This is a genomic window from Fluviicoccus sp. (genome assembly GCF_030646115.1).
In the GTDB taxonomy this organism is placed as follows: domain Bacteria; phylum Pseudomonadota; class Gammaproteobacteria; order Pseudomonadales; family Moraxellaceae; genus Fluviicoccus.
Genome location: NZ_JAUSMX010000006.1, coordinates 57672 through 115342 on the forward strand (window position 1 = coordinate 57672; position 57671 = coordinate 115342).

Here is a 57671-nt window from a genome sequence, read left to right on the forward strand (position 1 = left end):
AAGCCGAACGCCACGACGAAGCGCTGGACCTGCTTAACGCCGCCCTGGAAGCACAACCCGATAACGCCCGGCTCTATGCCCTGCGCGGCGACTTCTGGGCTAGCGCCTGGCATCACCGTGAAGCGGCCGAGGACTGGGAAACCGCACTCTCCCTCGATCCGTCTTTGCATGAGGTGCAACTGCAACTGGCGCTGCTGGAAATAACACGCCCCTACCGGCTGGCCGACGGTGGCAATGATGACGGGTTTGAGGATGATGACGGGCTGCCGGACGAGGATGTGTGGCCTGACGAAGAGGAAAATGAAGCGCAAGTGCAGCGCATGCTGCAGGAAGCACTGGAGGCCGGAACCGGGGGTGCGGCCTTGCTGACCGGTGACGAAACCGCCCTCGACGGCGGGGACTGGCCGGGTGAGGATGACAGCGACTTTTTTGAATTCCGCAGTGAAGACAGCCTGCGCGCTCAAGGCCTGACCCGCTTGCAGAAACTGGCCGACAACAGCCTGCTCAGCGAAGCCCAACTCCTGCATGCGGTGACAGCGCTCAGCGAAACCGCCTGGCTGCCCTGGCACGCCCTGGATCTGGTGCAGCGGGGACTGACCGCCAACCCGGCCTCCCCGGCCCTGCAGCGCGCCCGGGTAGCGCTGTGGATCAGCCTGGCTACCGACCTGGGTGACGCGGGCGAGGATGTGCCTGTGGGCTACTCCGCCGACCTGACCGGCAACCTCTACCATCCGGTCAGCGCCGCCACCGCCCTGCAATATGGCGACGGCCTGCCTGCGGAGGCCTGGGATGCCGATCTTTACGAGCGCCGGGCGCAGCTGCATCGTCTGCTCGGCGACCACGCCGCCGCCGCGGAGGACTTCAATCATGCCGCCCGCTGGGTGGAAAGCCTGGCCGGCTGCACTGACAGCGAAGACGGAGACGCCGTTGGCAGCCGTCTGCAGCAGTTACAGGCTGAAATTGCGGTCTGTCAGGGCGGTGACAGCGCCTTGATTGCCGCACGGCAGCAACACATGCAGGATACGCTGGCCAAATTGGCCGACATGCAGCAGTCGCTGGGCGTCGCGGCAGATCAGCCGCAGGACGGGGACGAGAACGTCATGTTGGATGAAGCCCGTGACGCCGCTCTCGACTACATCGACACCATTGGCCACGATCCGCTGCAGGATGCCGACTATGTCACTGAAGTCCTGGCGCAAATTCCGGGTATTGCGGACGCCATCCTGCAAACGCTGGAAAACGAGCCTTATGATTTCCGGAACCTCACCGAACGGGAGCTGTTTGAGCGGGTGGGCGACGCCGACGCCCAGTTGTACGTCGCGGAACGGGCCGCCTTTGTCCGTCAGGGTTTTGCCACCATCGGCTGGATGGAACTGCAATCATTGAGCCGCCGCATCGGCAAGCCGGCCGTTCTGGATCTGCTGCTGTCGCCGGACCAGACCACCGCCGGGCTTTGCTTTGTGCTGGGAGGCGTCCCTACCCGGGAAGTGCATACCGTTTTTGCAGACAGTGGCAGCCTGTCACATGCCACCCTGCGCGGCCGCAGCGCCGGTTGGACACCCGCCCCCTTCCGGCAGGCGCACCTGCCGCCCGAAACCCCGCTGGAGCTGCTGCTGCGCCTGCATGACAGCGCCGTCAGCCTGCACATCGCCGAGAGCGGCGAGCAGCCGGTGCTGCTGCACCCGTCACGCCTGCCGGAACAGTTCGACCAGCTGCGGCAGCAGCGCCACGAGGCGCGCCTGGCGCAGGGCTTTCATGACGCCGAGGTGCGGGGATACAGCGGGGAACATTACCGGGCCGGCGGGCAAGCGCTGCGTGAGGCGCTGGCGGCGCATCTGGCGCGCTTGCGCCCGCGCACTCACTAAAGCCGCTAGCGGGATGCGTAAAACCGGACCGTGCGGAATTCGTCGAATTCATCCAGGTCCGGCCAAGTGGTGGCGGCGGCTTCTGCCTCACTGTTGAAGGCGGGATGGTCGAAGTCCCTGACCCGTGAGTCCGCCACCAGCACCCGGTCCGCCCTGCTCAGGAACTCATCCAGAAAAAAACGGTTACTGCGGTCATAAAGCACGTCGGCAGCCAGCAGCACATCCACGCGTTCGTCCAGAGCAAAAAAATCTTCCAGATAAGTCAGCCTGACACCGTTGAGCCCGGCGTTGGCACGGCAGGCCGCCAACGCCAGCGGATCGATGTCACAGGCAATGACTTCTGACGCTCCCGCCAGCACCGCCGCTAGCGCCACCACCCCGGAGCCCGCCCCAAAGTCCAGCACCCGCTTGCCGCGCACGGTTTCCGGATGATCCAGCAGCCGGCGCGCCATGGCCAGGCCCGACGCCCAGCAAAAGATCCAGTACGCCGGTTCACGCCAGATTGCCTGCATCTCATCACTGGACATCGGCGTCCGCGGAAAATCCGGACTCAGCAGCCACAGGCGGACTTCTGGCAATCCGGGAGCGGTCTGGGCTTGCAGACGGGCGGAAGGCAGGGTCTGGCGCAGGCGTAATTCCAGTTCGGCAGGAAAGTTCATTGGCGGGTCCGGGGCGGGAAAAATACATTTTAAACCGGAACGGCCCTGCCGTTACCAGTTCCACTCACCGCCCAGCCGGGCGTTGACGCCTTCATCCGGGTTGCCGCCTTCAGCATTAAAGAGGGAAGGAACAATATTGCGCCGATCCAACAGGTTGCGGACATCCAGCCACAGACGCTGCCGCCCCTGACGATGCTCCAGATGCAGGTCCGCCCGCCAGTAATCGGGGGCGGACACCACCGGCAGCTGCGCCAGATGGTCGGTCGTAGTGCGGTCCAGCTGGCCGCGCAGATTCAGCCACAGGCTCAGGCCGCCGTCCCACTCACGCCCCGCACCCAGATTCAGGATGTTCTGCGGAAAGGCTGAATAATCATCACCGCTGTTGGTGTTGCGGCTGCGGGTATGGGACAGGTTGCCGCTGTACAGCCACCCGGCGCGGCGGAAACTATGACTCAACTCCACTCCCCACGCTTCATTGCCACCGGTATTCTGGTACTGGCTGACCGTCTGGTTGACCGGATTCAGGACAATGCCGTCAACCCACTGGCTGTGGAACAGCGTCAGCTCACTGTCCTGCGCCATGCGGTAATGTTGCAGGATCAACTCCAGGGTGCGGATGGTTTCCGGCCGGATTTCAGGATTGGCCATCTGCTGCGAGCCCGGGCCGGAGCCATAGCGCTCGGCGGCGCTCGGAGCGCGGAACGCCTCGTTGTACAACAGCTTGCCCGACCAGTGCTCCCCCCCCTGATACACCAGCCCCAGTCGTGGCGAGGTGGCCGTTCCCACGTCCGAATACTGGTCCAGACGCCAGCCGTACACCGCGCTGAGCCGGTCATTGAGCAGACTGCGCGCCTGGAACGTCAGGTAATCAATGCTGCGGCCGACGTTGCCGAACGGGGTATCAATATCCACATAGACCTGACCGTTAACGCCGATGCGGCGCACATCGGCTTTGCCAACCGCCAGCGTGTCGCGGCCAACGCCGATCGCCCATTGTGTGCGGATACGGCGGTCTTCATTGGTCAACTTCACCGAAACGCCGGTGCGGCTGTCCCGGGTAAACTGGTAAATGGTGTGAGGGCAGAAAACCGGTAAGGCATTGGCCTGGGACAGGCTGGTGCGGCAAGGCAAAACACCGCTGTCGGTCGTCGGGAACGTGGTGGGGTAAGCGCTGAAATCGAAGGCCCAGGTCTGTTCCGCCTGCCACCGCCAGATATCCAGCGTCAGCGCCAGATCATTGTCCAGGAGTCGCTCGTATTTGAGACCCAGCAAGCCAAAGGAGGATTCTTGGGAGCCGGTGTCGCGGTCGGCGGCCAGGCTCAGACTCTGCAGGACCATCTTGCGGCGCAGGGGCGGATAGAACTGGACGCCCACTCCCGGAAAGTCTTCACTGCGGTATTCATCGGCATAAAGCTTCAACTGAAGCAGCCCCGAGGACGCTTCGCGATTACCCAGATCCAGATGCACAAAACCGGCCTTGTCATTCTCCCGGTACTGCCGCTCGCTGGTCGCGGGCGCACCGGTGGCCGGATCATGATAGCCATACGCCAGGTCACGATCGCCATGACGGGTCAGGGCAGCCCCCAGCCTGACGCTTCCGCCGTCAAATTCGTCAACCTGCCGCAACGATACGGCGGCATCGCCGTAGCTGCCGCCCTGCACCCGCACCCTTGATCCTGTTTCCCCATCGCGGCGGGTCGTCAGCGCCAGCACGCCGTGAAAGGCGTCGCTGCCATAAAGCGTGCTGCCGGGGCCGCGAATCATCTGGATGCCGCCCAGCAGGTCGGGGGACAGATAGGGTAGGTCGTAAGCACTGGTGGCATAACTGAAGTTGTTGAGCGGAATACCGTCCAGCAGGATGGCCATGCCGCGCACGGAAATTTCATTGGCATAACCGCGCACCGCCACCATCCGCGCCGAGTTCAGCGAAGAATAGACCGCCACTGACGGAATCTGCTCCAGCGCCTCCTCCACCGAGCGGGCTGCGCGGCGCTCCCAGTCGGCCGGACGCAACACTGAAATGGATGCCGCTGTGGTTGCAATGTTGCTCTCGAAGGGAGACGCCACCGACACCTGCAACTCCATCAGCGATTCCAGCGACAGGTCAAACACCGAGTCCTGCCCGCCAGCGGCCGGCGCGCTCAGGGCCAGGCCCGCCAGGCACAGCCAAGGCGGACTCCGGCGCACCGGGGGCCGACCGGTCATGGCGCCCGCCGCTGGATGCTGCGCGGCCGCAACCACTGCCCCAGCATGGTCCGCAACTCCTGACGCTTGAACGGTTTGGCCAGGATATCGTTCATGCCCGATTCCAGGCAGGCCGCGCGCTCCTCGGCCAGCACACTGGCCGTCACCGCCAGGATCGGCACCGGGCCCAGACGGCGTTCCTGTTCAAACTCCCGATAGCGACGGGTGGCCTCAAAGCCATCCATTTCCGGCATCTGGCAATCCATCAGCACCAGATCATAACGGTGGCGCTGCATGGCGTGCAGCGCCTGCAAACCGTTCACTACCACGTCGACCTCGCAGCCCATGCCGCTCAGCATGGCGCGCATCACTTCCTGATTGGTCGGGGTGTCTTCGGCCAGCAGCAGGCGGAAGCCCCGGAACAAGTCAGCGGGCTCGGCAACCGGTAAGCGGGGACTGCCGTTGGCGGCCTCGGGCGGCGGAGCCGCTGTCAGGGGCAGGGCCAGACGGATGCGAATGGTAAAAATACTGCCTTCGCCTTCCTGGCTGAAAAGGCGGATGCTGCCGCCCATCATTTCCACCAGTTGCTTGACGATGGCCAACCCCAGACCGGTGCCGCCGTAACGGCGCGCATGGGAACTGTCAGCCTGGACAAAGGGCCTGAACAACTGTGACTGCATCTGGTCGTTGATGCCGATCCCTGTGTCCCGCACCTGGAATTCCAGCACCGGCTGGCTGGCGTCCACGGACGACAGCGCCAGGGTGATCTGGCCGTTTTCAGTGAATTTGAGGGCGTTGCTGACGAGATTGATCAATACTTGCCGCAAGCGGCTGGGATCGCCGCGCAGACGCCGGGGCACCTCCGGCATGACTTCCCGCACCAGCACCAATCCCTTGCGATGGGCTGGCTCGCCCAGCAGGCTGACGACATCGTCCACCACCTGCACCGGATCAAAATCCAGCGACTCCAGCACCAGATGCCCGGCCTCGATCTTCGAGAAATCCAGAATATCGTTGAGAATGCTGAGCAAGGCCTCGCCGCAACCATAAATGGTTTCCACATAACGGCGCTGGGTGCTGTCCAGCCGCGTGCCCAGCAGCAGTTCGGACATGCCCAGCATGCCGTTCATGGGCGTCCGGATTTCATGGCTCATGGTGGCCAGAAACTGCGACTTGGCGCGATTGGCCGTCTCGGCCACTTCCTTGGCGTGCTTCAGTTCGTCCGTGCGTTGCGCCACAAGTTGCTCCAGGCCTTCCCGGTGCTGCTTCAGCTCGTGATCACGCAACTCGATCTGTTCCAGCATATCGTTGAAACAGTCAATCAGGTGACCCACTTCATCATTGCCGCTGAAGTTGGCGCGCAAGGCGTAATTTTTCTGCGTGGAGACTTCTTCGGCGGTGCGCGCCAGATCCAGAATAGGCTCGGTCACCACCTTGCCCAGCTTCAGGCCCAGAAACGCCGCCAGCAGCAAGGCCAGCAAGGCCAGCAGCGCCAGGATCGTCATGTAGAGCGCCAGCTCTGTCCACAACGGGCGGATGTCCGCATCCAGGTGCAGGTAGCCGATCTGCTCATTTTCCAGGTGGATGGGCTCACGCAAGTGCAGCCGTCCGGCCAGCCAGGCATCGCGGTTGTCCGCCCGGTCGGTGCAGGCCTCCAGCGGTTTTTTCACCGGCTGCCGCGACCACTCGGCAAAAGCCACCCCGCCGGTCTTCAACACACAGGCGTAGACAATGCTGACATCACTGTGCAGCGAACCCAGCACATTGGCCGTTTCCTGAGTGTCATTGAAGGTCAGGGCCGCTTGGGTATTGTAGGTCGTCACCCTCGCCAGTGTCGTCAACCGCAAATGGGTGTCGCTGTGCAGCTTGATCACGGAAATGACGGCGAAAGCCATCCAGGCCACTAACAGCGAGGAGCCTGCGCTCCACAGCAGGATGCGACGGAGCTTCTGGTGCAGGGGGAGTTGGGTCAGACGGTTCATGAACGCTCCCCCTATCTCGGCACGCGGGCCAATTGAAGGAGACGAGCGCTGAATTTCAGCCCCCGCGATTGCGCCGCCGAGAGATTGACGGCGAACTGCACACGACTACCCTCGACAAACAGGCTGATGACCCCGCCCTGCCGGGCGAAGTCGCGACGATCGGCAACCGTCAAGACCGCTTCGCTCTCAAGCGACTGCAATAACGACGATTGGGGAGCATTTTCAGGACCAGCCACATACAGCACATGGCATCCCTCCAGATCCGCCTGAGAAGTCACAGGACGCAACCGCAGGCGGCGGCCTTGCGCCTCGCGGCCTTCCAGCTGGCGCAACTCGGACTCCACGGCATCATGACCGCTGATACAAAGGTTGAGTACGGCATCCGGCCTGGAGAAAGCCGGCGACGGCCACTCGACGAATTTGGCGAAGTTGTAGATGAAGGCGGCCTTGATCTCGGCCTCGTCCGGACCCGCCGCTGACGGTGCGGAAATGCCGAATGCCAGGCATAAGCCCAGCACACACGGCATCTTCACCGTCGCGCGGCGATGTTCCATATCGGATTCTCTGGCAGCTTTTTATAATTGTACTTATGTACCAAGTGATACTAGGCGGGAGCTTCAAGGCTTGTCAAACGAACACAGCCGGGAAACGGAAAAACCGCCCGGCAGCAGCAAAGCTGTAACCAAACATTACAGCGCTGACCCCGCTAAACCGTTATACAGGCTTCATGAAGAAACACATGAAACCACTGGAGAACCTCATGAACGCCAAATTCCTGGCCCTTGCCGTGCTGATAGCCGGCCCCGTCTTTGCCGACTCCCTGTCGCTGGACCTCAACAATGACGCCGTACGCCTGAACTACGGTCATAACTTCAGCAAGAACTACACCTCCGACTTTGGATGGGTGCATGTCAAGGATCTGGGCAACACCTACACCGCCGGCATCAACCTTGACCAGAAAATCAACGAAGACCTGAGCGCCACCATCGGCGGCAAGGCCGTGTTCCAGCAGCATGACCGGCTGGAAGACGGCACAGCCATGGCGGTTGGCGGCGGCCTTAGCTTCACCCCGCCGTCCGCCAAGCAGGTGAGCATCGCGGCCTCCCTGTATTTTGCCCCGAATGTGCTGTCCTTTGGCAAAATGAAGAACTATCAGGAATTCGAATTGCGCGGTGAATACGAGTTCAGCGAACAAATGACCGGTTATGCCGGCTATCGCAACAACCAGGCCGATTACGATGTCGCCAAGAATGTCGACCTCTATAACGGCCTGATGATCGGCGGCAAGTTCATGTTCTGAGCGCACCGCACCGGGGCGGTCTCCTGACCGCCCTCCCGTCCCGCCGCCATTGCCACCCCCCTCTCCCTGCGCTAAACTCTCCCCCGTTCCCCGAGGGGTGCTGCAACAGCCGCTGCAAAGGCTGCCAGGCTCGGACGAACCACTTCACTCAAGTTGCCAACGACACCCGCCTCTACTTCAATGGAGACTTGTCATGTCTATGACAACCGTTGGCGACTACAAGGTTGCCGATATTGCCCTGGCCAGCTGGGGCCGCAAGGAAATCATCCTCGCCGAAGCCGAAATGCCCGCCCTGATGGGGCTGCGCCGCAAGTATGCCGCCGCCAAGCCGCTGGCGGGCGCCAAGATTATCGGCTGCATCCACATGACCATCCAGACCGCCGTGCTGATCGAGACGCTGGTAGAGCTGGGCGCGGAAGTGCGCTGGTCGTCTTGCAACATCTTCTCCACGCAAGACCAGGCCGCCGCCGCCATTGCCGCCGTCGGGATTCCCGTATTCGCCTGGAAGGGTGAAACCGAGGAAGAATTCTGGTGGTGCATCGAGCAGACCGTGCTGAAAGACGGCCAGCCCTGGGATGCCAACATGATTCTGGACGACGGCGGCGACGTCACCTGGATTGTCCATGAAAAGTATCCGCAGATGCTGGAAAGCATCCACGGCATCACTGAAGAAACCACCACCGGCGTGCACCGCCTGATCGAGATGTGGAAGAAAGGCACCCTCAAGGTTCCGGCCATCAACGTCAACGACTCGGTCACCAAGTCCAAGAACGACAACAAGTACGGCTGCCGCCACTCGCTGAACGACGCTGTCAAGCGCGGCACCGACATGCTGATGGCCGGCCGCCGTGCGCTGGTGATTGGCTATGGAGACGTGGGCAAGGGTTCCGCGCAGTCGCTGCGTCAGGAAGGCATGATTGTCCGTGTCACCGAAATTGATCCGATCTGCGCCATGCAGGCCTGCATGGACGGCTATGAAGTGGTGTCGCCGTACCTAAACGGAATCAACACCGGCAAAGCCGCCGACATCGACACCCGCCTGCTGGGTGAAACCGACCTCGTCTGCACCACCACCGGCAACACCAATGTCTGTGACGCCGCCATGTTGGGCGCGCTGAAGAACGGTGCCGTGGTCTGCAATATCGGCCACTTCGACACCGAAATCGACACCGCCTACATGCGCGACAACTGGCTGTGGGAAGAAGTGAAGCCGCAGGTGCACAAGGTCTATCGCACATCGCCGGATTCGACGCTGGACCCGTCAAGCCCGAACTACCTGATCCTTCTGTCGGAAGGCCGCCTGGTCAACCTCGGCAACGCCACCGGCCATCCGTCGCGCATCATGGACGGCTCTTTCGCCAACCAGGTGCTGGCGCAGATGTACCTGTACGAACAGAAGTTCGCCAATCACTCCGAGGCCGTGAAGGCGTCGATGCTGAAGGTGGAAGTGCTGCCGAAGAAGCTGGACGAAGAAGTAGCTGCGGCCATGGTCGCCGGGTTTGGCGGCGTGCTGACCCGTTTGACACCGACCCAAGCCGAGTATATCGGTGTCAGCGTCGACGGTCCGTACAAGCAGGATTCGTACAAGTACTAAGTATGAAACCCCCTCTCCCCTTGTGGGAGAGGGCCGGGGAGAGGGGTGCGGAAAGCGGACGGAACACCCGAACTGTTCGATTCGCTGCAGCACCCCTCTCCCTAACCCTCTCCCACAAGGGGAGAGGGGACTATGAAGGAATTCATCATGCCCAGAAACGTCCCCATCAGTTTCGAGTTCTTTCCGCCAAAAACGCCGGAAGGGGCTGACAAACTGCTGACGGTGCATCAGGAATTGTGCACCCTCAATCCCCAGTATTTTTCCGTGACCTATGGCGCGGGCGGCTCCACCCGCACCCGCACCCTGACCACGGTGTCCCGCCTGCAACAGACCGCGCCGGTGCCGGTGGCTCCACACCTGTCGTGCATCGGCGACTCCAAGGCCGCATTGGCCGAGTTGCTGGATGGCTACAAGGAACAGAATATCAAGCGTCTGGTGGCGCTGCGCGGCGACCTGCCCTCCGGGCAGATGACGCTGGGCGAACTGCCCTATGCCCGTGACCTGGTCGAATTCGTGCGGCAGCACAGTGGTGATCATTTCCACATTGAAGTGGCGGCCTACCCGGAGATGCATCCGCAGGCCGATAGCTACGAAGCCGATCTGCGCAACTTCATCGCCAAGGTTCAGGCTGGGGCGAACAGCGCCATCACCCAGTTCTTCTTCAATGCCGACGCCTACTTCCATTTCATGGACCGGCTGGCCAAGGCCGGAGTGAACATCCCGGTGATTCCCGGCATCATGCCCATCACCAACGCCGGTAACCTGATCCGGTTCTCGGACAGCTGCGGGGCGGATATTCCGCGCTGGTTGCGCAAGCAGCTGATGGCTTACGGTGATGACAGCGCCAGCATCAAGGCGCTGGGTGAAACCGTGGTGGCCAAGCTGATTGAACGCCTGATCCAGGGCGGCGCCCCGGCTTTCCACTTCTACACCATGAACCAGAGCGAAGCGACCACGCGACTGGTGAAGCTGACCGGACTCGCCTGAACAAACCTGTAGGTCGGGCTTCAGCCCGACACCGCCCTTCGATCGGAGAGTGTTGTCGGGCTGAAGCCCGACCTACAGGCGGCGCACTCTAATTGCGGTTACCCCGCCACCAATTCACCCCCAGGCCTGCCACCGCCGTCGTGCCCAACCCAACGGCCAGCCACGCCAGCCCGCCCCGGTCAAACAGCCAGCCGCCCATCACCGGCCCCGAGGCACTGCCCGCGGTATAACAAACCACCAGCACCGACGTCGCCCGCACCAGCCCCTTGCCCTGCAACTTTTGCCCCAGCTCCACCATCGCCAGGGTATAGATGACACCGCCCATGCCGCCGAACACAAAACCAGTCAGCCACAGCATCCACCACAACTGCGTTCCCCATCCCCACAAACCGACAGAAACCAGCGCCAGCAGGCTCCAGCAAACTGTCTCAATTCGATGCAGGCCCAGGCGGTCGCTGAGATGCCCGGCCGGGGTTTGCAGCAAGGCGCTGCCCGCCCCGATTACCGCCCCCAGCCAGGCCGCCTCCTGCACCGTAAATCCCAAGCGCAGGCTAAGTCCGGGCAACATGGAAGCGCTGCCGCTTTCCAGCAGACCACTGATCAGGGATACCGCTGCAATGCCCGCCACCAACCCTTTCCACGGAATGTCAGGTACAGTGCCATCCGTTGTTTCCGAGGCATCCACAACCGGCGCGCTGTGCGGCAACAACCTTCCGGCCGCCAGGGTCGCCAGCCCCATGCCGAAGGCCACCCAGAACGGCGGCCCGCCAACCCGGTCAATCAGCGCCAACAGCACCGGCCCGGTCATCATGCCGATGCCGACACAGGTCTCAAACAGACCGACGTAAAAGCCGCGACGGTCCGGCGGAGCTATCTCGGCCAGCCACGCCTCACCAGTTACCCAGATGACCCCGACCACAACGCCCAGCAACCAGCCAAGCACCGCCCAGGGCCAGTAGCCCTGCACCAGCGCTATCAACCCGAAACACAGCACCAGCGCCTGCACTGACCGCCTGAACACCGGCTCACGGCCATAACGCGGGGTGATATGGGAAGCCAGCACCGAACCGCAGAAAATGCCCAGCCACATCAGAGTGGCGACAAATCCGACGGCGGTGGCGCTAAAGCCCTGGCGGGTGAGGACGAAGGCGACATGGGTCATGGCCACGAATTCGGCGGCGACCAGCAGGAAATAAACGAGGGGTATAGCCCAGAGGGCAATCGGGGGAGCCATTGGCAACCGAGGTCATTGAGAAATAAGGGGGGATGGTAAAACCCCCCTGCCCCCTTTCCAAGGGGGAGTCACGGCAATCTCATCATTTCCCCCTTGGAAAGGGGGCCAGGGGGTTTTAATCCTCCCAGATCACCTTTTGCCGACGGGCAACCCACTGCCCGGCATTCGGCATGTAGCGGTCTTCAATGATGTTGCGCTTGATTTTCATGGTCGGCGTCAGGAAACCGTTTTCCATGGTCCACTGCTCCTTCACCACCACCGCATAATCCAGGGTTTCATGGTCTTCCAGGCTGCCGTTGACTTCCTCCAGCAGGCTGTGGATTTCACGCGACAGCGCATCCTTGTCCAGTTCGCCGCGTTCCAGTTCCTTGACGGCGTCCAGGGACAGCATCAGCAAGGCAAAAGGCTGCGGTTCGCCGGAACCGGTCACGCACACCACTTCCACCTTGGGATGGTTGTTGAGCTTGTTCTCGATCGGCACCGGCGCCACGTACTTGCCCTTGCTGGTCTTGAATAGTTCCTTGACCCGGCCCGTAATCTTCAGACGGCCCTTCTCGTCGATTTCGCCGCGATCACCGGTCATGAAGTAGCCGTCTGCGGTCAATTCTTCTTCCATCTTACCGGGCATTTTGTAATAACCCAGCATCTGGCCGGGGCTCTTCACGTGCACTTCGCCGTTGTCGGCAATGCGGTGCTCCACGCCGGGATTCACCGAACCGACATAACCAACGCGCATTTCACCCGGCTTGCTGGCGTGGGAATAGGCGAAGTTCTCGGACATGCCGTAAACGTCCAGCAGTTCCAAGCCCAGTTCACGGTACCAGGAAATAATGTTCGGCGGCAGCGGCGCGGAGCCGGTCAAAGCGGCGCGAACCTGATCCATGCCCAGTTGCTTGAGGACTTTCTTTTTTACCAGACCGCCCAGGAAAGGAATACTGAACAGCAGCTTCTGCTTCTTGGCGGGCAGCTTTTCATGAACGCCCAGGTAGAACTTGGTCCACAGGCGCGGCACCGAGAAGAAAATGGTGGGTTGGGCGCGCTGCAAGTCCTGCTGGAAGGTGTCCAGCCCTTCCGAGAAAAAGACCTGGAAGCCGAAATAGAGCGAGGTGGTTTCCACCGCCGCGCGTTCGGCGACGTGCGCCAGCGGCAGGTAGGACAGCATGCGCTCTTTATTGGTGAAACCCCAGATCGACTCCATGCCATTGATGATGATGATCATGGTGCGAAAGCTATGCATGACGCCCTTGGGACGGCCGGTGCTGCCGGAGGTATAAACGATGGTGGCCAGGCTGTCGGGATCGGGCAGTTGCGGATTCGCCAGCGGCGCAGTCTTGGCGACAATGTCGTCCCACTGCGGCACATTCATCTTGGGTGACAGCGGCATGCCGATGATGGGCAGGCCTTCCGGCAGCACCGGCTGGATTTCCTTCCAGCCATCGGCCTTGCCGTCCATCTTGCCGATCATCAGCAAAGCCGTGTCACTGTGTTCCAGGATATAGGTGAAGGATTCGCCGTTCAGGGTCGGATACAACGGCACGGTGACATGACCGGCCATCCAGATAGCCAGGTCGGCCAGAATCCAGTGCGCGGAATTGCGGCCCAGCAAGCCAATGTTGCTTTTGGGCGGCAGGTTCAGCGATTGCAGGTAGGCGGCCATGCGGCGCACTTCATCGCCCGCCTGTTTCCAGGTGTAGGTTTTAACCACGCCGTTGCCAAAGGGCTGGGTGAGATAGACATTGTCGGGAGTGGCTTTTTCCCAGTGCAGCAGGCAGTGAACCTGCGTCGCGCGTTCGTTGGCGTTGCTCATTTTTGTGATCCTGTTCGGGTTATTCTGGATTTCGCTCAACCATATCACCGAGCGACTGCCCGATAAAGTCCCGCATCAGCTTCAAATAGCGTCTTTGATGCAGATGTAACACATGGTTACCCGGAAACCAGTGCATACGGCTGCCCGTCCAGTGTTTGTGCAGCAACTGCACATAGCGGGGAGCGGTGAAACGGTCGCCCGCCCCGCCAATCACCAGCAGGCGGCGCGGGTCGATGACCGGTTGCCAGCTCAGCGGCGAATGGATGGCCAGCAGGCGGCGGAAATCCGGGACAGTACGACCGCTGGTTGGTATCAACTGCCGCAGCAGGCTGCCGCTGGGTGTCCATTCCAGCAGCATGTCCACCGGGGAAACCATGGGTGAGTTGGGTATGGCGAAAGCCAGGCGCTCGTCGGCATTGGCCAGCAGCGCCGTGATGTACCCGCCCAGGCTGAGGCCGGAAACACCAATGGCGGGGACTCCCGTGGCATAGAGGTGGTTCATCAGCACACGCACGTCAAACACGCTTTGCAGCATGGCTTCGTTGGCGTGGCACAGGCCGTGCGACAGGAAGTGGAAGCCGCTCCACGGCGAGGCTGACGGCTGGCGCGCCCCGTGGAAGGGTTGTGTCACCAGCACGATGTCCAGCCCTTGGTCATAGAACCACTTCAACGAGAACATCAGGCTGTTCAGCCAGTACGGCGAGGCAAAGTAGCCGTGGATGAAGATCATCGTCGGTCGCGGACCGCCGGGATGCGTCCAGTGTTGGGCGCTGACCTGGCGGTTGGCCTCGTAGCTGTTGTAGCTGTCGCGGACGGCGGGATTCAGCGTTTCGTAGGGGCTGGTGAAATGCAGGCCGTGGTGCGGAACCGAGGGGTGGTAACCCAGTGCGGGCGAGGCCGTCTTGTGGATGATGACATTGGCCGGGGGCGGCATGAATACAGCCGATGGGTCGCCTTTGGCGGCAAGATCGCCGTAGAATCCGGCCTTTTCCAGTTCGCGCTCGCGCAGGCCGGGGAATACCAGCATCGGCGACAGGGCGCTGCTGACCATGGTGGCGAGGCCGGTGCGCAGGATGCGGTCCATGGCGGCGGAGCCGTGGACTTTGAGGGGGAATTTGCTGTCGAGGTGGGTGGGGACGGCGTGGCGGTAGTAGTCGTCGGGGAGGTTGTTCCACCATTGGGGGGTTGGGGTATTCATGGATTGGTTCTTGCTCGGTTCGTAGGGTGGGTTGAGGCACGAAACCCACCAACGGTGTCTTTGGGGCGGAGGGGGTCGCCTGCCGCGGGCCTTCCTTTTGTCTTGGCAAAAGGAAGCAAAACCGTGTCCTTCGCCAAAACTCGATGACCGATATCTCACTTTCAACCGTCTTTATACCAATACGTTGTTCCTGGGCATGTGGCCTCGGACAGTTGGCTGCGGACGGCGGGGTTCAATATCCGGTGATGGCTTCTGTAGGTCGGGTTTCAACCCGACAACACTCTCCGATCGAAGGTTGTTGTCGGGCTGAAGCCCGACCTAGACGGTTCTTCAGTCCTTGCGGTACATCGTCACTACGCACGCGCCGCCCAAGCCGAGGTTGTGCTGCAAGGCGATGCGTGCGCCTTCCACCTGACGCTTGTCCGCGGTGCCACGCAGTTGCCACACCAGCTCCGTGCATTGCGCCAGGCCGGTGGCGCCCAGCGGGTGGCCCTTGGACAGCAGGCCGCCGGACGGGTTGGTGACGTATTTGCCGCCGTAGGTGTTGTCGCCGTCCCAGATGAACTGTTCGGCGCCGCCTTCGGGGCACAAGCCCAGACCTTCATAGGTCAGCAGTTCGTTGGCGGTGAAGCAGTCGTGCAGTTCGACGACGTCGATGTCTTCCGGACCGATGCCCGAGGCTTCATAGACCTGTCGCGCGGCGTCCTTGGTCATGTCATAGCCGATCATCTTGATCATGCTGCGCGGTTCAAAGCTGCTGGCGAAGTCGGTGGTCATGGACTGCGCGGCGATGTAGACCGCGTTGCGGATGCCGTGTCTGGCGGCGAATTCATCCGAACACAGAATGGCAGCCGCCGCGCCGCAGGTGGGCGGGCAGCACTGGAAACGGGTCAGCGGGTCGAAGACGTCATCGGAGGCGAGGATTTCTTCCACCGTCAGCAACTGGTTGAACAGCGCATAGGGGTTGTTGGCGGCGTGGACACGCGCCTTGGCGGCGATCTTGGCGAAGGTTTCGCGGCGGGTGCCGTATTGCCAGCGGTACTCACGCCCTGCCCCGCCGAACATCTGGGCGGCGGGCGGCGATGAGTTGAAGCCCTGCACGTCCATCATCACCTGCACATGCTGGTCCATGGGTGGAATGCGGTCGTTGAACTTGCTGCCGAGCGCGCCGCGCTCCATCTTCTCGAAGCCGATGGCGAGCACGCATTCCGCCAGTCCGCCCTCAATGGCCTGACGTGCCAAGTACAGCGCGCTGGAGCCGGTGGAGCAGTTGTTGTTGACGTTGACCACCGGGATACCGGTAAGCCCGAGTTCATAGACGGCGCGCTGGCCGCAGGTGCTGTCGCCGTAGACGTACCCGGCATAGGCCTGCTGCACCTCGTTGTAGGCGATACCGGCATCCTTCAGCGCGTTCAGACCGGCGTCACGGGCCATTTCGAAGTATTCCGGGCTGGAACCGGGCTTGGCGAACTTGGTCATCCCCACACCGATGACATTGACACGACGTTTCATGATGAATTCTCCCAAAGGCATCTCTCCCTCTCCCCTTGTGGGAGAGGGCCGGGGAGAGGGGTGCGGAGAGTCACCCGCACACACCGGCAGTGATCACGCCACCGCCGTACCCCTCTCCCTAACCCTCTCCCACAGGGGGAGAGGGGACTGATTAAACCAAACCGCCAAGCACCGTTAATTGCTTCACCAGCGCCACATCCCCATCCACCCTGACCTGCCCATGCTGGAACAGATCCCGCAGATCCGCCTTGCCCTGCGCCAGTTGCAGCAGATCGCTATCAGACAGCGTGATCGTGGTTTCGGCAGGCACGGTATCCGCCACCGAGCCGACCGACGCACCGTCAATCAGCCAGTTGCCGACATCGGTGATCTTGATCAGCAGGCAGCCGGTCGCGGGCTTGTCCGCCAGCTTTTTCGCCAGCGCCGCCATGATGGCCGGAGCCTGAGACTGCTTGGCGGCCGTGACAGCAGTCGCCGCCGGGCTGGCCGCGCCGCTGCTCAGGCGTTTCAGCTTCGCCGCCTCGTAAGCCTTGGGATCAATGGCTTGCAGCGCGATCAGCTTATTGGAGGCCATGATGTTGCCGGTGACCTTGAGCTTGCCGCTGAAGAACAACTTCTGCACATCGGCCAGCGAGCTGGTGACGATGGCGGGCATCAGTTCGGCATCGATTTCCAGCGTCACATCGGCCTTGTCCGCCGCGCCGGAGCCGCAAGCGCCCGCGCCGTTCTTGAGGTCCAGAAACCACTGCGAATCGGGGTTCTTAAGGTTGAACTGAAAGACAGTCTTGGCCTTTTCCACCAGTTCCGGATGACCGGAGAGGTAATCGCTGATGGCGGCAAACACGTCCGACGGTTCCAGCGGCGCATTGGCATCCACTACCGGCGCAGCGGCGGGTGCGGAAGCCGTAGCAGCGGCACCGCCTCCCCCGGCGACACGCTTCGCGCGCGCTTCCTCGTAGGCTTGCGGCTTGATGTCCTGCAACACGATCAGCTTGTTCGAGGCCATGACATTGCCGCCGATCTTTAGCTTGCCGTTGAAGAACAGCTTCTGCACATCGGCCAGCGAACTGCTGACCACCGTCGAAATGTGCTCGGCATCCATGTCCAGCGTCACATCCGCTTTCTCGGCGACACCGGCCTTGCAGACGCCCTGCCCGTTCTTCAGGTCCAGCAGCCAGGCGCTGTCCGGGTTTTTCAGGTTGAACTGGAAGACCGTCTTCACCTTGTCCACCAATTCAGGGTGGGCGGCGACATGGGCGGCGAGGACGCTGAACACATCCTCGGGCAGCAACTTGTCCGGCTGCCCGGAGGAAACAGCGGCGGGTGCTGAGGTCGCGGCAACGGTTGGTTTTGTCTTGGCCTTAGGAATCTCGGCATAGAGTTCCACGGCGGCATTGCGGATCACCACCGAATTCCGTTCCTTCACCGAAGTTTCAACGATGATGCGGATATCGCTTTCCTTCCACATACGGGTGATCAGCGTTTCACCGGGGAAGACGCTGTCCGCGAAGCGCACCTTGATGCTCTTGAAGCGACGGCCGTCGTTGCCGCAGAAGGCCTTGATCACATGGCGGCCGACATAGCCGAAGGTACACAGGCCATGCAGGATGGGCTTTTCAAAACCGAAGGCCTTGGCAAAAGCCGGATCGGCATGCAGCGGATTCCAGTCACCGGACAGACGGTACAACAGCGTCTGGTTGTCGGCGGTTTTCTCCTCGATCACCGCATCCGGTTCGCGGGCGGGCGGGACGTTGACATCGCCGGACGGCCCGCGATCGCCGCCCCAACCGCCCGCACCGCGCACGAAGGTGCTGATTTCGTTGTAGGCCAGCTTCTCGCCGGTTTCATCCACCGTATCCACCGCCATCACCACCACCGCATGCGGAGCCTTGTCGTAAGCGTTCTTGAAACGGAAGGTGTGAGTCAGCTTGGCGTGCGGCGGCAGCGGCCGCAGCAACTCGGTGTATTGTTCGCCGTGCAGCACGCGGTCCAAGCCGTAGTTCAGGCCTTGCAGGCTCTTGCCGTCCTTCGCCAGGTTCAGGTAGGCATTGAGCGCGGGCATGACGCCATAGGTCGGCAGCGCCTGGAAACCGTCGCCCAGTTCATAGACATAGGGCAGTTCGGTGGCGTCCAGCGGATTTGCTGCAGAACCGACGCCCAGCGCATACAACGCCAGATCGCGCTCGTCGTAGGCATTGCTGGTGACGATTTCGTCCTTGCTGGCTGCATCGAGGTCGATGAACTCGTTGCCACCCAGGCTCTTCTTGTTGAGGTTGGCGAGAATGGTGCCGAAGGATTCGTTGGTGGTGCTGGGATGTTCGCTGTCGGTGAAGTCACTGATCTTCGCCCACTTGCCGGCGATTTCATCCACCGTCATGGCGCGGCTGGTGTTGAAACTGTGGCCCTGGGTGCGCTCCCAGCGCAGCTTGCCGATGTAACCGGCGCCGACTTCAAACAGGCCCTTGGTATCTTCACAGCTTTCATGACACAGCCAGGCCACCAGTGGACTGACATATTCCGGCTTCAGCAGCGCCAGCATTTCCGGCGGCAGGATGGTTTCGGTCAAGCGCGAGGCCGCCAGCGGCGCAATGGTGTTGACCAAGATATTCTTGCTGCGTCCCTCTTCAGCCAGACAATGCGCCAGCCCGAGGATACCCAGCTTGGCCGCACAATAATTGGCCTGTCCGAAGTTACCGTAGATGCCCGCCGCCGAGGTGGTCATGATGATGCGGCCGTAACCCTTCTCGCGCATGATCGGCCACGCCGCATGGGAGACAGACATCGAGCCTTTCAGGTGTACCCGGTAGACCAGATCCCAGTCGTCCTGGGTCATTTTCTGGAAGCTGACATCGCGCAGGATGCCCGCATTGTTGATGACAATATCGACCGTACCGAAAGCGTCCAGCGCCGTCTGCACAATCGCCGTGCCGTTTTCCACGGAATCATAATTCGCGACTGCCTCGCCCCCCGCCGCCCGGATTTCCTCCACCACGGCATCGGCCGCTGCCGAGGACTTGCCGTCACCATGACGACCGCCACCGAGGTCATTGACCACCACTTTTGCACCGCGCGATGCCAGCAGCAAGGCATGCTGGCGGCCAAGACCGTTGCCCGCGCCGGTGACAATGGCGACGCGGCCGTCAAATCGAAGTTCTTGGGACATGGGGAAACTCCTGTAAGAGGGAGAAGGAAGCAGGAGGAAGTAAATGCTCTCTAAAAGCACCACATAGCATCAGGGCGACCGAAGTCGCCCTGATTGTCATCGCATCAGATGGAACGTGAGATCAGTTCCTTCATGATTTCGTTGGTGCCGCCGTAGATACGGTTGGCGCGGGTGTCGATGTAGGCACGGGCAATCGGATATTCCAGCATGAAGCCGTAGCCGCCGTGCAGCTGCACGCACTCGTCCACCACCTTGCTCAGCAGGTCGGAGACCCAGTACTTGGCGGCACAGGCCGCTTCCACACTCAGCTCACCCTTCAGCACCTGTTCAATGCAGCGATCGGTGAAGACGCGGGCGATCTGGATTTCCGAACGCATTTCGGCCAGCTTGAAGCGGGTGTTCTGGAAAGAAGCAACGGTCTTGCCGAACGCCTTGCGCTGCTTGACGTATTCCACGGTCGTGGCCAGCGCGCCTTCGGCACCGGCGGCGCACATGATCGCGATCATCATGCGTTCCCAGGCCAGTTCCTTCATCAACATGATGAAGCCCATGCCTTCCATGCCCAGCAGGTTGGACTTCGGCACACGCACGTTGTCGAAGAACAGCTCGCAGGTATCCTGACCGCGCATACCCACTTTCTTCAGCGGCTTGCCCTTGGTGAAGCCTTCGCTCTTGGCATCCACAATCAGCAAGGACACCGCACCGGCGCCGGCGCTGATGTCACCGGTCTTCACCACCACCACCGCCATGTCGCACAGGTAGCCGTTGGTGATGAAAATCTTGGAACCGTTGAGGATGTAGTGATCACCGTCATCCACCGCACGGGTCTTGATGGCCTGCAGGTCGGAACCGGTGCCCGGCTCGGTCATGGCAATGGCGCTGACCACTTCCCCTGAAGCCATCTTCGGCAGCCAGTACTTCTTCTGTTCTTCGTTGCCGAAGTTGTTGACGTAGTTGGCGACGATGTCGGAGTGCAGCGAGAAACCGGAAGCGGAGTCACCGGCGCGGGCCTGCTCTTCCATCATGATGACGCTGAACAGACGATCCACACCCGATCCGCCGTATTCTTCCGGCATGGTGGGGCACAGCAGGCCCAGCGCACCGGCTTCGTTCCACAGGCTGCGGTCGATGTGCTGCTGCTCTTCCCACTTCTCATGGAACGGAGCAACCTTTTCTTCAAAGAAACGGCGGGCGGTTTTACGGAAGTCCTCGTGATCGCTGTTGAAAATGGTGCGCGGGATCATCGGGGCGACGGGTTGGGGGATATGCAGGTTGCTCATCAGGGTCTCCTTAACTTACAATACGGACGTACAATATGTTATTGATACCGCGTCACAGCGCGAGAGTCAAGCCCCCAAGCAAGCGATTGGTTCTGGCCCGGATGGAATAATTTTCCGAGGAAATAGCTGATTTTGCTGGACAATCGTCCGGAATTGCTGGGGAAACGGCGAAGGAATAATTACAATTACAACCCTGAATAGCGGACACCGGCACCATGACCCCTGAAACCCCTGTTACTTCCAAACCCTTGCGACGCACCCAGGCCGAGCGCAGTGAAGCCATGCGCGTGCGCCTGATTGAAGCCACGTTGAAATGTCTGGAAACGGACGGCTATGTCGGCACCACCGTGACCCGCATTGTGGAGACGGCGGAAGTGTCGCGCGGCGCTCCTGTTCACCACTTCCCGTCCAAGGCGGCGTTGATTGCGGCGGCGGCGGAACACCTGATGCGCCGCATCTATGTGCAGCTGGGCCGGGCGGTGAGTCAGCTGGATGCCTCGGACGACCGCTTGAGCGACCTGATCTTTACGTCGTGGCGGGAAGTGTTCGGGGCGGCGGAATTCACGATTCTGCTGGAATTGCTGGTGGCCAGCCGCCGGGATTCGGAGTTGTCATCGATGTTGCAGCATTTGTGGATTGCGGCGTTTGAGACTTTGGGGACGGCGGCGGATCATTATCTGGTGGGCAAGACGGATAAGGATAATGTGCGGCATTTGATGGTGTTGTCGCAGTGGTTGTTGCGCGGCATGGCGGCGGACAAGCATCTGGTGTTCAACGAGCAGATTCTGGAGCATTACCTGAAGCTGTGGTGCCAGTTGCTGGCGGGGCATTTGCGGGCGAAGACGGATGTGACGGCTCCGCCGCCGAGACCTGAATTTTGGGATATGACGTTTGCGGGGTGATCACTGCCAGAATTGCCACCAAGGCCGACGGGTGTCGCCTTGGACATGGTCTAGATCGACTTTGTAGAGCCGGGATTGGGGGCTGTTGATGGTAACGTCCGGCTTGATGACGTTGCCACGGTCGTCGATGATGCTGCTGTATTTGTCCATGAGGACGGGGACGGTGAAGCCTTCGAAGGTGTTGTTGGTGATACGGACGTTTTTGCTGTGTTTGAGGACGATGGCGTAAGCGCCGGGGATTTTGGTTTTGGCGGTGAAGATGTTGTTGGAGATGGTGGCGTTGTCGGCGCAGGAGAGATGAAGGGCTGCTGGGTAGGCAACTTCATCACTATTTTCGAGATACGGTATATCGCCATTGACAAGAAAAGTAAGCCTGTCAACGGGAGTTTGCCCGACACTTTGACGCGCCCCCATCATAATCATTGTTCTCATCACATAGCTATTATTTAAGAAAGCAAAATCAAGCCCAGTAGCCCTAATAGTCGCCATACCTATTTTTGAGTTCTCTATTGATGAGCCTACAGCTGCGACGCTTCCGACCCCCCCGTGTAACACAAGATTAATTAAATGTAAATTTGATGGCATGCCTCTCAAATAATCTATGAGCCCAGACTTATATGAGCAACCTCCACTATAGTCTTCCTTCTCTCTAAAAACACCCCCTAAAACAAAAACACCAGTATTGCCTTGAATATACCCATTCCTTAACACTACATCCTTTGAATTCTCATCAAAACCACCCACCAAGACCCCATTACCTTCACAACAACTTACATCTCTTAGGTGGCCATTCATATCTATATCAAAGCCACTCCAACCATATATCGTCTCACCAGAACCACCTCTAGCGTGGCCTTGAATCCAAGCAAAAAATCCATCATGATTCCTTCCTACTCGAAAATCACTCTTTTCACAATAGCGCTTAAATCTGACCCCTTTAGAAAAGTACGACGACCCACACCTTGGCAGATCACTTTTATCCGTAGTCTCTATCGCATGAACCTTAGAAGCTGCCGACAACATTATCACCGCTATAGAAAAACCTAGAATATTAATTTTCATTCTGGCCTACTCCCAGTGACTTTAAGAATTCCTCGATCAAGATACATCTTGTAGTTCCCAATATTTTTATGTCCTGTATCCCATATGACGCCAGAAAATTCAGAAACACGCACCCCTCGAAGATTGTCAACTCGATTTCTTATCCCATCCGAAACGCTGAAACCATTCCTGCCTGCCTTTCCGGACTTATTAATAAGATCAAAATTAGTACCTTTCACGGGATCATTAGAGGAAGTATATCCCCACCCTGGCATCTTAGTATTAACCGCACTAACCGTACCATCAACATTCAGAATCACTTCAAACCTCTCCGCATCCAGATCATCCAATTTCTCACTTAAATCCAATGTCACCGCTTCCCTGCTGGACTGTGATCCTCCTGGAAAAATCATCTCGTGCTCGTTCCCGCCCTTCCCATTCAGCAGACCCTGCAAATACCGTATCTTGTATTGGAGTGTATGCAAATCCTCCGCACCATCCGCCCCGTGCGCATTCTCATGGATACTGTTGAAGACTACCAAATAGTCCCGAAGCTCTTCCCAAGGAACCACCTTCCCGCTCGCCCCCACCGAGTCGCGGAAATCCAGCATCTTCCGGTACACCTGCTCCTGAGCAATCAGCGTCCTGTCCTCATTCACATCCCATGTTCCGCGCCCCAACACTGACAACCCGCCCACCACATGATTGTAGGTATAGTCCGGATTCTCACCACCGGTCGCATGACCTGTACCTTTATTCAAACCGAAGGGATCATTTTCCGCGTCACGATGCGCAAACGTGTCTTCGAAGGCATGCAGGAATTCCCCGAAGAACTGCATCTTCTGATTGCATCCTTCAACATTACGATAGTTAAATTCCAGATTCTGTATCTGAGGAATGGACTCAATATTGGCCGTCAGACGCCTGATCTTATAATTTTCATCCGACTCCCCTTTGTTCCGCACCGGATCATAACTTCCAGACTCCAATGTATTGATCCACCCTTCCTTCGTGTTGACGAAATGATAGAACGCCAGACGGTCATCCGTGGCGTTGTGAATGCCGTCCACCACGGTAGAAATGAGCGGGATGCCGCCATCCCTCAACGGAACCGTATAATCATTCTCATCCACAAACTGCGTCGCCAACGCAATCGTCCTCGCCTGATCCGCACTGAACCCCGTCACAATCCCCAAAAAATACGTCATGTAATAATGCATATCAATCTGGTACAACCCCCACGGATCCACCGCATTCAAAGGATCACTCCCCACATACACAAACGGATTCAACCCGCCCCGCAACCCCGCCGGGTCCGGCGTCAAATAACGCCCCGCCTCCGGCACATACGTCCGGAAACCGTTCTGGTAAAACCCTGTCACCGGGTCCTCATGCTGCCCCGGCAAACGCAGGCTCACCGCCCACAACCGCCCGGACGCCTCACCCCCCGCCGTCTCCCGCAACCCGCCAAACGCCTCATAACCGGCTGACCAACGCGCCGCGCCCCCTTCATCCAGCACCGCGACCGGCGCGCCCTGACGGTTGGCCAGCACTTCCCCCCAGCCATCGTCGTCCGCCCCGGATACCCGCACCGCCACCGGCAAACCACCCAGATACACATAGTCCCGCTGCAAACGCTGCTCACCACCCCGAGCCCCGCGCCACACATCCTCCTCACGCAAGCGCAAGGCGTCCCCATAATCACTATAACGCCGCCAGTAATGCCGCTCATCCGTTTGCAACTGCTGCCACGCGGGCAAGCCCTGCAAGTCATAGCCATACCGTAACGGCGACGCCCCGCGCTCATTGACCCACGCCACCGGCTGGCTGCCCGCCAGTTTCAAACGCCACAACGGGGCCTGCTGCGTCTGTAATCCAGCCAGCGACAAGCCCTGCACCGGGTTGGTGACGCCCTGCCACCACAACCACGGGCGGCCCAGCGGATCATAAGAAGCCAGTTGCGCCAAATAGGATGGTTCGGTGGATTTCCCCGGCGACTCACCCGACGGATGCCATTGCCGCCCCAGCCACTGCACCCCGTCCGCCGCATAGTGATAGTCCGTCCGCAACAGCTGTGTACGTTCGCTCCGCCGGTTGCCACTCAGGTCATAATCATAAGCCGCCGTTTCCACCCAGCCCATCTGCCCCAAGGTTTCAATGCGGGACAAGCGCCCGGCGGCGTCATAGGCATAGCGTTCCTGGACTCCGCCCTCATCGCGCTCTTGCACCCGGTTCAGGGCGTCGTAGCGGTAGCGGCTTTCCCCGGCCACGGCCTTCACCAGCCCCAGGCGGTTTTCCACCGCCAAAGCCCAATCATCCGGCAGCATGAAGCCCAGAATGGAAGCCAGCCAAGGTTGCGAGTGGGTCCGATACCGGGTGCTGATGCGGGTGATGCGGCCACGGCCGTCACGCTGAATGTATTGCTCGGTGCCGTGCGTCAGGCGCAACAGGCTGAGCTGCCCCCAGGCATCGTATTGCAGGTGATCCGCCACCGGTTGGGAGAGCCAGCGGAGGCCGTCTCTCCATCCGGCCAGCAACGCGGCCAGACGGCCCTCGCTGCGATAGAGGGCGCTGATCCGCCCGTCCTTGCCGTATTCGTAGGCCAGATGTAGGTTGTCCCGCGATTCCAGCTGAACACGACCGGCAGCATCATAGGACCAGACCTGCTTCCATTTCCGGGACTTGCCATCCGGGCCGGTGCTGCGGCGACTCTCGCGCACACGCTCACCAAAGGCGTTGTATTGCCAGTCCCGGCTCTCCTTGGCGCCGCCACGGAAAACCGGCAGGTCGCCGTCATAGCGGGTGACGACGGCTTCAGGGTCATCCTGACTTCCTTCGGCAATGCGGCGACCGGCGAAGTCATAACGATAGAGATGCACTTCGCCGTTTTCAGCGGCATCGGCAATGCGGTTGTCGGCCGCGTCATAGCGATAGAGGCGAATACCCTGCCCCGGCAAACGCTGAATGACAGGCCGCCCCCAATCATCACTGCCGGTCACGGCCTGCAAGCCTGCGCCGGTGCGGGTGGTCACGCCCGGCTCAACACGCTGCCATTCCGGCGGCAGGCTGACACCCAGAGCGCGCAGTTGGCTGGCCTGCCAACGGCCCCGGCCGTCAACCAGCGTGCGGTTTTCCTGACCCAGCGCATCCTGGCTCAGCAGTTGGCGGCCGTCATTCAGGGCCTGTTGTTCTGAAATCAACCCCAGGGAATCCTGCTGGCGGATGCTGCGGCCCTCGGCATTCTCTCGGTATTGCCACGACAGTTGCTGGAATGGCGCCTGGCCTTCACCCTGAAGTCGTTGCAGGCTGAGCAGGCGGTTTTCGGTGTCACGGGCCAGTTGCAGCACTTGCCCGTCGGGGCGAATCAGACGTTGCAGGCGACCGGCGGCATCGTAGGCAATACGCGTTTGCAGACCGGCTACGTCGGTACTGGCCAGCAACCGGCCTTGCTCGTCATAGTGGAATTGCTGATGGCGGGCGGACAAGCCATCCGCCTCCCGGCTCAGGTCGCGGAGATGACCCTGACGGTCATAGTCCAGCCGCCACGTTTCACGCCGAGTGCCGTTGCGCACATCCAGCACGGTGAGACGCCCGATACGGTCACGCTGTTTGACGGCCAAGCGCAGTCCACCCACTCCTTCCAGCCGGTCAAGGCGGCCTTGGGCATCGTAGTGATAACGGCTGATGTCGCCGCGACCGTCCGGCAGGTTGGCCAGGGGGCCATCTTCACTCAGTAGACGACCCGCCGCGTCATACGTGAACTGGCGGCGGCGTTCCAGCCGCTCGCCCAGCGGGGAGTAGCCAACATCCTCCCGAGCCGTGAGTCGGCCTTGGGCATCATGTTCAAATCGGGTTTCGGCCTCATGGCCCTTCAACACGCTGGGGCGGAGGACGGCGGTGACCGTCCACGGCAAATCCGGGCGGCCATAGCGGAAGTTTTCCACGACCGTTGCCGTCCCCGCCGCCCCGCGCGCGATGGAGGTCACACGCCCGCGGGCATCATGACGATAATCCTGCCAGTTCAGCAAATTGCCGTCCGGGCTGAGGCTCTCTTCCCGCACCACCTGCCCGGCCGCATCGTAGCGATAACGCCGGTTCACCTCCCCGCAACTGGCGCAGCCCGCACCCCGGCTTTCCAGCAAACGCCATTCCTGGCCGTGCGGTTGCCAGCGGTAGCGGGTTTGCCGCCCCAGACTGTTGGTCAGGACGGTTTCGAATTCCGGCCCGTGCGCCGGGCTGCCGGGTAAGGGCTGGTGCGGTCGGCTGTCATAGCGCAGACTGACTTTTTCAACCCCGCCCGCATGTTCGCTGAGAATGGCGCGGTCCTGTTCGTCATACGCCCAAGTGGCCTGGCGCTGCCATTGTTTCTGGCCGGGCTGCCACAGGGCGCGGCCAGTCAGGTTATGGCGGTCGCCACCCTGCCGCCAGTCTTCGTAGTAATAGCCGATCTGCACACCGTCGGCGCGTTGCACGGTCAGCAGCTTGCCGTCGCCATCCAGCCGGTACAGAAAACGGCCCGTAGGAGAATCGACGCGCACTTCCGGCCATTTTGCCGCCCCATAGCGCCCGGTGTGAATCTCCAACGACCGGCCCAAGGGATCGCGGATGCTGACCAACTCGCCGTCCATGCCGTAGCGCAGGCTGACCAGCGGCTGGCCGGGCTGTCGTGTCTCGCGAATCGAGATCAGGCGTCCGTAACGGGTATCCGTTGCTCTCGGCTCGAAGGCCAGTTCCCGCCCATTTACCCAGACCCACTTCCAGCCCTGAGCTGTTTTCTCCAGCCGACCGTCCTGCGGGCGCACGCTGACACAACTACCGGACGCATCCTTCGGGAACATTAACCGCCGCCCGTCGGCCTGAATGATCTGGATGGCATGCGGGCTTTCCAACAGGCTGACTTCATAGGCATGCCGCCAGCCGACGCCGAACAGTCCCCGGGAACGGCTCTGGCTGTTATAAGTGCGGGACCATTGCAGGCCCAGCACGCCGGGCAAGGCCGGCAGGTCGGTTTCCGCCTGGAACTTGTTGCCGTTCATGACATTGACGGGGTTGCCGACAGCGGCGGACGGCTGGCCGGAAGCCACGGCGGCAGGCGGGCTGTCACATTGGCCGGGGGTGGGGTTGCCAGAGCCGGAGGCGAGACACATGCCGCCTGTGGGCAGGCCGCCGCCGGTGGTGCTGTCGAAGATGCTGCTGGTGTTGCCGCTTTCCACCGGGCTGCTGTTACCGGGCGGATTGGTGGGGAAAATATCGGCGGCGCTTGCCAGGGAAGGCAGGAGCGCCACGACCAGGGCGGCCGGCAGCAGCGGGGAAATTCGGGCGCGGGTCTTCCGTGGCATGGTGTACTCCGTGACTTCCTGTGACGGGGGTTTCTGCCTTGCAAGGCTAGCGCTGCAAGGGGCGCGAACTTTAGCACATTTTCCGCAAATGGGAAGATGCGCGTTGACTCCGCTGAAGGCAACGGGCTACGCTGGCTTTCCGCTTATCCCCCTGTCAAGGAGCACAGACATGTCCGATTCAGAAAACCCTTACCGCACGCCCTCCGTCACGGTGCTGAACCTGGAGAAAATCCCGACCAATGCCTCTTATGCCGCCCCGGCGCGCACGGTCAACGCCGGGCATGGTTCGCAGTGGATTGGCGATGGCTGGCGGTTGTTCAAGGATGAGCCGTTGATGTGGTTCGCGGCCCTGCTGCTGGTTATCGGGTTTTCATTCGTGCTGGGGCTGATTCCGGTGCTGGGTTCGCTGGCCAGCATGTTGCTGGCGCCGTCACTGACCGTGGGAATCCTGGCGTTTGGCCGGGGCCATGCGCGTCAGGGCCGGGCAGATATCGGCAATCTGTTCGCCGGTTTCAGTGGCGAAAAAATCGGGCCGTTGATGATCATGGCCCTGCTGTATCTGTCGATCATTGTGGTTACCGTCCTTGTCATGGTGGTGTTCATGGTCATCGCATTGGGCGGGTTCTCAGCGCTGGGCAGCCTTGAATCTGAAGAAGGACTGAAGTCTGCCCTGCTGGGCACAGGGGGCTTGGTGCTGGTGCTGGGCTTTTTAGTGTTCATGGCCGCCATGATGGTGATCATGGCGGCCTACTGGTTTGCTCCAGGTCTGATTTTTTATGCGGGCCTGGGTCCGGTGGATGCCATGAAGGAGAGTTTCATGGCCTGCATGCGCAATTGGCTGCCGTTTCTGGTGTATTCGCTGCTGGCGACGGTGTTGATGGTGGCGGCTTTTATTCCGTTCGGGCTGGGGTTGCTGGTGTTTTTCCCGGTGATGATGGCGACGATGTATCCCGGGTTTGAGGATTTGTTCGGGCGGGAATGAAAAAAACGTGCAAGAACATCAAGGGCGACAATCTGTCGCCCTTTTTATTGGTTACGGCGCATGACTTCCAGCCGCCAGTCCAGCACTTCCTGTTTGGGATAAAAGCGCATTTCAGCAGGAAGAAATAATGCCTTGCCTTTCAAATCCGTCAGCAACCTGTTGTCCGGGATACGGTCATCCAGCAAACTGGAAACATGCCATTTGAAATCCGGGCCGGGAGCAATCAGGTATTTGTCCATGGCCCAATGCATGTCCGGCGTCAGGGCCAGACCGTTGCGGGGGTCGTCGTCAGCGCTTTCCGAAAAGGGATGGATATGGGCAGCCTCAACCATCGCCGTTCCATCCGACAGCAATAACCTCAACCCGGTAGCCGCGCAGCGATAATCATATTTTTCTGTGACCACCCGCCGGAAAGCCGGGTCACGAACAGCGGCGGGCATTTCGCGGACGGCCGGAGCATCAAGCGTCAGGCCGCGAATGGCCTGTTCATAACGACTGATCTGCTTGCCTTGTTCAACCACGGCATACAGATCCTGCAAGCCGCGATCAAACCAGTGACTGGCCAGGCTCTCGGCAAGAACCTCGCGACTGGCCGGGTCCTGAAGCAGCGCGAACAATTCCTCGTCCAGAGCCGCCCAGGCAATGTTGTCTTCAATGGCGCGGGCCGCGGTGGCGGTTGACATGGCTGCCACCACAGCTTCGCGGCCCTCGTAGGGAACCAGATGCCAGAAGGACGGCGTGTGCTGACGCAGTTGCCCCTGCAGGTGGAAGAACGGGAAATGCGGATTGGCATGGTCCTGAGGCGATCGTACGGCGTCAAAATACCGTTTGTAGCGCGCCTTCAAGTCAGGCGAAAAAAAGATGCGGTTGCAAGTCAGGCCACCGGAGCGGGCCAGATCAAAAACCGCCAGCACCATGCATATCTTGTGCGGGCTCGCGCGGCCATACGCCTGATTGACCACCAGCTGTTGCATCTTGCGGATATAGCTTTCAAGGCTCATGGTTTCGTCCAGTAATCCGCCTTCTCCGGCAGAATCCACCGCACCCCGCCCCTCGGGTCCGGCACATCCCCCGCATAACGCGGAATCACATGCACATGCAGATGCGGCACCGTCTGCCCGGCCTCAGCACCGTCATTCACCCCGACATTCACACTGTCTGGAGCAAAATCCGCCGCCAGATTGCTCTTGACCCATTGCAGCACCGGCCACAACGCCGCAAATTCTGCCTCAGTCAATTCAAACAGCGACCCGGCATGCCGGTGCGGAATCACCAGCGTATGACCCAGACTGACGGGAAAACCGTCACGGATGACCTTGAAATGCTCGTTGGAAAGCAGAATCCGTTCAGGTGGAAGAGTGCAGAAAGGACAACTCATTCACCGCCTCCAACCATCGCCTAGTTAATGCCTTCAATAACATCTGTCCTGACGATCAATAACTTGTAGACCTGCGACAACTCATCAATACGAGGCCAGGAACGCAACAAAAAATCCCGGAGTTCCCCAATCCGCATATTGCCAATCTTCAGCAGGACAACACGCGGAGGAGGCGATGCCAGCATCATCCGCTCGGAAAAATCGGCATCCTTAGTCACAATGGTCAAGCCATGCTCCTTGGCATATGCCCAAACCTGACTATCCGGCCAGGCATCATCATGCGCCGCAACCAGATCGAAATCCGGGGAGTTCCACACACTGAATCGACTGGGCAGGTTAGCGTCGATCAGAAATCTCGCCATCAGGCCACCCGAAGCAAATCATAACGCTGCCCCATCAATTGCCCCGCAAACTGCAAGCACGCCCGGACATCCTCCGCCTCCAGCATCGGATAAGCCTCCAGGATATCCGCTTCAGAATCACCGGCTCCCAGAAACTCCAGCACCGACTGCACCGTCATCCGCTTGCCCCGGATAACGGGCCGCCCATTACAGACTTCCGGATCAATCACAATCCGTCCCTCCAGGAAACTGGCAACTTCGCTCATGTCAGGCCCATCCGTAATTAGTGTTTTGATCATGCACCCGGCGGACCGGGATATTCAAGCGGTATAAACCCCCCTCACCCGCCCCTGCACCGCCATCCCCAAAAACGGCGTATTGTGCCCGGCGGACGACAGCGTCTCCGGCGCCACGCACCAGGCCGCCTCCGGGTCCACCACCACCACCCCGCCGCTCGTCAGGCTGCCCGCCGCAATCCCGGCAATGGCCGCCGGGCTCACCGTCAGCGCCTGCCACAAGCGGTGCTCATTCAGCAAACCATCCCGCACCAGCTTCAAGCCCAACGGCAACACCGTCTCCAGCGCCGAAATACCCGGTTCGGTGGCCGGGAACGGCGCCAGCTTCGCCGCCGCATTCAACGGCTGGTGATGCGAGCAAATGGCGTCAATGGTGCCGTCCTGCACCGCCGCACACAGCGCCAGCCGGTCAGCCTCGCTGCGCAACGGCGGCCGAACATGCGCCAGGCTGTTGAAACCGTCAATGGCGGCGTCGGTCAGGTGCAGCTGGTGCATCGCCACATCAGCCGTCACCGGCAGGCCCTTGCCCTTGGCAATGCGCATCAGCTCCACCGAACCCTTGCACGACAACTGGCTGAAGTGCGCCCGCACCCCGGTCTCCTCCACCATCAGCAATTGCTTGGCCAGCGCCACCGTTTCCGCCAGCGCCGGAATGGACGGCAGGCCCAAGCGCGCCGCCATGAAACCGTCATGTGCGCAACCGTTGGCCAGGCTGGGCTCTTCCGGGTAGAAAAACACCGTCAGCCCCAGCGTCGCGGCATATTCCAGGCAACGCAGCAGGGTTTCGTCATTGGCAAAACCCGCGCGCGCATTGCTCACCGCAATGCAGCCCGCCTGATGCAGCGCCGCCATGTTCGCCGGACGTTTTCCTTCCAGACCCTTGGTCAGAGCGCCAATGGTATAGACCTTCGCCGCCCCGGCCGCTTCCGCCTTTTCCTGGATCAAGGCCACAATCGCGGCGCTGTCCACCACCGGCAGCGTGTCCGGCGGCGTCACCACATGCGCAAAGCCCCCGGCCAGCGCGGCGCGGGTTTCACTGGCAATGGTGGCGTGATGCTTCTCGCCCGGCTCGCGCAGGTTGGCGCAAAGGTCGACAAAGGCCGGCAGCACCAGACAACCGTCAATGGCGTCCACCCGGTCATGCGGCTGGTTGCGCGCTTCCGCCCCGAAGGCGATCATGCGGCCGTTTTCCAGCAACACATCGGTCTGGCGGTCCATACCGGCGGCGACATCCAGCACTCGGCCGCCTGTCAGTAACACCCGTTCGTATTTGGCTTCAGCGTTCATCAGGCATCTCCCCGCGTGGTCAGTTGGCCCTGCATGGCCAGGGTCAGCACCGCCATGCGCACGGCAATCCCGTAGTTCACCTGCTTCAGGATCAGCGATTGCGGGCCGTCCGCCACTTCCGAGGCAATTTCCACCCCGCGGTTGATGGGGCCAGGGTGCATCACCAGCGCATTGGGTGCGGCCAGACACAGCTTCTCCGGCGTCAAACCGTACAGCGCGTAAAACTCTTCAGGGCTGGCCAGCAGCGGCGATTCCATGCGCTCGTTCTGGATGCGCAGCGCAATCACCACATCGGCGCCTTCCAGACCTTCTTCCAGACGCTCGAACACCTTCACGCCCAGTTCCTGATAATCGCGCGGCTGCAGCGTGCGCGGCGCAATCACCCGGATCTCTTTCGCCCCCAGCGTTTGCAGCGCATGGATTTCCGACCGCGCGACGCGGGAATGCTTGACGTCACCGATGATGGCCACCGTCAGCTTGGTAAAGTCCCCGGCATGGCGGCGGATGGTCAGCATGTCCAGCATGCCCTGCGTGGGGTGGGCGTGGCGGCCGTCACCGGCGTTGATGATCGCCACTTTCGGCGTCACCTGGCTGGCAATGAAGTGCGGCGCACCGGAATGCGGATGGCGCACCACGAAAATATCGGCAGTCATTGCTTCCAGGTTCCACAGCATGTCGCGCAGGGTTTCACCCTTGCTGTTGGAGGACTTGGCGATGTCGATGTTGAGCACGTCCGCGCCCAGGCGCTTGGCGGCCACGGCGAAGGTGGTCAGGGTGCGGGTGGACGCCTCGAAAAAGAGGTTCATCACCGTGCGCCCGGCCAGCAGCGGCTGGTTGTGGATGCTGCCGTCGGGGCCGAGGAAAGATTCGGCAAAATCGAGGATTTCGGTGAGCGTTTCGCGGCTGAGGCCTTCCGTGGTCAGGAAGTGGCGCAACCGGCCCTGCGGGTTAAGTTGCAGACGGCTGGGCGTATGCGCATGGGACACGTGCATGATGAGGTTTCTGCCAAGGAAATTTGCCGCCGATTCTAGCAGAAAAGCCGGGATGCCTCCGAGGGGGCCGCCGGGCGAAAATTTCGTCACGACTTTCCGGTCCGGCTACTGGCATTCAGCCACCATTTCTTTATGCTGTGGAAACAATAATTATTCACGGCTTTTTGTATGCGCCACCCGTTTGCCTGTCTGGTCTGCCTGATGTTGTGCGCCTGCGCCGCCCTGCCGGAAAAACCGGTGGATCTGGTGGCGCCGGTCATTGTCGCCAAGCTGACGCTGCGGGACTTGCGCCGGGCCGACCGCGCCCTTGCCACCCGCGATGCCACATTGGGCGCACCCGTGCCCCTGAAACTGCAACCGGCGGAAACCGTGCAGCTGCATGCCGCGCTGACCGAGCGGCTGGGCCTGACGAGCGCAAGCCCGGCGGCCGTGGCCGACCTGAATGATTTTGACCTCTACCGCAAGCCGGACGGTACGCTGACCGTGGTGATCAACCTCATCCTGCGCCGCGACGGACGCACTACCATGCACCGCATCACCCGCTCACTGCCCCCCGGCGCGCCGGAGGCGGAGAAAACCCTGGTGCAGCAGGCCATCCGCGATTTGATGGCGACGATCACCACTTCAACTAATATGCCCGAAAGCCTTCCGGCCAAACCGCAAACCCCTTGATTGTTCCGGAAACCCGTCATGCCCCAGAATCCTCCGCAAAGCCTCACCACCGCCGCCCTGGCCTTGGGGACACTCGGCTTGCTGGCCGCCGCCGACTCCTGGCACGCACGGCTGCTCTATACGGGCATTTCGCCCCTGGCGGCCTGGACGGACCTGTTGTTCCCGGTCTTGCTGGGCCTGATGTTCGGATTGACATTGCGGCCGAAATACGTGTGGGGATACAGCCTGTTTACGCTGGGGCTGACCGGCAGCCTGATTGCCTACAAGACCATCATCGGTTTCAAGAATGACGGCTTCGTGATTTTGTATGCGGTGTTGTTGATGGCGACGGTGCAAACCGCCGTGCTGACCTGGCGTCATCGCAGCAATCCCGAACCCGGACTGTAGGTCGGGCTTCAGCCCGACTACACCCTTCGCTCGGAGAACAGCGTCGGGCTGAAGCCCGACCTACATACTGCTATGGATCAGGGTTTCAGCCCGCATTCCGGCGCTTCCAGCCAGCCCTCCGTCATCAGCACCGCCGCTGTGGAGTCCACGGATGCCAGCTTGCCCTTGCGCCGGGCGCCGGCTTCCGCCAGCAGGTCACGCGCGGCGCGGCTGGTGAGCCGTTCATCCACCATCCATACCGGCAGGCGGTAACGCGCTTCCAGCCTGCGCCCGAATTTGCGGGAGAGGCGAGACAGCTCGGATTCGGTGTCGTCCATGTTCAGCGGCAAGCCCACCAGCAGCGCCTGCGGCTGCCATTCCGCCACCAGCGTGTCCACCACCACCCAGTCGGGAATGCCGTCGCGGGAGGGAATTGGAGGCAGCGGACTGGCGGTGGCGGTAATGCGCTGGCCGGTGGCAACGCCGAATTTGCGGGTGCCGAAATCGAAGCCGAGGACGGTGCGGATTTCCTGAAAATCAGGCATGCCCCACCTGCGCCGACAGCAGATGCACATCCACGCCAATGCGGCGGGCTGCCGCTTCCCAGCGCTGATCGTAAGGCATCTCGAACAGCAAACCAGTATCGGCCGGGCACACCAGCCACGCGTTTTCGGCAATTTCCTTTTCCAGCTGACCGGCGCCCCACCCGGCATAGCCCAGCATGATCTGGTAACGGGCCGGCCCCTTGCCGTGCGAAATGGCGTCGAGGATATCGCGGGAGCTGGTGACGCAGAGGTTGTCATCCACTTCCATCGACGAATTCCAGTGCCCCTTGTCCTGATGCAGCACAAACCCGGCCTCGGTGCTGACCGGGCCGCCATACAGCACCGGCTGCTCGGGACGCGGGAATTCGGCGATCACCGGCAAGCGCACCTCCGTCAGCAACTCACTGACCGTCAGTTCCAGCGGCCGGTTCAGCACCAGTCCCACCGCGCCGTCTTCGTCATGGCGCACAATATAGGTCACCGTATGCGCAAAGCGGCCGTCCTGCATCTCCGGCATGGCAATCAGGCACTGATGGGTGAAATTGGCATTGGGCAAGGTCATGGAGGTCACCTTTCTCTATTAAAGGCCAGTATTGGGGCCGACCCTGCAGAAGGCAAGTATTTTTCCGTGTGCAGCCTCAGCCCGCAACGGTTGACGGCATGCCCGCCCTGAATTACTGTCAGGTCGCTTTTCTCCCCATTACCAGACTTGCGGAACTTTGACCATGACCCAACTCGCGACTGTCATCACCGGCGCTTCCAGCGGCATCGGCCTGGAACTGGCCCAACTGTTTGCCCCGGAGCACCAGCATCTGGTGCTGGTGGCGCGCCGTCGCGACCCCATGGAAGCCTTGGCCGCCGACCTGAAACACAAGTACGGCGTGCGCGTCACCGTCATTGCCCGTGACCTGCAGGAACCCGGTGCGGCGCAGGCGCTGATGGACGATCTGGCCGCGCATCACCTGCAGGTGGACACGCTGGTCAACAACGCCGGTTTCGGGCTCAGCGGCAACTTCGCCCATGCCGACCCGACCAAGACCTCGGCCATGATGCAGCTGAACATGATCACCCTGACCGAACTGACCCAGCGCGCATTGCCCGGCATGCTGGAGCGCGGCCAGGGCCGCATCCTCAATGTGGCGTCGCTGGTGGCCTTCCAGTCCTGTCCGTACTTCGCCGTTTACGCCGCCACCAAGAGCTTCGTGCTGTCATTATCGGAAGCGCTGGCGGAGGAAGTGGGTTCACGCGGCGTGCTGGTGAGCTGTCTGTGCCCCGGCTCCACCGATACCGGATTCCACGCCGTCGCCTCCACACAGGACAGTGTGCTGGCGCAGATTGCCGATCCGGTCAAAATGGTGGCGGAGCAGGCCTATAAAGGACTGAACAACGGCCAGCGCGTGGTGGTGACCGGCTGGATGAACAAGCCGGTGCCCATGCTGAACCGGCTGGTGCCGCGCCGGGCCATGACCTGGGCGGTGGGCAAGGTGCTGGGACGCTGAAACGGCGCCGCTGCGGGGAGAAAAACCCTCCCCGCTTCCGACCAACGGCGGAAAATCCCGAAAACTTGACTTCATCCGCCACCCGAATGTGAACAACAGACACCTTTTCTCACAAATCACGCCAATTTCTACCGTTCATCCCTCATTTTATACCGTTCATTCCTGAATTTTTACCGCTTGTCGGCTCAATGAACCGGCAATGAAACTGACAGGTTTTCGCAACGAATTCACTACAGTCATCGGCTACTATTTATACATCGCAGCGAGCCTCCCCCGGCTCCCAAAATCAGAAAAAACCGCCTTGAGGTATTGCCATGAATCGTCTGTCCGCCTTTGCTGTCGCCGCCATTGCCGCCACGGTCAGTCTGGATGCTGCTGCATTCAGCCAGGAAACCCACAAGCGCATTGCCATTGACGCCGTGAATTACATGAAGGCCAACCCGGCCACCACCAATTACGCCAAGCTGTCCGCCGGTATCGCCCGCGCCGGCCTCACCGTTGACCAGTTCGCCAACGCCATGGGCCAGGGCGCCTATGATGTAGACGATTTCGCCGACACCTACCTGTGCGGCGCCACCACCGGCAGCTGCCAGCTGGCTCCGGTCTGGGGTCTGGGTGCAGGCATCGTCAAATACACCTCCTACTGGCACTTCCAGAACCATACCCAAGGTTCTGACGCGCACGGCAACGATCTGGGCGGCTACAACTACGCCAAGCTGACCGTTTGGGGCGCCATCGACAACATGGCCGCCACCTGGCTGTACGGCGACTACCTGGATGACGGCAAGGGCGGCCTCACCGGCTGGTTCTGGGCTGACAGCTCCAAGTACAACGCTTACGGCATCACCGAAAAGAATTACCGTCTGGGCGGCTACTCCAGCAACAACCAATATGCCGATTTCGAGAAGGCTCCGTTCCAGCCCATCGACAACCTGGCTCAATACTGGTTCCAGAAGTTCCTGACCACCCCGACGGTGCAGAACCTGGGCTTTGTCATGCACTCCACCGACCTGCTGCAACCGCACCACGTCTGGACCACCTCCGACCTGAACCACGCCGGTTGGGAAGGCTGGGTGAATGACAACTACTATGGCAAGAACTTTAATGATCCGGCCAAGGTCACCACCGCCCTGAACGACTTTACCCCGCTCAGCGCCACCGCCACCGACATCCGTCCCTTGCTGACCCAGGGCGGCGCTTACGCCTACAACAATGGCGGCATCGTGCTCTCCAGCACCTCCGATGCCGATCGCACCGTGGTCGCCACCAAGGTCATTCCGCATGCCATTGCCATGATGGTGCGGGTGCTGAACCGCGCCGCTGAACGCATGTAACACCGCAACGCTGAGATACCCTTTACAGCCCGCGCACCCTTGCGCGGGCTTTTTTTTGTGCGCTTCACCACCCCCGGTCCCACTCCATTACCTCTGACATCGCCATTCATCCGGTTTGGCGTGAACTGTCCAAATACTGGTAGCCCAGAGACAAATTCCCTCCCGCACTTCTGTCTAGTATTCGATCACTTCGCAGCGGCGACCCGCCCTGCCGGATGCACAAGAACAACAGGAGAAACACCATGAAGCTGCTCAGCGCCCTCACCCTTGCCGCCGCCACGTTCGTTGCCCAGCAGGCCTCTGCCTTTACCCAGGAAACCCATCGCCGCATTGCCATGGATGCGGTCAACTACATGAAGGCCAACCCGACCACCACCAACTACGCCAAGTTGCTGAACGGGGCCGTCAAGGCCGGTTTGACCATCGACCAGTTCGCCACCGCCCTGGGCCAGGGCGCCTACGACGTGGATGAGTTCTCCGACACCTATATTTGCGGGGCCACGACCGGCAACTGCCAGTTGGCGCCCGTGTGGGGTCTGGGTGCGGGCATCGTCAAGTACACCTCGTTCTGGCATTTCCAGAACCATACCCAAGGCGCGGATGCCCATGGCAACGATCTGGGCGGCTACAACTACGCCAAGCTGACCGTCTGGGGCGACATCGACACCCTCGCCTCCGGCTGGCTCTATGGCGACTATCTGGATGACGGCAAGGGCGGCAACAGCGCCTGGTTCGGCGACAGCTCCAAGTACAACGGTTACGACAATACCGAAGCCCATTACCGTCTGGGCGGCTACTCCAGCCGCAGCCAGTATGCAGATTATGAAAAGATGCCGTTCCAGCCCATCGACAACCTGGGCCAGTACTGGTTCCAGCAATTCCTGTCCGCCCCGACCGTGCAGAAACTGGGCTTTGTGCTGCACACCACCGACCTGTTGCAACCGCACCACTTGTGGACAACCCTGGCGTTGAACCACTCCGGCTGGGAAAGCTGGATCAACGACAACTATTACAGCCGAGCACTGAACGATCAGGCCAAAGTCCGCACGGCGCTGAACACCTTTACACCGTTGACCGCCACCGCCACCGACATCCGTCCGCTGTTGACCCAGGGCGGCAGCTACGCCTACAGCACCGGCGGCATCGTGCTGTCCAGCACCGCCGACAGCGACCGCATCGCCATCGCCAACAAGGTGGTACCGCATGCCATCGCCATGGCTGTCCGTGTGCTGAACCGCGCCGCCGAACGCTTCTGATCCATCCGGAAACCCGCATTACCCAAGGCCCGCACCTCGTGCGGGCCTTGTCGTTCCGGAAACTTGACACCAGCCGCCAGTGCTGTGTCCGCGAATCACAAATTATGGGCCGACACCCCGCTTTTACGACCGTTCGTCGCCGAATTCCAGCCGCTCATTCCCGAATTCCGACCGCTTGTCGGCACGACAGATACCGCCAAAAGCTGTCAGCTATTCGCAACGAATTCGTGACATGTTTGGTCTAGTATTTACCCAACTTAGGCGGCCGTTTTGGCCTCCGCGATTCAACCGACTACTAGAACTTACCCAGAGGTACATCATGATCAACGCCACCAAACTTGCACTCCTCACCGTCATGACCGCGGGTTTGGCATTGGACGCCAGCGCTTTCTCCCAGGAAACCCACCGCCGCATCGCTCAGGATGCCGTCGCCTACATGCAGGCTAATCCGGGCACAACCAACTACACCAAGCTGGCCGCCGGCGTTGCCCGTGCAGGCTTGACCATGGCCCAGTTCTCCACCGCCATGGGCCAGGGTGCCTATGATGTCGACGACTTTTCCGACACTTACATTTGCGGCGCCAGCACCGGCAGTTGCCAGCAGGCTCCGGTGTGGGGCGCAGGTTCCGGCATTGTCAAGTACACCTCCTACTGGCACTTCATGAACGCCACCCAGGGTTCCGACGTGCATGGCAATGACTACGGCGGCTACAACTACGCCAAGCTGACCGTCTGGGGCGACATCGACAACATGGCCGCCTCCTGGCTGTATGGCGATTATCTGGATGACGGCAAGGGCGGCAACAGCGCCTGGTTCTCCGACAGCTATAAGTACAACACCTACGGCATTACCGAAGCCAACTACCGTCTGGGCGGCTACTCCACCCGCTACCAGTACCAGGACTTCGAAACCATGCCGTTCCAGCCGATCGACAACCTCGGCCAGTACTGGTTCCAGAAGTTCCTGACCACCCCGACGGTGCAGAACCTGGGCTTTGTGATGCACACCACCGACCTGCTGCAACCTCACCACGTCTGGACAACTTCCGCCCTGAACCATTCCGGCTGGGAAACCTGGGTCAATGACAACTACTACACGCTGGGCCTGAACGCTTCGGCCAAGGTGACAACCGCCCTGAACGATTTCACCCCGCTCAGCGCCACCGCCACCGATATCCGTCCGGTGCTGACCCAGGGCGCCCTCTACGCCTACAACAACGGTGGCATCGTGCTCTCCAGCACCGCCGACAGTGACCGCACCGTGGTCGCCAACAAGGTGATTCCGCACGCCATCGCCATGATGATCACTGTGCTGAACCGCGCTGCCGAACGGATGTAAGCCTTAATCCGGCTGCATCGGTACAGAAAGCCCCCTTCACTGGGGGCTTTCTGCTTCAACACTACAAACGATTACTTGCCATAAGCTGTTGCAGCTACCAATCTTCAGTCCACATTGCCCATAAAATTTCGAATAAATTGAGGCCCTCATGTCACTACCATCCAGAACACCGATACGGATTGCCCTGGCACTGAGCCTGTCGCTGGCTATGTCCGGCCTGCAGGCCGACCCGCGTTACGACCTGAAAACTCCCGGTGTGGCCGCCACCGTCGGCAAGGTCGTGTTTACCCAAAAAATGCTGGATGTCATGCTCAAGTCTTCGGCACAGGGCAAGGTGCAGTTGTCGCGCCCCGAAGTCATGCGCGCCATTGTGGAAGGCCAGCTGCTGGGCGACTTTGCCGTCAAGAAATACGGCAAGGCGGCGCTGCTGGAAGACAACAAGGTCAGTTTCAAGCCGGATGTGGTGCTGGGCAACGAATTCACCAACATGATCCAGGTTGCCTTCCGCCCGGAACTGCAACAGGTGCTGCAAAAAACCGGCGGCTCGCTGGACCGCACCCTGAGCGGCGAAGACCCCGTCAAAGCCCTGGAATGGGCGCAGTACCTGCCTCCCCCGGAACACATGCAGCTGGAAATCCGCATGAGCGACAAGGGCCTGGCGCTGGCGGAAAAGCGGGTGCTGCTGCGCTATCGTTTTGACGACAAGACCCAGGGCGTGGTGACACTGAAAGACGTGTATCACATCCAGAACGTGCAGGGCCGCAACGAGATGGTCAACCGCAACAGCGACTATGTGCAGCAACAGGCGCGCAGCATTGTCGTCAGCCGCTTTGTGGACCACTGGACCCGGAATTCTTCGGGGCTCAGCGCCGCCGAGATCCAGGGCCTGAAGGACGCCATCCGCAACAAGGCGTATCTGGACGGTTACGTCACCCTGATCGGCATTGCCGCCGACATCCATGATGACAACCAGCACCTGAAGGCGCTGGCCAAAGGGGTCACCAAACAGGAGGTTCAGGCTTACTACCGGCAGAACCGCGACCAGTTCAAGCGGGTGGAAGGCGTCCGGGCGCGGCACATTGTCGTGGCCGATGAAAAGACCGCCGCCCAGTTGTATGAGCGCATCCAGAAGGGCGAAAAATTCGTCGATCTGGCCGCCAAGTATTCGTTGGCCCCCAATGCCAAGCAGGGCGGCGATCTGGGCTGGATTGAGGCCAACAAGCAGAACAACACCCAGTGGATCACCACTTTTGCCTTCCTGCAAAGTCCCGGCACGGTTTCCCGCCCCATCCGCTCACCCGCCGTCAACGGCGTGGCGCGCTGGGAACTGGTGACCATTGACGAGAAAAAGGAAGGCTACCACCCCGTCGACAGCAGCACCGTGAAATACGAGGCCTCGCAGACGATCGCCCGACAAAAGGCCATTGCCGAGTACCGGGCGGTTCGGTCAAGATTGCTGAAAACGGCCGATATCCGTTTGAGCGCGGATCTCAAGGGTGACAGTGAATGGGACATGAAAGAAGGTATTTTGCCGTCCTCCAAACCGCATAACCACGATCACGACCAGCCTGGTCACTGACCGGCGAAATCATAACAAGAACACGGGGAATTCATCATGAAAAAGCCGGTCATTATTTTTATTGTGTCGGTGGCGGTGCTGGGCGGTGTCGCCATGGTCATGGGTATGTGGCTGGGCGGCGACAAGCCCGGCTCCTTCTCCTTTCAGGCCTCGCGCTCCGGTGGCGAAGAAACATCCACCCTGCTGAGCGGAGAACAACGGCCGCAGAACCTGAATACGCCCCCCCAGCCGGCCGCACCGGCGGGCACGGACAGCCCGCTGCTGCCGCTGGCCCCTTCCAATGTGGATGCGGCGGTGTCGATGCGTGAATCCTTCCTGCACGGCGACCCCAATGCGCCCAAGCTGTACCGTGACCCCACCCCGCAGGAACAGGCCACCCCGGAAGAAATTGCCGACCCCAAACTCTATGCCATGTATGAAGCCCGTCAGGACATGCGCCTGAAGAAAGCCTATGTTGCAGCGGCTGAAACAGAAATTCCGCGCCTGCAGCAGGACATTGCCAAGGCTAGGGCCATGGGCCTGACCAAGGAGCAGATTGCGGAAGGGGAAGAGAAGCTGCGGCGCATCCAGGCCATGCGCGACCAGTTGATGAGCGAACATCCGGAGATCGGGCGGCAGTAACCGCCCCGTTTCAGTTTTCGTTATGCATCCGCTCGGCAAAGCGCCAGGTGCGGATAATCTGCAACACATCCATCTTCTGCCGCATGTCGCGGGTGAAGGGCTTGAACGGCGCCGCCAGCCGCACCGAACGGCGGGCGGCGTCATCCAGCAATACCTGCCCGGATGACTTCAGGGTGCGAATTTCCTGGATATCACCGCCAGGCGTCAACGCCACCAGCAAACGCACCTCTCCCTGCAAACGACGCTGACGGGCCGCCGCCGGATAATGGCTGTTGCCGGTGCGTTCCACTTTTTGCCGGAAGTCATCGATATAAGAAGCGGTGGGGTCGGCTCGGGCGGACAAGGTGGAGACGGTATGAATGCGGGTCATGCGCGCCATGGCCTGCCGTTTCTCGGCCAGGCGCGCTTCCAGACTGGCAATGGCCGAGGTTTGCGCCGAGGCGGCCAGCACGCCGTCGCCGGGCATGCGCAGCGGGATCTTCTCCTTGGGAATGCTGGGCGGCAAGCGTCGTGAAGTACTTTGCGTCACCACCAGCCGGTGTTTGGTGTCTTCAGGCGGCGGCGTGAAGGCCGCCTGGTCTTCGGGACGGATTTCCTGGATTTGCGCATCCACGAAATCCGCGGACTGCGTGGTGGTCATTTCCCGCGCCTTGCGCAACTGCCCGCTGCCCTGCTGGTTGGCGGCGGCGAGGAAGTCCGCCTTGTCATCGGGCTTGGGTGACGTATGCAGCGCCAGCGTCACTTCAATCATTGCGCGCGGCTGACCGGTCGGCGCAACAAAACGGATGCCGAAAATGACTCCGGCATGCAGCAGCGCGGCAATGACAAAGGCCACACCGAGGCGTCGGGTATCCGCATCCATCACAAGTGTTGACATAGGGCCGTAACAGGCTTGAACAGGTTCTCAGGAAAGCGCAGCATACCATAGCCCGTTTGCTGCCGCGCCCCGGCGCTCGGCTGTGCACTCCCGAACAATCGTAAGAAAATGCTAAGGAAATCCCGGATGCCACCCCACGACAGCCTGATCGACACTGTTACCACCGCCCTGGACCAGCACGAACTGAATTACCACCTGGATACCGACAGCCAGATGCTGTCCGGCAGCCTTCGCGGCGACAACGGCACCTGGCGCTTCCTGGTGGAAGTGGTGGACCGTGAAACCGAGCGCGGCATCATCATTGTGTCCTTTGTGCCGGTGAACGTGCCCGCCCCCCGCCGGGGTGCAGTGGCTGAATTGCTGAGCCGCATCAATTTCAGCAAGGCCATGGCTTTTTACGCCATGGACATGAGCGACGGCGAAATCGTCTGCAAGAGCGGCTTTGACCTGGTGGACGCCGAACTGACGCTGGAAATGTTCGATGGCACCTTCCTGCTCAACGCCCAGACGCTGGATCACTACCTGCCCGCCATCATGCAGGTTTGCTTCAGTTCCGTCACCCCCGAAGCCGCCATCGCTGCCCTGGACCGCCAGGGTTCGGTGATGCAATAACCCGGAGGCAAGCCCATGGTGGACTGGATGCAACTGGCCGGTATGGCCGGCAAAGCCTTCTCGGCCATTCGCGACTGGACGGACACGCTGTCCCAGGAACGCGAGATCTTCATTCCGGAAGGCATGATCAATACCGCGATCACGGCCATGCTGGGCAAGGACAACGAAGTGAAGTCGGTGCTGGTGGAGTGCCACGACGACTTTGCCGATCTGGACATCCTGGTAACCCATGAGGGCACGGATATCCAGATCCGCGCCACCTTCGAGCTGCAGAGCGTCAGCATCAACCGTCACAAGCAGACCGTCGTCCTGCGCGAACGGCAGCCGCCGGAATTGATTTTCACCCGTTTCGCCTCCACCTGGCAGAAAATTCAACTGCTGGTGCGGGTCTGGGCCTGCCGCACGTTTCTGCGGGAACACCCCCTGCATCATGTGCTGCGCCAGCGCGAAGGCGTGGAGATCAACAACGGCGTCTACCGCATTGACCTGTCGCACTGGGTGCGGCAAAAAGCGGCGCTGGTGGCCGCGCTGTATGCCGCTGACATCCGCACCGCCACGTTGCGCGAAGGCGGGCTGCTGCTGCGCGGCGCGGCCAACGTCAAGTCACTGGAAGTGCTGCGCGGCCTGTACCAGATGGCTGCCGGGGCCGTGACCCAGGTGCGTGACGAACTCGACCGCCCCGGCGACCGCCGCCTGTCTCCCCGTGACGTGGGTGCCGACTGAGATGTCCAACCATGACCTGATGCAGCGCGACCTGGCCGTGCTCTGGCATCCCTGCACGCAAATGCAGGACCACGAATCCATCCCGGTGGTGCCGGTGGCGCGCGCCAGCGGCATCTGGCTCACCGACTTCGACGGCAAGCGTTATATCGACGCCATCAGCTCGTGGTGGGTGAACATCTGGGGCCATGCCCATCCGCAGATCAACGCCGCGCTGAAGGCGCAGCTGGACACGCTGGAACATGTGATCCTGGCCGGGTTTACCCACGAACCGATCGTGGCGCTGTCCGAGAAGCTGGTGGCGCTGGCTCCCGCCGGGCTGAGCCGCTGTTTCTACGCCGACAACGGCTCCGCCGCCATCGAGGTGGCGCTGAAGATGTCGATGCACAGCTGGCGCAATCAGGGCGAGAGCGGCAAGACCCGTTTTGTGTCGCTGGCGGGCAGCTATCACGGGGAAACGCTGGGGGCGCTGTCGGTCACCGACATCCCGCTGTTTTCCGAAACCTATGCCCCGCTAATTACGCCGCAGTTGCGCGTGCCCTCCCCGGACTGGACACTGGCCCCGGCCGGGGTGTCGCCGGAGCAGTTTGCGCGGCAGCAATTTGCGGTGATGGAAACCTTGCTGCAGGAGCGCCACGCCGAAATCAGCGCCGTGATTGTGGAACCGCTGGTGCAGGGCGCGGCCGGGATGAAGATGTACCATCCGGTGTACCTGCAACTGCTGCGCGAGGCCTGCACCCGCTATGGCGTACACCTGATTGCGGATGAGATTGCCGTGGGCTTTGCGCGCACCGGCAAGCTGTTCGCCTGCGACCATGCCGGCATTACCCCCGATTTCCTGTGCCTGTCCAAGGCGCTGACCGCCGGTTACCTGCCGATGTCGGTAGTGATGACCACCGACGACATCTATCGCTCGTTCTACCACCGTTATGAAACGCTGAAGGGCTTCCTGCACTCGCACAGCTTTACCGGCAATCCGCTGGCGGCGGCGGCGGCGCTGGCCTCGCTGGAATTGTTTGCTGAGGACCCGCAACTGTTGCGGCAGCAGGCGCTGGCGCAGGTGATGGCTGAAGAACTGGCCCTGCTGGCCGACCACCCGCACATTGCCCATGTCCGGCAAACCGGGGTGATCGGGGCGTTCGACATGGTGCAGGACAAGGCCGGTAACGTGCCTTTTGACTGGCGGGAGCGGCGGGGGCTGAAGGTGTTCCAGTCGGCGCTGGCGCAAGGGGTGCTGCTGCGGCCGATTGGCAATACCGTGTATTTCATGCCGCCCTATGTGATGACGGCGGACGAGTTGCGGCAGGTGATCCAGGTGGCAGTGGCGGCGGTGGACGAGGCGTGTGCGGCTCCGGCTGTGGGCCGCGACCCGGGAGTCAGTCTGCCATGACCCGACTCTACACCCCCGTTCCCTTGTCCCTGCATACCGAAACCGAGTTGCCGGAAGATACGGCGCATCACTTCATCAAAGTACTGCGCGCACGGGTTGGCGATCCGGTCTGCCTATTCAATGGCGAAGGCGGGGAATTCCACGGCGTGCTCAGCCGGGTCGACAAGAAGTCCGCCGCTGTGCGACTGGACCGCTTTGATCCGGACAATCGCGCTTCGCCGCTGGCGGTGCATCTGGGCCAGGTGCTGTCCAAGGGCGACCGCTTTGACTGGGCCGTACAGAAGGCTGCCGAACTGGGCGTCCGTGAAATCACCCCCCTGTTCAGCGAGCGTTGCGAAGTGCGGCTGGGTGAAGAACGGCAGGACAAGAAACTGGGGCACTGGCAGCGGGTGGCGATAAGCGCCTGCGAGCAGTGCGGACTGAACCTGGTCCCGGTCATCCACCCGCCGCTGGCGCTGGCCGACTGGCTGGTGGCCGCCTCTGCCGACGCCCGCTTTGTGCTGGCTCCCGGCGTAGAGCCGTTCATGCTGGGGGAAGACAGACCGGCCTCGGTCGCATTGCTGGTGGGGCCGGAAGGCGGTTTGTCGGCGGGTGAAATCGGTCTGGCCAACCGCCACGGCTTCCGCAACTGGTGTCTGGGCCCGAGGGTTTTCCGGACGGAAACCGCGCCCGTGGCAGTGCTGGCCGTACTGCAATGGCAATACGGGGACTTCCATTGAAAGATTTGCATGCAGCTGTCCGGTTGTCCTGCTGCCTGCTGGTGGGGCTGCCATCAACAGCCTCCGCCGGGCAAGACCTGTCCGTTCTGGGGGGAGCCGCCCTTTATTCACTCAAGGAGCACGACCGCAACGGCGGCCTTCTGGTGCATGAATCCGGCTGGACGCCGCAGGCCGCATTGGCGTGGCACCGGCATTACGGACTTTACAGCATAGGGCTGTCCGGTGACTTAGTGGCTGGGGATATTGATTACGAAGGCCAGACTCAGACCGGCATTCCGCATCAGACCGTGGCGCAACATATTCGCGGACAGGGCACGCTGGCGCTGACACGGCATTTCGGTCGCGCCGGGGAACTTTCCGGCCTGTTGCGGCTGGAAGCAGATTGGCGGGACCTGCAGCCCAGGGGCAATGTCTCTGGCGCGCAGGAGTTTTACCGGCATGTCTGGTTGGGTGCCGGTTACGCCTACGAAGTCTGGCAGGCGTCGGGCCATTCCGTCACCATGCGCACCGCCTGGATGAAGCCCGTGAATTCGCAACAGGATGTATATCCGCAAAACGGCACAGATGACTTTACGCTGGCGCTGGACCAGGGATTTGCATGGGAGGCGGGTGTGGACTATGCCCGCCGTTATGCCCCCGGCCGGGAATGGCTGCTGCAGGCCCAATGCCGGCATGCCCATTTTGATGCCAGCCCGCCGATTCTGGCGACCATCAATGGGGCCGCGAACGGCTCGGCTTACTACCAGCCGGAGATTGAATTCCGTACCTGCGGGGTCAGCGTAGGCATCCGTCGCTCCTGGCCGTAAGTCCGTCAAAATAAACACACGTTTAATTTACATCCACAATCCGGCATGCTAAACAATCGTTTGTTTAACTTGCCGGGTGTTTCATGACCGCCATTCCCCCCGAAGCCCATACTCCGCACCGGCCCACCCGCTGTGACGGCGAGGAGTCCCGCGAGCGCCTGCTGCAGGCCGGGCTGCGGCTGTTTGCCCATCAGGGCTTCAGCAAGACCTCCACCCGTGAACTGGCCGAAGCTGCCAACGTCAACGTCGCGGCCATCAGTTATTACTTCGGCGACAAGCTGGGCCTGTATCGCGCCGTGTTCTTTGAACCGAAAGGGCCGGTGACCCACGACATCGCCCGTTTTGCCGACCCCGCACTGCCGCTGCCCGACGCCCTGCGCGGCTTCTTCGCCGGATTCCTGGAGCCGCTGCGCCAAGGCGACCTGCTGCGGCTGTGCATGAAGCTGCATTTCCGCGAAATGCTGGAACCGACCGGCTTGTGGGAAGAAGAAGTTGACCAGGGCATCCGGCCGATGCACGAGGCGCTGGTGGCCCTGCTCTGCCGCCACTTTGCGCAGGACACCGCCGATGACGACCTTGAACGCCTGGCGTTCTGCATTGCCGGACTGGCGGTGCACCTGCATGTCGGCCACGAACTGATTGACCAGCTGACACCCGGCCTCAATGCCGCAACCGATGCCGTCGACCGCTGGTCTGACCGGCTGGTGATGTATGCGCAGGCGATGATCGAGGCCGAGAAGGCCCGACGCAGCGGAGCCCTGAACTCATGACCATCCAAAATCACTCCAGAATTGCCCTTAAACTTCCACGGAAAATCCAGACCATGAAGACCCGTCTTGCGGCCCTGCCGCTGCTGGCCGCCTCACTGTTCGCCCCGGTGATCCACGCCGCCGACAAGCCCGCCGCCGCGTTCGCCCCCAAACCCTCCCTGACCGTGACCGTGATCCAGCCGCAACGCATGGATATCCCGCTGTCGGTGGCCGCCAACGGCAGCATCACCGCCTGGCAGGAAGCCAGCGTCGGCAGCGAAGCCCAGGGCTACCGGCTGGCCGAAGTCCGGGTCAACGTTGGTGACACGGTGAAGAAGGGCCAGGTGCTGGCCGTCTTCTCGGCGGACATGGCCGAGGCTGAACTGGCCCAGGGCAAGGCCGCCATTGCCGAAGCCGAAGCGAATCTGGCCGCCGCCACGGCCGACGCGCAGCGCGCCCGCGACCTGCAAAGCAACGGTGCGCTTAGCGCCCAGCAGATCAACCAGTACCTTACCGCCGAGAAGACCGCCAAGGCGCGGCTGGACGTGCAAAAGGCCGCCGCCCACGCGCTGCAAATCCGCCTCAACCAGACCAAGGTGCTGGCGGCGGATGACGGCATCATTTCTGCCCGCAACGCCACGGTCGGTGCGGTGACGCCTGCCGGTCAGGAACTGTTCCGGCTGATCCGCCAGGGACGGCTGGAATGGCGCGCCGAAGTCGCCGCCAGTGATCTGGCCGCCATTCGTCCCGGCCAGCGCGTGCGCATCACCCCGGCCGGCGGCAGCGTCATTGAAGGCAAGGTGCGCATGGTGGCGCCCACGGTGGATACCGCCACCCGCAACGGCCTGGTCTATGTGGACCTGCCGAAAACCGGCGTAGCCAAGGCAGGAATGTTTGCGCGCGGCGAGTTCGCCATTGGCGGCAGTTCCGCCTTCACCCTGCCGCAAACCGCCGTGCTGCTGCGCGACGGCTACAGCTATGTCTTCCTGGTGCATCCCGACAACAAGGTGCGGCAATTGAAGGTGGCTGTGGGCCGCCGCCTGGGTGACCGCATCGAGATCACCACCGCGCTGGACGCCAACGGCCGTTATGTCGCGGCCGGCGGCGGCTTCCTCAGCGACGGCGATCTGGTGCGGGTTGTGCCCGCTCCGACGCGCTGACAGGAGCCGTCTATGAACGTTTCCGCGTGGTCCATCCGCAACCCTATTCCGTCGATCCTGCTGTTCATGATGCTGACCGTCATCGGCATCATGGGTTTTCAGCGCATGAAGATCCAGAATTTCCCGGATATCGACCTGCCCACCATCTCCGTCACCGCCTCGCTGCCGGGCGCTTCGCCGTCGCAGCTGGAAACCGAGGTGGCGCGCAAGATTGAAAATTCCGTGGCCACCCTGCAAGGGGTGAAGCACATCTATACCAAGACCCAGAGCGGCACCGCCACCGTCACCGTGGAGTTCCGGCTGGAAAAACCGACGCAGGAAGCCGTGGACGATGTGCGCGACGCCGTCTCCCGCATCCGCGCCGACCTGCCGGGCGACCTGCGCGACCCGGTAATCAGCAAGATGAACCTGGCCGGGACGCCTGTGCTGACCTACACCATCGGCTCCAGCCGGCTGGACGAGGAAGCGCTGTCCTGGTATGTGGACCACGACATCAGCAAGTCGCTGCTCAGCGTGCGCGGTGTCGGCTCGGTGTCCCGCGTTGGCGGCGTCACCCGTGAAGTGCGCGTGGAGCTGGACCCGTCGCGCCTGCTGGCGCTGAACGCCACTGCGGCCGATATTTCGCGGCAACTGCGGCAGGTGCAGCAGGAAGCCTCCGGCGGCAAGACCGACATTGGCGGGCTGGAACAGTCGGTGCGCACCATCGCCACTGTGCAGTCGGCGGAAGAACTGGCGGCCATGGAAATTCCCCTGGCTGACGGCCGCCGCATCCGCCTCGACCAGGTGGCCACGGTCAGCGACACCGTCACCGAAAAACGCAGCGTCGCCCTGCTGGACGGCAAGCCGGTGGTGGGCTTCGAGATTGTCCGTTCCCTGAAGTCGGGCGAAGTGGATGTGCAGAACGGTGTCCGCGCCGAACTGGACCGCATCCGCGCCGCCAATCCTGACCTGACCATCACCGAAGCTTTCAACTTTGTGGAGCCGGTGGAACAGAACTATCACGGCTCGATGATGCTGTTGTATGAAGGCGCGGCGCTGGCGGTGCTGGTGGTGCTGCTGTTCCTGCGGGACTGGCGGGCGACACTGGTTGCCGCCACGGCGCTGCCAATGTCGGTGATCCCAGCCTTTGCGGTGATGTATTACCTCTTCGACTTCTCGATCAATATTGTCACCCTGCTCAGCCTGTCACTGGTGGTGGGGGTGCTGGTGGACGATGCCATTGTCGAAATTGAAAACATCATGCGCCACTTGCGCATGGGCAAGACACCCTATCAGGCGGCCATGGAAGCCGCCGATGAAATCGGCATGGCGGTGATCGCCACCACCTTTACGCTGGTGGCCGTGTTCCTGCCCACCGCCTTCATGGCCGGGGTGCCGGGCAAGTTCTTCGTGCAGTTCGGCTGGACAGCCGCGATTGCCGTGTTCATCTCGCTGGTGGTGGCGCGGATGCTGACGCCGATGATGGCGGCCTACATCCTCAAGCCCCCCAAAAAGGAGCACCACGAACCGCGCTGGCTGACCATTTACGGCAGATGGGCGACCTGGTGTCTCAAACACCGGCTGCTGACGCTGCTGGTAACGGCCATCTTCTTCGTCGGCTCCTTCTCGCTGGCCAAGTACCTGCCTACCGGTTTTGTACCGCCCGATGACCTCAACACCACGCAGGTAACTCTGACCTTGCCGCCCGGCAGTTCGCTGGCACAGACCATGGAAGTGGCCGAACACGCCCGGCAGATCGTCAACCAGAACAAGCACGTCAAGCTGGTCTACACCGCCGTGGGCGCTGGCAATACCGGCAGCGACCCCTTCATGGGCAACGGCGGCAACGACGTCACCAAGGCGACGCTGACGCTGAACCTGACCCAGCGCCAGGACCGGCCCGGCACCACCAAGCAGGATATCGAACGGCAATTGCGCGAGGCGCTGGTGGTGGTTCCCGGCGCGCGGGTGAAGATCGGCTTCGGCGGCTCGGCGGAGAAGTACATCCTGGTGCTGGCGGGTGAGGACGGCAAGGCGCTGTCCGACCACGCCCAGGTGGTGGAGCGCGAACTGCGCACCATCCCCGGCATTGGCAACGTCACCTCCACCGCCAGCCTGGTGCGCCCGGAACTGGTGGTGCGGCCCGACCCGGCCCGGGCGGCGGACCTTGGCGTCACCTCGGCGGCAATTGCCGACACGCTGCGTATCGCCACGGCCGGCGACTATGACCAGTCGCTGGCCAAGCTCAACCTCAGCCAGCGCCAGGTGCCGATCATGGTGCGCCTGCCTGCCGACGCACGCACCGACCTCGACCTGATCTCCCGCCTGCCCGTACCCGGCGCGCACGGCCCGGTGCCGCTGGCCAATGTCGCCACGCTGACACTGGAAAGCGGCCCGGCGCAGATTGACCGCTATGACCGCCAGCGCAACATCAACATCGAGATCGAACTGAACCAGCAACCGCTGGGTGACGTGGAGAAAGCGGCGCTGGCGCTACCCAGCCTGCGCAACCTGCCGCCCGGCGTCAAACAGACAACCGTGGGTGACGCCGAAGCCATGGGCGAGTTGTTCTCCAGCTTTGGTCTGGCCATGCTGACCGGCGTGATGTGTATCTATGTGGTGCTGGTGCTGCTGTTCAAGAGCTTCATGCAGCCGGTCACCATCCTCGGGGCGCTGGTGCTGTCGATTCCGGGAGCGTTTCTGGCCCTGTTCCTGACGAACACAGCGTTCTCAATGCCGTCGATGATCGGCCTGATCATGCTGATGGGCATTGCCACCAAGAACTCGATCCTGCTGATTGACTATGTGATCCTGGCGCAGCGCGAGCATGGCCTGAACCGGTGGGATGCCCTGCTGGATGCCTGCCGCAAGCGGGCGCGGCCGATTGTGATGACGACGATTGCAATGGGCGCGGGCATGATGCCGATTGCGCTGGGGCTGGGCACTGACCCGAGTTTCCGGGCGCCGATGGCGATTGTGGTGATCGGGGGCTTGATTACTTCGACCTTCCTGAGCCTGCTGGTGATTCCGGTGGTGTTTACCTTTGTGGATGACGGGGTGCAGAAGGTGGGGGGATTGTTCCGCAAGCGGACGCATTGACACCGGCTTGACCGCCCCCTGCCGGCTTGCCTCAAACCGGCAGCGTGGTGCGGTCCACCACACGGCGCAGCACGAAACTGCTGTGCACGCCGGTGACGCCGGGAATGCGGGTGATGCGGTTCAGCAGCAATTCCTGATAGTGGTCCATATCCCGCACCACCACCTTCAACTGGTAATCGGCGGATTGGCCGGTAATCAGCAGGCACTCCAGCACTTCCGGGATGTCGGCGATGGCGGCTTCGAAGTGGTCGAAGCGTTCGGGGGTGTGCTGGTCCATGGAGATGTGGATCAGGGCCATGAGGGTGAGGCCGAGCTTGCGGGCGTCGACCAGGGCGCGGTAGCCGGTGATGAGGCCTGACTCTTCCAGTGCCTTGACGCGGCGCAGGCAGGGGGACGGGGTGAGGCCGATGCGGTCGGCGAGGTCCTGGTTGCTGAGGTGGCCGTCATTTTGCAGGGTTTGGAGGATGAGGCGGTCGTAGCGGTCTAGGTTCATGATTGTTACTCGCAGTGTCCCCTCCCCACCTGTGGGGGAGGGCTAGGGTGGGGGGTGCGGAAAGCTCATCAAACACTCCCTTCCCTCCAAGTAAATTCTTTCATCCCGCCTGCCGCGGGCCTTCCTTTTGTCTTGGCAAAAGGAAGCAAAACCGCGTCCTACGCCAAAACTCGCTTTCCGCTTGTCCCCTCTTGAGGCCCCGCTTCCATCCCTGCGTTCCCTGACATGTTGGCTCAAACAGTTGGCTGCGGACTGCCACTCTTTAGTTTATTGCCATATTTTTTACATATTCGCAATTTTATGCCTTTATTTTTGATTTTTCCCCTGCATTTCGCAATCCCCTGCTCTTCCTTACGCCGTATTCTGGCTCCAACGAGAAACATTATCCGGAGCTGCAGCCATGTTGTCGAATCCGTCTGCCAAATACCGCCCCTTTGCACCGGTGAACCTCCCCGACCGTCAGTGGCCCGGCCGTGTCATCGACCGCGCGCCCATCTGGATGAGCACCGATCTCCGCGATGGCAACCAGTCGCTGTTCGAGCCGATGAATGCGGAGCGGAAGATGCGGATGTTCAAGATGCTCTGTGAGATTGGCTTCAAGGAGATCGAGGTGGCGTTTCCGTCGGCGTCGCAGACGGATTTCGATTTCGTGCGTTCGCTCATCGAAGACGACCATATTCCCGAGGATGTGACAATCATTGTGCTGACGCAGGCGCGGGAACATTTGATCCGCCGCACGGTGGAGTCCTTGCGCGGGGCGAAGCGGGCGGTGGTGCATGTTTATAACGCCACCTCCCCCACCTTCCGTGAGGGGGTGTTCAGCATGAGCAAGCCGGATGTGGTGAAGATGGCGGTGGAGGCGGTGACGCTGATCCGTCAGTTGACCGCAGAACAGCCGCAGACGCAATGGCAGCTGGAATACAGCCCGGAGACGTTTACCGCCACGGAACTCGACTTTGCCAAAGAAGTCTGCGATGCCGTGACGGCGGCCTGGGGCGCAACACCGCAGAACAAGGTGATCCTCAACCTCCCGGCAACGGTGGAGGTGGCGTCGCCGAATGTCTATGCCGACCAGATCGAGTGGATGCACCGCCATCTGGCCCGCCGCGATAGCGTGGTGATCAGCCTGCATCCGCACAACGATCGCGGCACGGCGGTGGCGGCGGCGGAAATGGGCCTCATGGCCGGGGCCGACCGGGTGGAAGGCTGTTTGTTCGGACATGGCGAGCGCACCGGCAATGTCGATCTGGTGACGCTGGCGTTGAACCTCTACACACAGGGCATTGCGCCGAATCTCGACCTCTCGGATATCGATTCGGTGGTGCGCACCGTTGAACACTGCACGCAGTTGCCGGTCCATCCGCGTCACCCTTATGCCGGCGACCTGGTGTTCACGGCCTTTTCCGGCTCACACCAGGATGCCATCAAGAAAGGTTTTGCCCGGCAGCAGCCGGACGCGGTGTGGAATGTGCCGTACTTGCCGGTCGACCCGGCCGACGTGGGGCGCAGTTATGACTCGGTGATCCGCGTCAACAGTCAGTCGGGCAAGGGCGGCGTGGCTTATTTGCTGGAAACCGGCTACGGCGTGGTGATGCCGCGCCGGGTGCAGGTGGAGTTTTCGGCGGTGGTGCAGCAGCACACCGACACCCACGGCGGTGAGGTGCTGGCGGCGGATATCTGGAATTTGTTCGCGCAAACCTATCTTCAGGCTGCCGGGCCAGTGGTTTACCGTGAACATCATCTTTTTGAGTACGGCAGCGCGCAGGGCATGCGGCTGGTGATGGACATCCACGGCGTGACGCAGGTGTTGACAGGCTATGGCAACGGCCCGATTGATGCGGCGGTACACGCCTTGCAGTCGGCGGGCCTCGGTGTGCAGGTGCGCAGCTATGAGGAGCGCTCCATGGGCGCCAGCGCCGAAGGCGGTGAGGCCCGGGCCTGTGCCTTCCTGGAGATTGTGCGGCCGGGGGAAGCCGGAGCCTGCTACGGGGTGGGCATTGATGGCAATCTCATTACCGCGTCCATCCGGGCCTTGGTCAGCGGCATCAACCGCCTGGGTGTTACGTCGGTGGCCATGGCCGTTTAAGTCACTGCGGGAGGAAAAAATCGAGGTTTCAGCCCCGCCTCCCCCGCGCCTGATGAATTGATCTTTATTTTGACAAAAATCGCCATTTGCAAATCCCGTCACATTACAGGTAAACTCAGGATGAATATTGATCTGCCGAACAGTTCAACCCGGCTCAATCACAGCGACAGCAGGCATGTTCAAGGAGAGGCGCTTTAACGCGCTTCCGGCACTGTGGCCACACGGAATCACGAGCTTGGCAAACGACATTCCGGGGCGCACCATGTCATCCGAAGACCTGATTGAACACAAGAAGACGGCGCTGCACGCCCGTCAGTTCCTGTTGCTGGCCATCGTCATGAACCTGCTGGCCTTGATCACCGCCATAGCCGACGATTTCGGCATGTTGCCGGGTATGCTCTTGGCGGTCGCCATCCTTGGCGGTGCGGCCGGTATCAGCTTCATCCGCAAATCCATGGAGTTCTCTCTGTTCGTGATGGCTGTTTTCTGGCTGATCGTCTGCACCCCCATCCTCAACCTGGCGCTGCTGATTCCGCTGTACCGCAATGCGGCAAGCACTTACGCTTCGCTGAAAGAAGACCGGCAACGCGAAGAAACCCTGGTGCGCGCCCGTGAGCGTTCAAATGCTCCTGCCGTTCCCGCTGCCCCGGCTGAAGCCAAACCGGTGGCCGATGAAGCCAAGCCAAAGTCTGACTTCATCGAATTTACGCCCTCCCTCCCGGCCAAAGCCCACAAGTAACCGGGGTGGAACAGGGGGATTCCTGTCACGCCCCCTGACACAAAAAATAGTCCTGACAGGCCGGCTCACCGCTGGCCGATTCCGTTAAAATGCCGCCCGAATATTCTCACCCTCGCGTGCCGGTTCTTTCTGGCGTCTCTTTTGTGAGCATTCCTCACCCTCCGCCGTCTCGATCAGGTACTGCCGCATGACTACCCCCTTTCAACTCCACGATGTGGACGTGGAACAATTCACCCATGAACTGATGGCGCTGCGCCGCGCCGCCAATGAACGTCTGGGCGAAAAGGACTTCAAGCACCTGAAAAAAATCGAACGCTGGGGTAAATGGTGCACCGCTGTCGGCTATGGAACGGCATGGATCATTCCCAACCCCGTCTCTGCGCTGCTGATCAGCACCGGTAATGTCAACCGCTGGGCCAATATTGGCCACCCGATCATGCATCGCGGCTATGACAAGATTCCCGGCATTCCGGAGCGCTACACCTCGAAGGGTTTCGCCAAAGGCTTCCGCCGCTGGCTGGACTGGGCCGACTGGATTGACCCGGCCGCCTGGAACCACGAGCACAACCGCCTGCACCATTACAACCTGGGTGAAGCCAGCGACCCCGACCAGGTGGAACTGAACCTGGAGTGGCTGCGTGAGACCAACCTGCCGATGGCCGTGCGTTATGCCGCGATCGGCCTGTTTGCCCTTTCGTGGAAGCCGTTCTATTACGCGCCCAACACGCTGAAGGTGCTGGGCAAGAAGCGCACGCTGGCGCCCGGTGAAGTCCGTCAGCCCGGCACGCTGGCGCAGCTCAAGTACTGGAACCCGCTGACGCCGGAAGCCCGTGAGCTGTGGCTGAAGTGTTTCCTGCCCTACATGGCGTTGCGCTTCGTGGCCATCCCGTCGCTTTTCATCGTCTCGCCGCTGGGCCCCATTGGCGCGGTCAACGTCTTTATCAACAGCCTGCTGGCGGAAGTCTTCACCAACATCCACAGCTTCGTGGTGATTGCTCCCAACCATACCGGCGACGACCTGATCCTGTTTGAAGAGCAGGCCAACAACAAGAGCGAGTTCTATCTGCGCCAGATCACCGGCTCGGCCAATTTCCGCACCGGCGGCGACTTCAACGATTTCCTGCACGGCTGGCTGAACTACCAGATTGAGCACCATCTGTGGCCCGACCTGCCGATGAGCGAATACCAGCGCCTGCAACCGCAAGTGAAGGCGCTGTGCGCAAAGTACGGTATTCCCTATGTGCAGGAGTCGGTGTGGAAGCGGGTGAAGAAAACCGTGGATGTGATGGTGGGCAAGACTTCGATGCCGCGTCAGGGGGCGGTGTCGGGCAATCTGCGGCCGGGCGTGTTAGCCGGCGAAGTAACCACGAACGCCAAACTGCCCTTGTGAGATACAGGGGACACAGCTTCCGGTCGGCTTGTCCCCTGCCCGGGCATGACTCAGGCCGCAACGATCACACACACCGGGCTGGCCCTGATACTCGATAATATACTTAGGTTAAAGTTAAATTTAAGATCATACTAATAACAAAGCATTATTATAGGCCACAAAAAAATTAATTCAGGCCACCCTTTAAATAAATAGCCCCACTCGCGCAAACCAGACTTACAAAAATAAATACACTAAAGCTCTGTGTATGATTGTAGTTATTTGACTCTTATGAAAATATAAAAAAACAGCTACATGAATATAGCAAGTAGCTGACTC

General features: G+C 61.1%; 47 protein-coding genes and 1 riboswitch (1 of these 48 only partly in view). Of the genes, 25 read left to right on the plus strand and 22 right to left on the minus strand.

Annotated features, from left to right (window positions below; genetic code table 11):
- On the plus strand, positions 1 to 1865 hold the 3' portion of the coding sequence (locus tag Q7T36_RS03730) for a hypothetical protein (protein ID WP_304844189.1). 43 nt of this gene lie to the left of the window's left edge; the window shows 1865 of its 1908 coding nt (coding positions 44-1908); its start codon lies beyond the left edge, outside the window; it ends in the stop codon at positions 1863 to 1865.
- 5 nt (positions 1866 to 1870) lie between these two features.
- Here the strand turns inward: Q7T36_RS03730 and Q7T36_RS03735 are convergent, their stop codons facing one another.
- The 4 genes from Q7T36_RS03735 to Q7T36_RS03750 are packed head-to-tail and all read right to left on the minus strand — an operon-like array spanning position 1871 to position 7244.
- Entirely contained in the window at positions 1871 to 2524 is a 654-nt protein-coding gene (locus tag Q7T36_RS03735) for a methyltransferase (RefSeq protein ID WP_304844191.1), read from the minus strand.
- A gap of 51 nt (positions 2525 to 2575) precedes the next feature.
- Positions 2576 to 4729, minus strand: a complete 2154-nt coding sequence (locus Q7T36_RS03740; RefSeq protein WP_304844193.1) for a TonB-dependent receptor — start codon at positions 4727 to 4729, stop codon at positions 2576 to 2578.
- Complete coding sequence (locus tag Q7T36_RS03745; RefSeq protein ID WP_304844196.1) at positions 4726 to 6690, minus strand: ATP-binding protein; 1965 nt, start codon at positions 6688 to 6690, stop codon at positions 4726 to 4728. The genes Q7T36_RS03740 and Q7T36_RS03745 overlap by 4 nt, the downstream gene beginning before the upstream one ends.
- Positions 6691 to 6701: 11 nt before the next feature.
- Complete coding sequence (locus tag Q7T36_RS03750; RefSeq protein WP_304844198.1) at positions 6702 to 7244, minus strand: YfiR family protein; 543 nt, start codon at positions 7242 to 7244, stop codon at positions 6702 to 6704.
- 206 nt (positions 7245 to 7450) lie between these two features.
- Here Q7T36_RS03750 and Q7T36_RS03755 point away from each other — a divergent pair, with 206 nt between their 5' ends.
- From Q7T36_RS03755 to metF, 3 genes are all read left to right on the plus strand, one after another.
- Entirely contained in the window at positions 7451 to 7990 is a 540-nt protein-coding gene (locus Q7T36_RS03755; protein ID WP_304844200.1) for a YfaZ family outer membrane protein, read from the plus strand.
- 86 nt (positions 7991 to 8076) lie between these two features.
- Positions 8077 to 8165: riboswitch (S-adenosyl-L-homocysteine riboswitch) on the plus strand.
- A gap of 18 nt (positions 8166 to 8183) precedes the next feature.
- Entirely contained in the window at positions 8184 to 9584 is a 1401-nt protein-coding gene (ahcY, locus tag Q7T36_RS03760) for an adenosylhomocysteinase (protein WP_304844202.1), read from the plus strand.
- Positions 9585 to 9731: 147 nt separating this feature from the next.
- Positions 9732 to 10571 (plus strand): methylenetetrahydrofolate reductase [NAD(P)H], encoded by an 840-nt coding sequence (metF, locus tag Q7T36_RS03765; protein WP_304844204.1) that lies wholly within the window; start codon positions 9732 to 9734, stop codon positions 10569 to 10571.
- An 88-nt stretch (positions 10572 to 10659) separates the two neighbouring features.
- Here metF and Q7T36_RS03770 read toward each other — a convergent pair whose 3' ends face one another.
- From Q7T36_RS03770 to Q7T36_RS03795, 6 genes are all read right to left on the minus strand, one after another.
- Entirely contained in the window at positions 10660 to 11805 is a 1146-nt protein-coding gene (locus tag Q7T36_RS03770) for an MFS transporter (protein WP_304844207.1), read from the minus strand.
- A 115-nt stretch (positions 11806 to 11920) separates the two neighbouring features.
- Complete coding sequence (locus Q7T36_RS03775) at positions 11921 to 13612, minus strand: AMP-binding protein (protein WP_304844209.1); 1692 nt, start codon at positions 13610 to 13612, stop codon at positions 11921 to 11923.
- Between the two features lie 19 nt (positions 13613 to 13631).
- Positions 13632 to 14810, minus strand: coding sequence for an alpha/beta fold hydrolase (locus Q7T36_RS03780; RefSeq protein WP_304844211.1), 1179 nt, complete (start codon positions 14808 to 14810; stop codon positions 13632 to 13634).
- A 330-nt stretch (positions 14811 to 15140) separates the two neighbouring features.
- Positions 15141 to 16322, minus strand: coding sequence for a lipid-transfer protein (locus Q7T36_RS03785; protein ID WP_304844213.1), 1182 nt, complete (start codon positions 16320 to 16322; stop codon positions 15141 to 15143).
- Positions 16323 to 16473: 151 nt separating this feature from the next.
- On the minus strand, positions 16474 to 19485 hold the full coding sequence (locus tag Q7T36_RS03790; protein WP_304844215.1) for a peroxisomal multifunctional enzyme type 2: 3012 nt from the start codon (positions 19483 to 19485) through the stop codon (positions 16474 to 16476).
- A gap of 104 nt (positions 19486 to 19589) precedes the next feature.
- Positions 19590 to 20765 (minus strand): acyl-CoA dehydrogenase family protein, encoded by a 1176-nt coding sequence (locus Q7T36_RS03795; RefSeq protein ID WP_304844217.1) that lies wholly within the window; start codon positions 20763 to 20765, stop codon positions 19590 to 19592.
- 215 nt (positions 20766 to 20980) lie between these two features.
- On the opposite strand from Q7T36_RS03795, the gene Q7T36_RS03800 reads away from it, so the two are divergent.
- Positions 20981 to 21667, plus strand: a complete 687-nt coding sequence (locus tag Q7T36_RS03800; RefSeq protein ID WP_304844219.1) for a TetR/AcrR family transcriptional regulator — start codon at positions 20981 to 20983, stop codon at positions 21665 to 21667.
- On the opposite strand, the gene Q7T36_RS03805 is transcribed toward Q7T36_RS03800, so the two are convergent.
- Together Q7T36_RS03805 and Q7T36_RS03810 are read right to left on the minus strand one after the other, a co-directional pair.
- A complete protein-coding gene (locus Q7T36_RS03805; protein WP_304844221.1) occupies positions 21668 to 22729 on the minus strand; it encodes a hypothetical protein in 1062 nt (353 codons plus the stop codon).
- Positions 22726 to 28047: a DUF6765 family protein gene (locus tag Q7T36_RS03810; RefSeq protein ID WP_304844223.1), complete on the minus strand. Its 5322-nt coding sequence runs from the start codon at positions 28045 to 28047 to the stop codon at positions 22726 to 22728. The genes Q7T36_RS03805 and Q7T36_RS03810 overlap by 4 nt, the downstream gene beginning before the upstream one ends.
- 169 nt (positions 28048 to 28216) lie before the next feature.
- Here Q7T36_RS03810 and Q7T36_RS03815 point away from each other — a divergent pair, with 169 nt between their 5' ends.
- The gene (locus tag Q7T36_RS03815; RefSeq protein ID WP_304844225.1) at positions 28217 to 29029 is read left to right on the plus strand and encodes a BPSS1780 family membrane protein; all 813 of its coding nucleotides are present in this window, start codon (positions 28217 to 28219) and stop codon (positions 29027 to 29029) included.
- Positions 29030 to 29073: 44 nt separating this feature from the next.
- On the opposite strand, the gene Q7T36_RS03820 is transcribed toward Q7T36_RS03815, so the two are convergent.
- Genes Q7T36_RS03820 through Q7T36_RS03845 form a run of 6 tightly spaced genes read right to left on the minus strand, consistent with a single transcriptional unit; the run spans position 29074 to position 33323 of the window.
- Positions 29074 to 30030: an HNH endonuclease gene (locus Q7T36_RS03820; RefSeq protein ID WP_304844227.1), complete on the minus strand. Its 957-nt coding sequence runs from the start codon at positions 30028 to 30030 to the stop codon at positions 29074 to 29076.
- Complete coding sequence (locus Q7T36_RS03825; protein ID WP_304844229.1) at positions 30027 to 30407, minus strand: HIT family protein; 381 nt, start codon at positions 30405 to 30407, stop codon at positions 30027 to 30029. The genes Q7T36_RS03820 and Q7T36_RS03825 overlap by 4 nt, the downstream gene beginning before the upstream one ends.
- A gap of 20 nt (positions 30408 to 30427) precedes the next feature.
- Positions 30428 to 30769 carry a DUF5615 family PIN-like protein gene (locus tag Q7T36_RS03830; protein WP_304844231.1) on the minus strand — a complete coding sequence of 114 codons (342 nt, stop codon included), beginning with the start codon at positions 30767 to 30769 and terminating at the stop codon, positions 30428 to 30430.
- A complete protein-coding gene (locus Q7T36_RS03835; RefSeq protein ID WP_304844233.1) occupies positions 30769 to 31014 on the minus strand; it encodes a DUF433 domain-containing protein in 246 nt (81 codons plus the stop codon). The genes Q7T36_RS03830 and Q7T36_RS03835 overlap by 1 nt, the downstream gene beginning before the upstream one ends.
- Before the next feature lie 54 nt (positions 31015 to 31068).
- Complete coding sequence (locus tag Q7T36_RS03840) at positions 31069 to 32331, minus strand: dihydroorotase (RefSeq protein WP_304844235.1); 1263 nt, start codon at positions 32329 to 32331, stop codon at positions 31069 to 31071.
- Complete coding sequence (locus Q7T36_RS03845; RefSeq protein WP_304844237.1) at positions 32331 to 33323, minus strand: aspartate carbamoyltransferase catalytic subunit; 993 nt, start codon at positions 33321 to 33323, stop codon at positions 32331 to 32333. The genes Q7T36_RS03840 and Q7T36_RS03845 overlap by 1 nt, the downstream gene beginning before the upstream one ends.
- A gap of 168 nt (positions 33324 to 33491) precedes the next feature.
- On the opposite strand from Q7T36_RS03845, the gene Q7T36_RS03850 reads away from it, so the two are divergent.
- Positions 33492 to 33995, plus strand: a complete 504-nt coding sequence (locus Q7T36_RS03850) for a hypothetical protein (protein WP_304844239.1) — start codon at positions 33492 to 33494, stop codon at positions 33993 to 33995.
- Positions 33996 to 34013: 18 nt separating this feature from the next.
- A complete protein-coding gene (locus Q7T36_RS03855) occupies positions 34014 to 34382 on the plus strand; it encodes a hypothetical protein (protein WP_304844241.1) in 369 nt (122 codons plus the stop codon).
- A gap of 77 nt (positions 34383 to 34459) precedes the next feature.
- Here the strand turns inward: Q7T36_RS03855 and ruvX are convergent, their stop codons facing one another.
- Both ruvX and Q7T36_RS03865 read right to left on the minus strand, forming a co-directional pair.
- Positions 34460 to 34906, minus strand: a complete 447-nt coding sequence (gene ruvX, locus Q7T36_RS03860) for a Holliday junction resolvase RuvX (protein ID WP_304844243.1) — start codon at positions 34904 to 34906, stop codon at positions 34460 to 34462.
- The gene (locus Q7T36_RS03865; RefSeq protein ID WP_370690044.1) at positions 34899 to 35462 is read right to left on the minus strand and encodes a YqgE/AlgH family protein; all 564 of its coding nucleotides are present in this window, start codon (positions 35460 to 35462) and stop codon (positions 34899 to 34901) included. The genes ruvX and Q7T36_RS03865 overlap by 8 nt, the downstream gene beginning before the upstream one ends.
- A gap of 169 nt (positions 35463 to 35631) precedes the next feature.
- Between Q7T36_RS03865 and Q7T36_RS03870 the strand changes: the two genes are divergently transcribed.
- From Q7T36_RS03870 to Q7T36_RS03895, 6 genes are all read left to right on the plus strand, one after another.
- Entirely contained in the window at positions 35632 to 36405 is a 774-nt protein-coding gene (locus Q7T36_RS03870; protein ID WP_304844247.1) for an SDR family oxidoreductase, read from the plus strand.
- Positions 36406 to 36719: 314 nt separating this feature from the next.
- A complete protein-coding gene (locus Q7T36_RS03875; RefSeq protein ID WP_304844249.1) occupies positions 36720 to 37739 on the plus strand; it encodes a hypothetical protein in 1020 nt (339 codons plus the stop codon).
- 242 nt (positions 37740 to 37981) lie between these two features.
- Positions 37982 to 38995, plus strand: coding sequence for a hypothetical protein (locus Q7T36_RS03880; RefSeq protein ID WP_304844251.1), 1014 nt, complete (start codon positions 37982 to 37984; stop codon positions 38993 to 38995).
- A 319-nt stretch (positions 38996 to 39314) separates the two neighbouring features.
- Positions 39315 to 40334: a hypothetical protein gene (locus Q7T36_RS03885; protein ID WP_304844253.1), complete on the plus strand. Its 1020-nt coding sequence runs from the start codon at positions 39315 to 39317 to the stop codon at positions 40332 to 40334.
- A 148-nt stretch (positions 40335 to 40482) separates the two neighbouring features.
- On the plus strand, positions 40483 to 41913 hold the full coding sequence (locus Q7T36_RS03890; protein ID WP_304844255.1) for a peptidylprolyl isomerase: 1431 nt from the start codon (positions 40483 to 40485) through the stop codon (positions 41911 to 41913).
- 36 nt (positions 41914 to 41949) lie between these two features.
- Positions 41950 to 42534: a hypothetical protein gene (locus tag Q7T36_RS03895; protein WP_304844257.1), complete on the plus strand. Its 585-nt coding sequence runs from the start codon at positions 41950 to 41952 to the stop codon at positions 42532 to 42534.
- Positions 42535 to 42544: 10 nt separating this feature from the next.
- On the opposite strand, the gene Q7T36_RS03900 is transcribed toward Q7T36_RS03895, so the two are convergent.
- On the minus strand, positions 42545 to 43411 hold the full coding sequence (locus Q7T36_RS03900) for an energy transducer TonB (RefSeq protein WP_304844259.1): 867 nt from the start codon (positions 43409 to 43411) through the stop codon (positions 42545 to 42547).
- A gap of 126 nt (positions 43412 to 43537) precedes the next feature.
- On the opposite strand from Q7T36_RS03900, the gene Q7T36_RS03905 reads away from it, so the two are divergent.
- The 8 genes from Q7T36_RS03905 to Q7T36_RS03940 all read left to right on the plus strand — a co-directional run bounded on the left by Q7T36_RS03905 (position 43538) and on the right by Q7T36_RS03940 (position 52645).
- The gene (locus Q7T36_RS03905) at positions 43538 to 44023 is read left to right on the plus strand and encodes a YbjN domain-containing protein (RefSeq protein ID WP_304844261.1); all 486 of its coding nucleotides are present in this window, start codon (positions 43538 to 43540) and stop codon (positions 44021 to 44023) included.
- Between the two features lie 15 nt (positions 44024 to 44038).
- Positions 44039 to 44746, plus strand: a complete 708-nt coding sequence (locus tag Q7T36_RS03910) for a hypothetical protein (RefSeq protein WP_304844263.1) — start codon at positions 44039 to 44041, stop codon at positions 44744 to 44746.
- 1 nt (position 44747) lies between these two features.
- A complete protein-coding gene (locus tag Q7T36_RS03915; protein ID WP_304844265.1) occupies positions 44748 to 46133 on the plus strand; it encodes an adenosylmethionine--8-amino-7-oxononanoate transaminase in 1386 nt (461 codons plus the stop codon).
- Positions 46130 to 46852, plus strand: a complete 723-nt coding sequence (locus Q7T36_RS03920; RefSeq protein WP_304844267.1) for a 16S rRNA (uracil(1498)-N(3))-methyltransferase — start codon at positions 46130 to 46132, stop codon at positions 46850 to 46852. Before Q7T36_RS03915 ends, Q7T36_RS03920 begins: the two co-directional genes overlap by 4 nt.
- The gene (locus tag Q7T36_RS03925) at positions 46849 to 47658 is read left to right on the plus strand and encodes a hypothetical protein (protein ID WP_304844269.1); all 810 of its coding nucleotides are present in this window, start codon (positions 46849 to 46851) and stop codon (positions 47656 to 47658) included. The genes Q7T36_RS03920 and Q7T36_RS03925 overlap by 4 nt, the downstream gene beginning before the upstream one ends.
- An 83-nt stretch (positions 47659 to 47741) precedes the next feature.
- The gene (locus tag Q7T36_RS03930) at positions 47742 to 48428 is read left to right on the plus strand and encodes a CerR family C-terminal domain-containing protein (RefSeq protein ID WP_304844271.1); all 687 of its coding nucleotides are present in this window, start codon (positions 47742 to 47744) and stop codon (positions 48426 to 48428) included.
- A 53-nt stretch (positions 48429 to 48481) separates the two neighbouring features.
- The gene (locus Q7T36_RS03935) at positions 48482 to 49567 is read left to right on the plus strand and encodes an efflux RND transporter periplasmic adaptor subunit (RefSeq protein WP_304844273.1); all 1086 of its coding nucleotides are present in this window, start codon (positions 48482 to 48484) and stop codon (positions 49565 to 49567) included.
- Positions 49568 to 49579: 12 nt separating this feature from the next.
- Entirely contained in the window at positions 49580 to 52645 is a 3066-nt protein-coding gene (locus tag Q7T36_RS03940; protein ID WP_304844275.1) for an efflux RND transporter permease subunit, read from the plus strand.
- A 31-nt stretch (positions 52646 to 52676) separates the two neighbouring features.
- Here the strand turns inward: Q7T36_RS03940 and Q7T36_RS03945 are convergent, their stop codons facing one another.
- Complete coding sequence (locus Q7T36_RS03945; RefSeq protein ID WP_304844381.1) at positions 52677 to 53141, minus strand: Lrp/AsnC family transcriptional regulator; 465 nt, start codon at positions 53139 to 53141, stop codon at positions 52677 to 52679.
- Between the two features lie 397 nt (positions 53142 to 53538).
- Between Q7T36_RS03945 and leuA the strand changes: the two genes are divergently transcribed.
- The 3 genes from leuA to Q7T36_RS03960 all read left to right on the plus strand — a co-directional run bounded on the left by leuA (position 53539) and on the right by Q7T36_RS03960 (position 57353).
- A complete protein-coding gene (gene leuA / locus Q7T36_RS03950; RefSeq protein ID WP_304844278.1) occupies positions 53539 to 55224 on the plus strand; it encodes a 2-isopropylmalate synthase in 1686 nt (561 codons plus the stop codon).
- 262 nt (positions 55225 to 55486) lie between these two features.
- The gene (locus tag Q7T36_RS03955) at positions 55487 to 55963 is read left to right on the plus strand and encodes a hypothetical protein (RefSeq protein WP_304844280.1); all 477 of its coding nucleotides are present in this window, start codon (positions 55487 to 55489) and stop codon (positions 55961 to 55963) included.
- Positions 55964 to 56150: 187 nt separating this feature from the next.
- Positions 56151 to 57353, plus strand: coding sequence for a fatty acid desaturase (locus tag Q7T36_RS03960; protein WP_304844282.1), 1203 nt, complete (start codon positions 56151 to 56153; stop codon positions 57351 to 57353).
- Positions 57354 to 57671: the final 318 nt, after the last annotated feature.

Bases quoted from the DNA above. Each gene is read 5' to 3' on its own strand.
- Q7T36_RS03735 (WP_304844191.1), bottom strand. From the start codon at position 2,524: ATGAACTTTCCTGCCGAACTGGAATTACGCCTGCGCCAGACCCTGCCT.
- Q7T36_RS03740 (WP_304844193.1), bottom strand. From the start codon at position 4,729: ATGACCGGTCGGCCCCCGGTGCGCCGGAGTCCGCCTTGGCTGTGCCTG.
- Q7T36_RS03745 (WP_304844196.1), bottom strand. From the start codon at position 6,690: ATGAACCGTCTGACCCAACTCCCCCTGCACCAGAAGCTCCGTCGCATC.
- Q7T36_RS03750 (WP_304844198.1), bottom strand. From the start codon at position 7,244: ATGGAACATCGCCGCGCGACGGTGAAGATGCCGTGTGTGCTGGGCTTA.
- Q7T36_RS03755 (WP_304844200.1), top strand. From the start codon at position 7,451: ATGAACGCCAAATTCCTGGCCCTTGCCGTGCTGATAGCCGGCCCCGTC.
- ahcY (WP_304844202.1), top strand. From the start codon at position 8,184: ATGTCTATGACAACCGTTGGCGACTACAAGGTTGCCGATATTGCCCTG.
- metF (WP_304844204.1), top strand. From the start codon at position 9,732: ATGCCCAGAAACGTCCCCATCAGTTTCGAGTTCTTTCCGCCAAAAACG.
- Q7T36_RS03770 (WP_304844207.1), bottom strand. From the start codon at position 11,805: ATGGCTCCCCCGATTGCCCTCTGGGCTATACCCCTCGTTTATTTCCTG.
- Q7T36_RS03775 (WP_304844209.1), bottom strand. From the start codon at position 13,612: ATGAGCAACGCCAACGAACGCGCGACGCAGGTTCACTGCCTGCTGCAC.
- Q7T36_RS03780 (WP_304844211.1), bottom strand. From the start codon at position 14,810: ATGAATACCCCAACCCCCCAATGGTGGAACAACCTCCCCGACGACTAC.
- Q7T36_RS03785 (WP_304844213.1), bottom strand. From the start codon at position 16,322: ATGAAACGTCGTGTCAATGTCATCGGTGTGGGGATGACCAAGTTCGCC.
- Q7T36_RS03790 (WP_304844215.1), bottom strand. From the start codon at position 19,485: ATGTCCCAAGAACTTCGATTTGACGGCCGCGTCGCCATTGTCACCGGC.
- Q7T36_RS03795 (WP_304844217.1), bottom strand. From the start codon at position 20,765: ATGAGCAACCTGCATATCCCCCAACCCGTCGCCCCGATGATCCCGCGC.
- Q7T36_RS03800 (WP_304844219.1), top strand. From the start codon at position 20,981: ATGACCCCTGAAACCCCTGTTACTTCCAAACCCTTGCGACGCACCCAG.
- Q7T36_RS03805 (WP_304844221.1), bottom strand. From the start codon at position 22,729: ATGAAAATTAATATTCTAGGTTTTTCTATAGCGGTGATAATGTTGTCG.
- Q7T36_RS03810 (WP_304844223.1), bottom strand. From the start codon at position 28,047: ATGCCACGGAAGACCCGCGCCCGAATTTCCCCGCTGCTGCCGGCCGCC.
- Q7T36_RS03815 (WP_304844225.1), top strand. From the start codon at position 28,217: ATGTCCGATTCAGAAAACCCTTACCGCACGCCCTCCGTCACGGTGCTG.
- Q7T36_RS03820 (WP_304844227.1), bottom strand. From the start codon at position 30,030: ATGAGCCTTGAAAGCTATATCCGCAAGATGCAACAGCTGGTGGTCAAT.
- Q7T36_RS03825 (WP_304844229.1), bottom strand. From the start codon at position 30,407: ATGAGTTGTCCTTTCTGCACTCTTCCACCTGAACGGATTCTGCTTTCC.
- Q7T36_RS03830 (WP_304844231.1), bottom strand. From the start codon at position 30,769: ATGGCGAGATTTCTGATCGACGCTAACCTGCCCAGTCGATTCAGTGTG.
- Q7T36_RS03835 (WP_304844233.1), bottom strand. From the start codon at position 31,014: ATGAGCGAAGTTGCCAGTTTCCTGGAGGGACGGATTGTGATTGATCCG.
- Q7T36_RS03840 (WP_304844235.1), bottom strand. From the start codon at position 32,331: ATGAACGCTGAAGCCAAATACGAACGGGTGTTACTGACAGGCGGCCGA.
- Q7T36_RS03845 (WP_304844237.1), bottom strand. From the start codon at position 33,323: ATGCACGTGTCCCATGCGCATACGCCCAGCCGTCTGCAACTTAACCCG.
- Q7T36_RS03850 (WP_304844239.1), top strand. From the start codon at position 33,492: ATGCGCCACCCGTTTGCCTGTCTGGTCTGCCTGATGTTGTGCGCCTGC.
- Q7T36_RS03855 (WP_304844241.1), top strand. From the start codon at position 34,014: ATGCCCCAGAATCCTCCGCAAAGCCTCACCACCGCCGCCCTGGCCTTG.
- ruvX (WP_304844243.1), bottom strand. From the start codon at position 34,906: ATGCCTGATTTTCAGGAAATCCGCACCGTCCTCGGCTTCGATTTCGGC.
- Q7T36_RS03870 (WP_304844247.1), top strand. From the start codon at position 35,632: ATGACCCAACTCGCGACTGTCATCACCGGCGCTTCCAGCGGCATCGGC.
- Q7T36_RS03875 (WP_304844249.1), top strand. From the start codon at position 36,720: ATGAATCGTCTGTCCGCCTTTGCTGTCGCCGCCATTGCCGCCACGGTC.
- Q7T36_RS03880 (WP_304844251.1), top strand. From the start codon at position 37,982: ATGAAGCTGCTCAGCGCCCTCACCCTTGCCGCCGCCACGTTCGTTGCC.
- Q7T36_RS03885 (WP_304844253.1), top strand. From the start codon at position 39,315: ATGATCAACGCCACCAAACTTGCACTCCTCACCGTCATGACCGCGGGT.
- Q7T36_RS03890 (WP_304844255.1), top strand. From the start codon at position 40,483: ATGTCACTACCATCCAGAACACCGATACGGATTGCCCTGGCACTGAGC.
- Q7T36_RS03895 (WP_304844257.1), top strand. From the start codon at position 41,950: ATGAAAAAGCCGGTCATTATTTTTATTGTGTCGGTGGCGGTGCTGGGC.
- Q7T36_RS03900 (WP_304844259.1), bottom strand. From the start codon at position 43,411: ATGTCAACACTTGTGATGGATGCGGATACCCGACGCCTCGGTGTGGCC.
- Q7T36_RS03905 (WP_304844261.1), top strand. From the start codon at position 43,538: ATGCCACCCCACGACAGCCTGATCGACACTGTTACCACCGCCCTGGAC.
- Q7T36_RS03910 (WP_304844263.1), top strand. From the start codon at position 44,039: ATGGTGGACTGGATGCAACTGGCCGGTATGGCCGGCAAAGCCTTCTCG.
- Q7T36_RS03915 (WP_304844265.1), top strand. From the start codon at position 44,748: ATGTCCAACCATGACCTGATGCAGCGCGACCTGGCCGTGCTCTGGCAT.
- Q7T36_RS03920 (WP_304844267.1), top strand. From the start codon at position 46,130: ATGACCCGACTCTACACCCCCGTTCCCTTGTCCCTGCATACCGAAACC.
- Q7T36_RS03930 (WP_304844271.1), top strand. From the start codon at position 47,742: ATGACCGCCATTCCCCCCGAAGCCCATACTCCGCACCGGCCCACCCGC.
- Q7T36_RS03935 (WP_304844273.1), top strand. From the start codon at position 48,482: ATGAAGACCCGTCTTGCGGCCCTGCCGCTGCTGGCCGCCTCACTGTTC.
- Q7T36_RS03940 (WP_304844275.1), top strand. From the start codon at position 49,580: ATGAACGTTTCCGCGTGGTCCATCCGCAACCCTATTCCGTCGATCCTG.
- leuA (WP_304844278.1), top strand. From the start codon at position 53,539: ATGTTGTCGAATCCGTCTGCCAAATACCGCCCCTTTGCACCGGTGAAC.
- Q7T36_RS03955 (WP_304844280.1), top strand. From the start codon at position 55,487: ATGTCATCCGAAGACCTGATTGAACACAAGAAGACGGCGCTGCACGCC.
- Q7T36_RS03960 (WP_304844282.1), top strand. From the start codon at position 56,151: ATGACTACCCCCTTTCAACTCCACGATGTGGACGTGGAACAATTCACC.